Source organism: Pedobacter sp. AC379 (assembly GCF_979258145.1).
Genome location: NZ_OZ409839.1, coordinates 4,094,493 through 4,152,163, shown reverse-complemented (window position 1 = coordinate 4,152,163; position 57,671 = coordinate 4,094,493). Strand labels below are relative to the sequence as shown.

General features: G+C 36.7%; 57 protein-coding genes and 1 pseudogene (2 of these 58 cut by a window edge). 30 read left to right on the top strand and 28 right to left on the bottom strand.

The features are described 5' to 3' along the window. On the top strand, positions 1 to 670 hold the 3' end of the coding sequence (locus ACZZZW_RS18135; RefSeq protein WP_463495503.1) for a beta-L-arabinofuranosidase domain-containing protein. Its footprint begins 1,844 nt before the window's first position; 670 of the gene's 2,514 nt are visible here — the last part of the coding sequence; the start codon falls outside the window, past its left edge; its stop codon occupies positions 668 to 670. Positions 671 to 743: 73 nt separating this feature from the next. Further along, positions 744 to 1,607 carry an OmpA family protein gene (locus tag ACZZZW_RS18130; RefSeq protein WP_055905436.1) on the top strand — a complete coding sequence of 288 codons (864 nt, stop codon included), beginning with the start codon at positions 744 to 746 and terminating at the stop codon, positions 1,605 to 1,607. A 509-nt stretch (positions 1,608 to 2,116) separates the two neighbouring features. Here the strand turns inward: ACZZZW_RS18130 and ACZZZW_RS18125 are convergent. Next, entirely contained in the window at positions 2,117 to 2,755 is a 639-nt protein-coding gene (locus tag ACZZZW_RS18125; RefSeq protein WP_463495500.1) for a YciE/YciF ferroxidase family protein, read from the bottom strand. A 142-nt stretch (positions 2,756 to 2,897) separates the two neighbouring features. Further along, entirely contained in the window at positions 2,898 to 3,098 is a 201-nt protein-coding gene (locus ACZZZW_RS18120; protein ID WP_055905433.1) for a DUF3606 domain-containing protein, read from the bottom strand. A 369-nt stretch (positions 3,099 to 3,467) separates the two neighbouring features. Here ACZZZW_RS18120 and ACZZZW_RS18115 point away from each other — a divergent pair, with 369 nt between their 5' ends. Then, entirely contained in the window at positions 3,468 to 3,689 is a 222-nt protein-coding gene (locus ACZZZW_RS18115; protein ID WP_463495498.1) for a cold shock domain-containing protein, read from the top strand. On the opposite strand, the gene ACZZZW_RS18110 is transcribed toward ACZZZW_RS18115, so the two are convergent. After that, positions 3,673 to 5,538 (bottom strand): PAS domain-containing sensor histidine kinase, encoded by a 1,866-nt coding sequence (locus ACZZZW_RS18110; RefSeq protein ID WP_463495495.1) that lies wholly within the window; start codon positions 5,536 to 5,538, stop codon positions 3,673 to 3,675. The genes ACZZZW_RS18115 and ACZZZW_RS18110 overlap by 17 nt on opposite strands. Before the next feature lie 262 nt (positions 5,539 to 5,800). Between ACZZZW_RS18110 and ACZZZW_RS18105 the strand changes: the two genes are divergently transcribed. The 3 genes from ACZZZW_RS18105 (at position 5,801) to mtaB (ending at position 8,938) form a co-directional block, all read left to right on the top strand. Then, a complete protein-coding gene (locus tag ACZZZW_RS18105; protein ID WP_055905424.1) occupies positions 5,801 to 6,448 on the top strand; it encodes a Crp/Fnr family transcriptional regulator in 648 nt (215 codons plus the stop codon). 431 nt (positions 6,449 to 6,879) lie between these two features. Beyond that, on the top strand, positions 6,880 to 7,449 hold the full coding sequence (locus tag ACZZZW_RS18100; RefSeq protein WP_463497776.1) for a UbiX family flavin prenyltransferase: 570 nt from the start codon (positions 6,880 to 6,882) through the stop codon (positions 7,447 to 7,449). 166 nt (positions 7,450 to 7,615) lie between these two features. Then, on the top strand, positions 7,616 to 8,938 hold the full coding sequence (mtaB, locus tag ACZZZW_RS18095; RefSeq protein WP_463495492.1) for a tRNA (N(6)-L-threonylcarbamoyladenosine(37)-C(2))-methylthiotransferase MtaB: 1,323 nt from the start codon (positions 7,616 to 7,618) through the stop codon (positions 8,936 to 8,938). Positions 8,939 to 9,077: 139 nt separating this feature from the next. Here mtaB and ACZZZW_RS18090 read toward each other — a convergent pair whose 3' ends face one another. Next, positions 9,078 to 9,680: a GIN domain-containing protein gene (locus ACZZZW_RS18090; protein WP_055905416.1), complete on the bottom strand. Its 603-nt coding sequence runs from the start codon at positions 9,678 to 9,680 to the stop codon at positions 9,078 to 9,080. Positions 9,681 to 9,949: 269 nt separating this feature from the next. Between ACZZZW_RS18090 and ACZZZW_RS18085 the strand changes: the two genes are divergently transcribed. After that, complete coding sequence (locus ACZZZW_RS18085; RefSeq protein WP_055905413.1) at positions 9,950 to 10,306, top strand: response regulator; 357 nt, start codon at positions 9,950 to 9,952, stop codon at positions 10,304 to 10,306. A 134-nt stretch (positions 10,307 to 10,440) separates the two neighbouring features. Here ACZZZW_RS18085 and ACZZZW_RS18080 read toward each other — a convergent pair whose 3' ends face one another. Together ACZZZW_RS18080 and ACZZZW_RS18075 are read right to left on the bottom strand one after the other, a co-directional pair. Further along, complete coding sequence (locus ACZZZW_RS18080; protein WP_463495489.1) at positions 10,441 to 11,745, bottom strand: ABC1 kinase family protein; 1,305 nt, start codon at positions 11,743 to 11,745, stop codon at positions 10,441 to 10,443. Positions 11,746 to 11,752: 7 nt separating this feature from the next. Continuing rightward, on the bottom strand, positions 11,753 to 12,406 hold the full coding sequence (locus ACZZZW_RS18075) for a TetR/AcrR family transcriptional regulator (RefSeq protein ID WP_055905407.1): 654 nt from the start codon (positions 12,404 to 12,406) through the stop codon (positions 11,753 to 11,755). Positions 12,407 to 12,630: 224 nt separating this feature from the next. On the opposite strand from ACZZZW_RS18075, the gene ACZZZW_RS18070 reads away from it, so the two are divergent. The 5 genes from ACZZZW_RS18070 to ACZZZW_RS18050 all read left to right on the top strand — a co-directional run bounded on the left by ACZZZW_RS18070 (position 12,631) and on the right by ACZZZW_RS18050 (position 18,843). Next, positions 12,631 to 13,485: an HD domain-containing protein gene (locus tag ACZZZW_RS18070; RefSeq protein WP_463495486.1), complete on the top strand. Its 855-nt coding sequence runs from the start codon at positions 12,631 to 12,633 to the stop codon at positions 13,483 to 13,485. Between the two features lie 199 nt (positions 13,486 to 13,684). After that, the gene (locus ACZZZW_RS18065) at positions 13,685 to 13,825 is read left to right on the top strand and encodes a Sec-independent protein translocase subunit TatA/TatB (protein ID WP_029280163.1); all 141 of its coding nucleotides are present in this window, start codon (positions 13,685 to 13,687) and stop codon (positions 13,823 to 13,825) included. Positions 13,826 to 13,882: 57 nt separating this feature from the next. Further along, the gene (locus ACZZZW_RS18060; RefSeq protein WP_463495484.1) at positions 13,883 to 14,095 is read left to right on the top strand and encodes a hypothetical protein; all 213 of its coding nucleotides are present in this window, start codon (positions 13,883 to 13,885) and stop codon (positions 14,093 to 14,095) included. A gap of 237 nt (positions 14,096 to 14,332) precedes the next feature. Then, positions 14,333 to 17,830: a PKD domain-containing protein gene (locus tag ACZZZW_RS18055; RefSeq protein WP_463495482.1), complete on the top strand. Its 3,498-nt coding sequence runs from the start codon at positions 14,333 to 14,335 to the stop codon at positions 17,828 to 17,830. A 2-nt stretch (positions 17,831 to 17,832) separates the two neighbouring features. Continuing rightward, a complete protein-coding gene (locus ACZZZW_RS18050) occupies positions 17,833 to 18,843 on the top strand; it encodes a PorP/SprF family type IX secretion system membrane protein (protein ID WP_463495480.1) in 1,011 nt (336 codons plus the stop codon). A gap of 1,642 nt (positions 18,844 to 20,485) precedes the next feature. On the opposite strand, the gene ACZZZW_RS18045 is transcribed toward ACZZZW_RS18050, so the two are convergent. Continuing rightward, entirely contained in the window at positions 20,486 to 20,725 is a 240-nt protein-coding gene (locus ACZZZW_RS18045; RefSeq protein WP_463495478.1) for a hypothetical protein, read from the bottom strand. A gap of 62 nt (positions 20,726 to 20,787) precedes the next feature. On the opposite strand from ACZZZW_RS18045, the gene ACZZZW_RS18040 reads away from it, so the two are divergent. Continuing rightward, positions 20,788 to 21,432, top strand: coding sequence for a DUF5666 domain-containing protein (locus tag ACZZZW_RS18040; RefSeq protein WP_463495477.1), 645 nt, complete (start codon positions 20,788 to 20,790; stop codon positions 21,430 to 21,432). Positions 21,433 to 21,489: 57 nt separating this feature from the next. Here ACZZZW_RS18040 and rpoN read toward each other — a convergent pair. Then, a pseudogene (gene rpoN / locus ACZZZW_RS18035) lies at positions 21,490 to 22,961 on the bottom strand (RNA polymerase factor sigma-54). Positions 22,962 to 23,128: 167 nt separating this feature from the next. Here rpoN and mscL point away from each other — a divergent pair. Further along, on the top strand, positions 23,129 to 23,542 hold the full coding sequence (gene mscL, locus ACZZZW_RS18030) for a large conductance mechanosensitive channel protein MscL (protein WP_463495475.1): 414 nt from the start codon (positions 23,129 to 23,131) through the stop codon (positions 23,540 to 23,542). 79 nt (positions 23,543 to 23,621) lie between these two features. On the opposite strand, the gene ACZZZW_RS18025 is transcribed toward mscL, so the two are convergent. Continuing rightward, a complete protein-coding gene (locus ACZZZW_RS18025; protein WP_463495473.1) occupies positions 23,622 to 24,473 on the bottom strand; it encodes a ChaN family lipoprotein in 852 nt (283 codons plus the stop codon). Positions 24,474 to 24,625: 152 nt separating this feature from the next. Between ACZZZW_RS18025 and ACZZZW_RS18020 the strand changes: the two genes are divergently transcribed. The 7 genes from ACZZZW_RS18020 (at position 24,626) to yidD (ending at position 28,746) form a co-directional block, all read left to right on the top strand. Continuing rightward, the gene (locus ACZZZW_RS18020) at positions 24,626 to 25,390 is read left to right on the top strand and encodes a LiaF transmembrane domain-containing protein (RefSeq protein ID WP_463495471.1); all 765 of its coding nucleotides are present in this window, start codon (positions 24,626 to 24,628) and stop codon (positions 25,388 to 25,390) included. A gap of 21 nt (positions 25,391 to 25,411) precedes the next feature. Then, positions 25,412 to 25,759 carry a DUF4288 domain-containing protein gene (locus tag ACZZZW_RS18015; RefSeq protein WP_463495469.1) on the top strand — a complete coding sequence of 116 codons (348 nt, stop codon included), beginning with the start codon at positions 25,412 to 25,414 and terminating at the stop codon, positions 25,757 to 25,759. Then, the gene (locus ACZZZW_RS18010; RefSeq protein ID WP_235526012.1) at positions 25,749 to 26,810 is read left to right on the top strand and encodes a sensor histidine kinase; all 1,062 of its coding nucleotides are present in this window, start codon (positions 25,749 to 25,751) and stop codon (positions 26,808 to 26,810) included. The genes ACZZZW_RS18015 and ACZZZW_RS18010 overlap by 11 nt, the downstream gene beginning before the upstream one ends. Further along, entirely contained in the window at positions 26,788 to 27,522 is a 735-nt protein-coding gene (locus ACZZZW_RS18005) for a LytR/AlgR family response regulator transcription factor (RefSeq protein ID WP_463495467.1), read from the top strand. The genes ACZZZW_RS18010 and ACZZZW_RS18005 overlap by 23 nt, the downstream gene beginning before the upstream one ends. 385 nt (positions 27,523 to 27,907) lie before the next feature. Beyond that, positions 27,908 to 28,066: a 50S ribosomal protein L34 gene (gene rpmH / locus ACZZZW_RS18000; protein WP_010601723.1), complete on the top strand. Its 159-nt coding sequence runs from the start codon at positions 27,908 to 27,910 to the stop codon at positions 28,064 to 28,066. Positions 28,067 to 28,133: 67 nt separating this feature from the next. Continuing rightward, the gene (locus tag ACZZZW_RS17995; protein WP_463495465.1) at positions 28,134 to 28,532 is read left to right on the top strand and encodes a ribonuclease P protein component; all 399 of its coding nucleotides are present in this window, start codon (positions 28,134 to 28,136) and stop codon (positions 28,530 to 28,532) included. Further along, positions 28,516 to 28,746: a membrane protein insertion efficiency factor YidD gene (gene yidD / locus ACZZZW_RS17990; RefSeq protein ID WP_055905362.1), complete on the top strand. Its 231-nt coding sequence runs from the start codon at positions 28,516 to 28,518 to the stop codon at positions 28,744 to 28,746. Before ACZZZW_RS17995 ends, yidD begins: the two co-directional genes overlap by 17 nt. A 53-nt stretch (positions 28,747 to 28,799) precedes the next feature. Here the strand turns inward: yidD and ACZZZW_RS17985 are convergent, their stop codons facing one another. After that, entirely contained in the window at positions 28,800 to 28,964 is a 165-nt protein-coding gene (locus ACZZZW_RS17985; RefSeq protein ID WP_463495462.1) for a hypothetical protein, read from the bottom strand. Between the two features lie 126 nt (positions 28,965 to 29,090). On the opposite strand from ACZZZW_RS17985, the gene tsaB reads away from it, so the two are divergent. Next, the gene (gene tsaB / locus ACZZZW_RS17980) at positions 29,091 to 29,786 is read left to right on the top strand and encodes a tRNA (adenosine(37)-N6)-threonylcarbamoyltransferase complex dimerization subunit type 1 TsaB (RefSeq protein ID WP_463495460.1); all 696 of its coding nucleotides are present in this window, start codon (positions 29,091 to 29,093) and stop codon (positions 29,784 to 29,786) included. A gap of 6 nt (positions 29,787 to 29,792) precedes the next feature. Here the strand turns inward: tsaB and ACZZZW_RS17975 are convergent, their stop codons facing one another. Then, the gene (locus ACZZZW_RS17975; RefSeq protein WP_463495458.1) at positions 29,793 to 31,199 is read right to left on the bottom strand and encodes a DUF5723 family protein; all 1,407 of its coding nucleotides are present in this window, start codon (positions 31,197 to 31,199) and stop codon (positions 29,793 to 29,795) included. A 28-nt stretch (positions 31,200 to 31,227) separates the two neighbouring features. After that, positions 31,228 to 32,796, bottom strand: a complete 1,569-nt coding sequence (locus tag ACZZZW_RS17970; RefSeq protein WP_463495456.1) for a hypothetical protein — start codon at positions 32,794 to 32,796, stop codon at positions 31,228 to 31,230. An 89-nt stretch (positions 32,797 to 32,885) separates the two neighbouring features. Here ACZZZW_RS17970 and ACZZZW_RS17965 point away from each other — a divergent pair, with 89 nt between their 5' ends. The 3 genes from ACZZZW_RS17965 to ACZZZW_RS17955 all read left to right on the top strand — a co-directional run bounded on the left by ACZZZW_RS17965 (position 32,886) and on the right by ACZZZW_RS17955 (position 36,615). Further along, positions 32,886 to 33,272: a DUF423 domain-containing protein gene (locus tag ACZZZW_RS17965; RefSeq protein ID WP_406826244.1), complete on the top strand. Its 387-nt coding sequence runs from the start codon at positions 32,886 to 32,888 to the stop codon at positions 33,270 to 33,272. A gap of 24 nt (positions 33,273 to 33,296) precedes the next feature. Beyond that, a complete protein-coding gene (gene priA / locus ACZZZW_RS17960) occupies positions 33,297 to 35,750 on the top strand; it encodes a replication restart helicase PriA (RefSeq protein ID WP_463495453.1) in 2,454 nt (817 codons plus the stop codon). Positions 35,751 to 35,958: 208 nt separating this feature from the next. Continuing rightward, entirely contained in the window at positions 35,959 to 36,615 is a 657-nt protein-coding gene (locus ACZZZW_RS17955; RefSeq protein ID WP_055906551.1) for a protein-L-isoaspartate(D-aspartate) O-methyltransferase, read from the top strand. Between the two features lie 75 nt (positions 36,616 to 36,690). On the opposite strand, the gene smpB is transcribed toward ACZZZW_RS17955, so the two are convergent. Continuing rightward, a complete protein-coding gene (gene smpB, locus ACZZZW_RS17950; RefSeq protein ID WP_055905348.1) occupies positions 36,691 to 37,140 on the bottom strand; it encodes an SsrA-binding protein in 450 nt (149 codons plus the stop codon). Positions 37,141 to 37,720: 580 nt separating this feature from the next. On the opposite strand from smpB, the gene ACZZZW_RS17945 reads away from it, so the two are divergent. Next, entirely contained in the window at positions 37,721 to 38,200 is a 480-nt protein-coding gene (locus ACZZZW_RS17945) for a TlpA family protein disulfide reductase (protein ID WP_463495450.1), read from the top strand. Positions 38,201 to 38,465: 265 nt separating this feature from the next. Here the strand turns inward: ACZZZW_RS17945 and ACZZZW_RS17940 are convergent, their stop codons facing one another. Both ACZZZW_RS17940 and ACZZZW_RS17935 read right to left on the bottom strand, forming a co-directional pair. Beyond that, positions 38,466 to 40,331 (bottom strand): Nramp family divalent metal transporter, encoded by a 1,866-nt coding sequence (locus ACZZZW_RS17940; protein ID WP_463495448.1) that lies wholly within the window; start codon positions 40,329 to 40,331, stop codon positions 38,466 to 38,468. Further along, on the bottom strand, positions 40,318 to 40,980 hold the full coding sequence (locus ACZZZW_RS17935; protein ID WP_463495446.1) for a metal-dependent transcriptional regulator: 663 nt from the start codon (positions 40,978 to 40,980) through the stop codon (positions 40,318 to 40,320). Before ACZZZW_RS17935 ends, ACZZZW_RS17940 begins: the two co-directional genes overlap by 14 nt. Before the next feature lie 127 nt (positions 40,981 to 41,107). On the opposite strand from ACZZZW_RS17935, the gene ACZZZW_RS17930 reads away from it, so the two are divergent. Next, positions 41,108 to 41,578 carry an Lrp/AsnC family transcriptional regulator gene (locus ACZZZW_RS17930; RefSeq protein WP_025142637.1) on the top strand — a complete coding sequence of 157 codons (471 nt, stop codon included), beginning with the start codon at positions 41,108 to 41,110 and terminating at the stop codon, positions 41,576 to 41,578. 1,287 nt (positions 41,579 to 42,865) lie between these two features. Here the strand turns inward: ACZZZW_RS17930 and ung are convergent. After that, complete coding sequence (ung, locus tag ACZZZW_RS17925; protein ID WP_463495443.1) at positions 42,866 to 43,546, bottom strand: uracil-DNA glycosylase; 681 nt, start codon at positions 43,544 to 43,546, stop codon at positions 42,866 to 42,868. A gap of 258 nt (positions 43,547 to 43,804) precedes the next feature. Beyond that, complete coding sequence (locus ACZZZW_RS17920; RefSeq protein ID WP_463495441.1) at positions 43,805 to 44,323, bottom strand: thioredoxin family protein; 519 nt, start codon at positions 44,321 to 44,323, stop codon at positions 43,805 to 43,807. 116 nt (positions 44,324 to 44,439) lie between these two features. On the opposite strand from ACZZZW_RS17920, the gene ACZZZW_RS17915 reads away from it, so the two are divergent. Beyond that, positions 44,440 to 44,979 (top strand): DUF2892 domain-containing protein, encoded by a 540-nt coding sequence (locus tag ACZZZW_RS17915; RefSeq protein WP_463495439.1) that lies wholly within the window; start codon positions 44,440 to 44,442, stop codon positions 44,977 to 44,979. 83 nt (positions 44,980 to 45,062) lie between these two features. Here the strand turns inward: ACZZZW_RS17915 and ACZZZW_RS17910 are convergent, their stop codons facing one another. Beyond that, the gene (locus tag ACZZZW_RS17910) at positions 45,063 to 45,560 is read right to left on the bottom strand and encodes a YdeI/OmpD-associated family protein (protein ID WP_463495437.1); all 498 of its coding nucleotides are present in this window, start codon (positions 45,558 to 45,560) and stop codon (positions 45,063 to 45,065) included. 175 nt (positions 45,561 to 45,735) lie between these two features. Here ACZZZW_RS17910 and ACZZZW_RS17905 point away from each other — a divergent pair, with 175 nt between their 5' ends. Next, positions 45,736 to 46,290 carry a pyridoxamine 5'-phosphate oxidase family protein gene (locus tag ACZZZW_RS17905; RefSeq protein ID WP_463495435.1) on the top strand — a complete coding sequence of 185 codons (555 nt, stop codon included), beginning with the start codon at positions 45,736 to 45,738 and terminating at the stop codon, positions 46,288 to 46,290. A 71-nt stretch (positions 46,291 to 46,361) separates the two neighbouring features. Here the strand turns inward: ACZZZW_RS17905 and ACZZZW_RS17900 are convergent, their stop codons facing one another. The 4 genes from ACZZZW_RS17900 to ACZZZW_RS17885 all read right to left on the bottom strand — a co-directional run bounded on the left by ACZZZW_RS17900 (position 46,362) and on the right by ACZZZW_RS17885 (position 51,646). Beyond that, positions 46,362 to 46,574, bottom strand: coding sequence for a hypothetical protein (locus ACZZZW_RS17900; protein ID WP_029275714.1), 213 nt, complete (start codon positions 46,572 to 46,574; stop codon positions 46,362 to 46,364). Positions 46,575 to 46,707: 133 nt separating this feature from the next. Then, entirely contained in the window at positions 46,708 to 48,417 is a 1,710-nt protein-coding gene (gene lysS / locus ACZZZW_RS17895; protein WP_463495433.1) for a lysine--tRNA ligase, read from the bottom strand. A gap of 185 nt (positions 48,418 to 48,602) precedes the next feature. Further along, positions 48,603 to 48,926: an MGMT family protein gene (locus ACZZZW_RS17890; RefSeq protein ID WP_463495430.1), complete on the bottom strand. Its 324-nt coding sequence runs from the start codon at positions 48,924 to 48,926 to the stop codon at positions 48,603 to 48,605. An 80-nt stretch (positions 48,927 to 49,006) separates the two neighbouring features. Beyond that, the gene (locus tag ACZZZW_RS17885; RefSeq protein WP_463495428.1) at positions 49,007 to 51,646 is read right to left on the bottom strand and encodes an outer membrane beta-barrel protein; all 2,640 of its coding nucleotides are present in this window, start codon (positions 51,644 to 51,646) and stop codon (positions 49,007 to 49,009) included. Between the two features lie 295 nt (positions 51,647 to 51,941). Here ACZZZW_RS17885 and ACZZZW_RS17880 point away from each other — a divergent pair, with 295 nt between their 5' ends. Next, positions 51,942 to 52,436, top strand: a complete 495-nt coding sequence (locus ACZZZW_RS17880) for a hypothetical protein (RefSeq protein WP_463495426.1) — start codon at positions 51,942 to 51,944, stop codon at positions 52,434 to 52,436. Positions 52,437 to 52,635: 199 nt separating this feature from the next. On the opposite strand, the gene ACZZZW_RS17875 is transcribed toward ACZZZW_RS17880, so the two are convergent. From ACZZZW_RS17875 to ACZZZW_RS17850, 6 genes are all read right to left on the bottom strand, one after another. Then, positions 52,636 to 53,028: a VOC family protein gene (locus ACZZZW_RS17875; RefSeq protein ID WP_463495424.1), complete on the bottom strand. Its 393-nt coding sequence runs from the start codon at positions 53,026 to 53,028 to the stop codon at positions 52,636 to 52,638. Positions 53,029 to 53,092: 64 nt separating this feature from the next. Further along, on the bottom strand, positions 53,093 to 53,827 hold the full coding sequence (locus ACZZZW_RS17870; protein WP_463495422.1) for a DUF6597 domain-containing transcriptional factor: 735 nt from the start codon (positions 53,825 to 53,827) through the stop codon (positions 53,093 to 53,095). An 84-nt stretch (positions 53,828 to 53,911) separates the two neighbouring features. Further along, positions 53,912 to 55,825 (bottom strand): AMP-dependent synthetase/ligase, encoded by a 1,914-nt coding sequence (locus tag ACZZZW_RS17865; protein ID WP_463495420.1) that lies wholly within the window; start codon positions 55,823 to 55,825, stop codon positions 53,912 to 53,914. A 326-nt stretch (positions 55,826 to 56,151) separates the two neighbouring features. Then, the gene (locus tag ACZZZW_RS17860; protein WP_463495418.1) at positions 56,152 to 56,478 is read right to left on the bottom strand and encodes a HesB/IscA family protein; all 327 of its coding nucleotides are present in this window, start codon (positions 56,476 to 56,478) and stop codon (positions 56,152 to 56,154) included. Positions 56,479 to 56,578: 100 nt separating this feature from the next. Continuing rightward, the gene (gene iscU / locus ACZZZW_RS17855) at positions 56,579 to 56,992 is read right to left on the bottom strand and encodes a Fe-S cluster assembly scaffold IscU (protein ID WP_025142622.1); all 414 of its coding nucleotides are present in this window, start codon (positions 56,990 to 56,992) and stop codon (positions 56,579 to 56,581) included. Between the two features lie 106 nt (positions 56,993 to 57,098). Beyond that, positions 57,099 to 57,671, bottom strand: the final stretch of a protein-coding gene (locus ACZZZW_RS17850; RefSeq protein ID WP_463495416.1) for an IscS subfamily cysteine desulfurase. It continues 639 nt past the right edge of the window; 573 of the gene's 1,212 nt are visible here — the last part of the coding sequence; its start codon lies beyond the right edge, outside the window; the stop codon is at positions 57,099 to 57,101.

Sequence of the window (57,671 nt, the reverse complement as noted above, 5' to 3'; positions counted from 1 at the left end):
TGATGTGCCTTACAGCCCCGTTATATCAAATGAAAAGGATGAAGAAATTACCTTGGTACCCTATGGATCTGAAAATATACGGTTAAGCTGTTTTCCGGTAATTGGTCAGCCTAAAAAAGTGAATAAGAATTTAACAGAAAATTTTGAAAATGGAATGGCTTCTGATTGGGTTTTTTATGGTGGCGGTTGGTTCTGGAAAGATGGTCAGGTAAATTCAGCTTCAAATGCAAGTTCAGGCGGTTATGGCATAAACGGTGCTAAATATGTGGCCAATGGAACAGATTTTAAAGACTTTATCTATCAGGCCGATGTTAAAATTAATACTGCTGGCGATGCAGGCCTGATGTTCAGGGTTTCTAATCCGGCAATTGGTGCTGATGCCTATGAAGGTTATTATGTTGGTTTGAATCAACTTAATGGAACCGTACAAATAGGAAAGGCGAGCGATCAAAAATGGATTGTTCTGAACTCGGGAAAATACCCGGTTGAGATGAACAAAATGTATACATTAAAGATAGTGGCCAAAGGGGATAAATTTGACGTTTTTATTAACGGATCAGCGAAACCAATACTATCTGCAACAGATGCCCAATACAAATCTGGCAGCATCGGTTTAAGAACTTACAAAGCTTTGGCCAGCTTTGATTCTGTTAAGATTAACGCTTTTTAACTCCAATAAACACGATAAAAAACATTGCGGCAAGGAATTTGTTAACGTATTATCAATAACTAAAAATAAAATTATGAAATTATACAAATCAATACCCCTAATGCTCTTTGGAATTGCACTTGCAGCAGGTTGCGTAAGCAATAAAAAATATGCCGAGCTCCAGGATACTTATTCAAAACTGAGAGAAAGAAATCAGGAACTAAGCAATAAATATCAGGATAGCCAACGCGAATTAAGTGGCACGACCAGCAGAGTTAAAAGTTTAGAAGAGCAGATTGCTTCAGAAAAAGCCAATGTTACCGCTCTACAGGATGCGCTTAACAAATGTTTAAATTCGAGTAGCCAGGGGAATGTAAACATTTCTAAACTGGTTGATGAGATAAACAGTTCGAACAAGTACATTAAACAATTGGTAAATGCTAAAAATAAAAGCGACTCACTTAATATGGTGTTAACCAATAACTTAACCCGTTCATTAAGTCGTGAAGAACTTGGAGATGTTGATGTGCAGGTACTTAAAGGTGTAGTTTACATTTCTTTGGCTGATAACATGCTATACAAATCTGGTAGCTATGAAGTATCTGATAAAGCAGGAGAAACCTTAAGTAAAATAGCCAAAATCATTAAAGATTACGATACATATGATGTTTTAATCGAAGGTAATACTGATAATGTGCCGATTACCCAAACCAATATCCGCAACAACTGGGATTTAAGTGCTTTACGTGCTTCATCAGTTGTACAGGTATTACAAACAAAATATGCGGTTGATCCTAAGCGTTTAACAGCTGGCGGACGTGGAGAATTTAATCCAATTGCCGATAATGCAACAGCAGGAGGTAAGGCCAAAAACAGACGTACCCAAATTATTATTACGCCTAAGTTAGATCAGTTTATGGATCTGATTGGTAAAGCGCCTGAGCAATCTCAAAAATAAATTTTAGATAAAAAACAAAAAAGGGTTGAAATTAATTTTTCAACCCTTTTTTGTTTATATAATATGTTGATTGATTTTTTTTTAAGTTATAATGGAACGTTGGTCGAAAGCAATTTTATAGCATTTTGTATTCCATACTTCTTTAAAACTTTAGGTGAAATTCAGTAGCTTAATTTGTTCTTTACTATAGCTTTTTTAATCGTTTATACCTTTAAATTGACGACTTTATTATGTAAAACAAATAAATATTAAAGAAAATCGATATTTAGCCTAAAACATAGAAAGATACGTATACCAGATATTGTTCTTCTTTCGTAATTATAATCATTTCTCGAAAAAGAATAAACTTGGTTATGTATTCTGAAGAAGACCTCGGAACACAAAAAAAAGCAATCTGAAAACGATCGCTATTAGCGTTATCTTCAAATTGCTTTCGGTATTGCAACAGCGAAAATTAGAATCTTTACTGTTATTCAATACAAATTATTGAAATGAGAAATAACAGTGTGTTATTCTGCAGCTGCTTCTTGATTGATGAAGCTTTCAGCAATTTCTGTTAAAGTTACATCTGTAGCTTTTTCATTCTCTAAAGTTTGCGCCAATAAATCAGCCACTTCTGTATGGCCCATATTTTCAGCAAAAACTTTTAAGGTACCGTAAGTAGCAATTTCATAATGCTCTACTTTTTGCGCTGCTAAAATTAATCCAGCATCGCGAATCATTGTACCTTTTTCTGTTTCTTCAATAATTCCATTGGCCTCTTCCAATAATCCAGCCATGGCTTCGCATTTTTTCGCACTGGCTTTCTCATCTAAAAGAGAGAATATCTGTACCAATGTTTCAATGTGGGTTTCAGTTTCTGCAGTATGCTTATCAAATGCAGCAGCCAATTCGCTACTGGTTGCAGCTTTTTTCATTTTAGGCAATGCTTTAGCCAAATGTTGTTCTGCCCAATAAATATCTTTTAATTCATCTACAAAAAACTTGTGGAATTCAGAATCTTCCATTTTACCAGTTTTATTCTGAGGTTTTGTCGAAGATTTTAAATTCGCTGATGATGATTTTGTAGCAGCGCCTGCTGTTTTGCTTGCTGGTGTCTTTGCTTTTGTAGCGGTAGACTTTGTGCTTGTTTTTGTTGTGGTTGCCATAATTCTATTTTTTATAGGTATTTGTATAAAGAACCATGGCTTTTGATAAAAGGTTTAAACAATCTCATATAATAAAAAAAGCATCAACCAATGGCCAATGCTTCTGCGCAAATAAATATTTTATAATGTAGTTTACAAAGAATTATGAAATACTGATGGTTTGCTTTTGCTGATTTAAATAAGCAGTTACCTGGTTTAAAGTAATGCATCTTGTTGCCCTTACTGCAGATTTAAGTGCTTCTGATGTTACTCCTAAACGGTCTGCCCAATAATTTCGGTCTGTTTCTTCAGATAATAAGATGATTTCTTCTTTAATGCTTGATGTTTGGTTGAGATTTTTCATAATTGGGATGATTAATTCGGTAAATAACAATACAAGCTCGTTTTTGTTTTATAAAAATAACTTTTTTTATTTAAAATAACAACATGTTAATCAGTTAGTTGCGTAATTCTTTGTTTTATACGCTTTCTGCGAATTATTTTATCCTTTAGTAATTATAAATCACCAAGGGTTTCATATTTAATCACTTAATACAAACAATTTGCTGATCGGGAGTGTAAAGCATTAGAACAATAATTTTATACTTCATAATGGTTGAATGGAATTCTCGTAAAACGATTTAATAGTACTAAAAGTTGTGCTTATTTTTATGCTGATGTATTTTTAATTCTACGAATTTTTAGTATAATTGTCCACTTTTTATAAAACCTTATGAATGATAGAAGAAACGGAAACGTTACACTAATCGATAATGAACGTGGCTATGGAGTTATTATTGATACAAATGGCCAGGATATTCAGTTTCTATTAGCCGAAACCTTAGTTAACATCACTGTAAATTCGAAGGTTACTTTTGAAATTGTACTTACAAGAAACGGATTAATGGCTGCAAACGTAATACTTGATCAGGAATTGGTTAACCTTCGTTCGTAAGCACTTCTTCTACAGGCAAACTAAAGAAGAATGTAGAGCCTTGTCCAAATTTACTTTCCACCCATATTTTGCCTTTATGTCTTTCCATTACCTCGGCACAAATATATAAACCTACCCCAAAGCCCGCTATGGTTTGCGTACTTATGCTTTCTACGCGGTAAAAACGATCAAAAAGCTTAGGGATATCGCTTTCTTTAATTCCAATACCTTCATCTTCCACACTAATAATTGCTTCGCCTTTTTGTTTTTCGCACTTTATGGCAATTAACGATTCTTTTTTGGAGTATTTGGCAGCATTACTGATCAGGTTGTTAATCACATTGCCAATTTTTTCACGATCTGCGTTTACAATAATCTCTTCCAAACCAACAACCTGTATAAAATGACTTAGTAAAATCACCCTGTTTTCTTCAGCTATAGTTTTGATAAGTTCTACCAGATCAAAATCCGTTTTATGCAGTAAAATTTTGACAGATTCTAGCAGTGATACATTTAAAAAACCATCTATCATCAGCGACATTCTTTTTAACTGCACATTTATTTTATCGAGCGTTTCAATGGTAAAAGAATTGTCGGTATCTTTTAATTTAAATTGTAAAAGCTGTACATATGCACTTAAGGCTGTTAAAGGTGTTTTCAATTCATGACTTACCATGCCAATGAAGTCGTTTTTTCTAATTTCATCCTGTTTATGCTCAGTAATATCCAGCACAGCCCCGGCAATGTAAATGGCTTTGCCATCTTCATTATAATATGCTTTACCTGCGGTTCTTAGCCATTTGGTTTTGGTATTGATACCATTTATATTAATCCGGTATTCTATATTAAAAGCTTTCCGATGATGCAATGCATATCGGATTCCTCCGGTAAGTGCAGAAAAATCATCAGCGCTGATTAAAGCTTTAGCTTCTTCAATGCCTAAATTATTGCTTTCCAGCTCATAAATTTGTTGTGCCCTATCGGATAACAGCACTTTTCGGCTTTCAATATCAATATTCCAGGAGCCCATTTCTGATGCATCCATGGCTATTTTGAGGATATCTTTCGCCTTAAGCAACTCTTTTTTAAAATTTACCTGTTCTGTAATGTCCTTAATAATGACTAAAATCCTGGTTACTTCATTTTTGTCGTTTTTTAAAGGTTGGTACATGGCAATAAAAAAGCCATCAGTAAGTGCCGTTGCAATCTTCAATTCATTTAATACCAGGGGTTCACCAGTTTTAAAAATGCCTTTAACACGGTTCAATAGCGATTTTTGTAAACCTAATTCAGGCCTGGCTTCAACTTGGGGTATACCGATGATTTCTTTTCTTGTTTTTCCCCAAAGTTTTAAAATATTATCATTCGCATATTCAGTTACAAGCTCTTTACCTCGCAACACACACATGCCTAAAGGTGCCTGCTCAAAAAAACCTCTAAACCTGGCTTCACTTTCTGATAGCTCCAGTAAAATCTGTTCAATGCCGTTTTCATTCGTTGGTATTTCTTTTAATGAGCAGATGATGTATTCAATAGGCTGGTTGCTTTGTAAAACGGGGGAGAATGCCAGTTCCCAATTTACATTCGGCGAATTGGAATAAATGGGATGGATAATCAGGTTTGCCTCTTCCTTTCGTTCGCTAACCTGATTCACAGTTTCAATCAACAACTCTTTTTCCTGATCGGATATGAGGTTGGGAATAATATTGATATCATAAAAAGCTAAATCCACTCCAATCCGCGCTATTAAATTCCGGTAGGCATCATTATGCTCAACAACTACAAGAATTGGTTTTATCTTAAATATAATGATCGGCGATTTAGAATGCTTTAATAGTGCTTTTAAAAAAGAGGAAGTTAAATCGATCATAAATTTAAGTGGCGCTTACCCAAATATACTTCTTAAGACTTTAATTGCCAACCCGTTTGCTGTAATTGTATAACATTTATACTACAAAAACGTCTAACACATGCTATAGAGGCGTGTTTTGCTACAAATTGCACGCTACTTCAACTAAGAAAAGGGTTTTCACAAAACATTTTCGTTTATTTTACTGTTCAAAAATAGGGTAGATAATATTTTCGTTTGCCACCAAATGGTGGCTGTTTGCAGTTACATTTTAGATAAGCTTATGAGTCCCGAAAACATTTATACAGAAGATAAATGGTTGCCATTTAATGGATACTCCCCATTAATCAGGGTTTATAGATCATTTCATGATTTAACGCCAGAGATAGAGTTCATCATCAACAACCATACTTTTCCTGTAAGTTTTAAAAAGAATAAATTTATTTCATCTCCGCTACACCGCGATAAATACACCTACCTGTTGTTAAATGGTGTTGCCAGGGGTTATATGAAAGATGATGACAAAGAAATTACGACGTGGATTGCCAAGGAAAATGAATTTGTAGGCAACATCAGCAATTTTTGGGATGAAGCTTTGCCCAGCGAAGAATATGTGCAGGCCATTGAAGATGTGGTTGCAATTGCGGTGCCTTACAGCATGTCGAAGCAGCTATACCTCAATCACCATATTGCCAATTATGTGAGCCGGAAAATGACACAACTCCATTATCTGCAAGCCTGTGAGCGGGCATTAATTTCGCGGTTGCAATCAGCCGAAAAACGATACCTACGTTTTGTGAAATCTTACCCTGATCTGATCAATAGAGTGCCATTAAAATACATTGCTTCCTTTTTATGCATGAGGTTAGAAACGTTGAGCCGAATCAGATCTAAACTGGCTTCCGGTACGAGTGCTTTATCTCCGTCTTAACAGATATTCAATGAATTTCAACATCGATAATTTTTAATTTACTGTTATTTTAATAACAAATAATTGTAAAGGCAATTGCTCAAATTACAGGACAAATCATTAGGTGTATTGCCTTATTGAGTAAAAGTGACTGATTTGTAAGACATATTTTTTAATAATGTTGTATAAAATCAAGCTTTTTTTACACAAAAATCAGTTTTTTGACATTTTTTGTGAAAATTATTTACCTGTATTTCAGTGTGTTATATTTAGTATTTGATTTATGTCCGTCATTTACACGATTTAACACTTCTCCCTTATATTTTTTTAAAAATTTATATATATTTGTTCTTACCCTTTCGAGGGTATGTTTTTCATAGGTAGATGTAGGGTCAGAACAATGTTCTGGCCCTTTTTTATTTAGTATCTTTCAGAAAACCTATTTTTGTATGATGATAAAAAAGAAAGTGATTGTTGCGGTTACCGGGGCTAGCGGTTCGATATATGCAAAGGTGTTATTTGGACAGTTATTGAAACTTAAAGACCAGATTGAAGCAGTAGGGATAGTGATGAGCGACAATGCTAAAGAAGTATGGAAATTTGAGCTTGGAAACCAGGATTATGACCAATTCAGTGATTTTACTTTCTACAATAAAAATGACTTTAATGCCCCTTTCGCATCAGGATCTGCAAAATATGATACAATGATTATCGTGCCGTGCTCTATGGGTACGCTAGGGCGTATTGCACACGGTATTTCCAACGATTTGATCTCCAGGGCTGCTGATGTAATATTAAAAGAACGTAGAAAGTTAATTGCTGTGGTTAGAGATACACCTTTTAGTTTAATCCATATCAATAATATGAAAACTATTACCGAGGCAGGCGGAATAATATGTCCTGCAAATCCTTCTTTTTACAGTTTACCCAAAAGCATTGAAGATGTTGCCGGAACAGTTGTGAGCAGGGTATTGGATTTAGCCGGCTTTGACCAGGAAAGTTACCGCTGGCAGGAAAATTAGCTGGGCGTATTGAGTTGTATCTCAGCTGTAAGTTAATCCATTTAGGAAGTTTTTAAGCTCTAAACGCTCAAATCTAAACCTATCTTTTGTTAATTCACTGTAATATGTGCGGTATAACTGCCGCAAACTCCCAACTCCAAACAAATTTCTTATCTTTGCAACCTCAATGAAAAAGGTCGCATTTTATACATTAGGTTGTAAACTCAATTTCTCAGAAACTTCAACCATTGGTAGGTTATTTACTGATGCAGGATATGCTGTAGTAGAGTTTCAGGATCAGGCTGATGTTTATGTGATCAATACTTGCTCGGTAACCGAACACGCCGATAAAAAATGCCGTAAAGTTGTTAAAGAAGCATTAAAATATTCTCCTAATGCTTTTGTAACCATAGTAGGATGCTACGCACAGTTAAAACCACAGGAAATTGCCGAAATAGAAGGCGTTGATATGGTTTTAGGTGCTGCAGAAAAATTCAGGATTGTTGAGTACATTACGGATTTAACAAAACAACCTAAAGCTGTTGTTCATCAGCAAAATATAGAAAAAGTAAACCACAATTTTATTGCTTCTTATTCTATCGGCGATAGAACCCGTACTTTTTTGAAAGTACAGGATGGTTGCGATTATCCATGTACCTATTGTACCATTCCGTTGGCCCGTGGCGCAAGCCGTAGCGATACCATCGAAAATGTGGTGAACCGGGCAAAAATGATTGCCGAAAGCGGTGTAAAGGAAATTGTGTTAACAGGGGTAAACCTGGGAGATTTCGGGATTCGTAATGGCCAGCGGGAAGATAAATTTTTCGACCTTGTTAAAGCTTTGGATGAGGTTGAAGGAATTGAAAGAATCCGTATTTCATCAATTGAGCCTAATCTCTTAAGTAATGAAATCATTCAATTTGTGGCTACATCAAAAAGATTCGTGCCACATTTTCATATTCCTTTACAGTCAGGTTCTGATAAAATTTTAGGTTTAATGCGCCGTCGGTACCGTACCGATTTATATGTAGAGCGTGTTGCTAAAATTAAAGAGGTAATGCCACACTGCTGTATTGGTGTAGATGTTATCGTTGGATTTCCTGGCGAAACCAAAGAAGATTTCCTGGATACTTACCAGTTTTTAAACCAACTTGATATTTCTTATTTGCATGTATTTACCTATTCAGAACGTGAACTTACCGCTGCTGCCGAAATGAAAGGTGTTGTTGCCGGTAGCGTACGCAATGAACGGAGTAAAATGCTCCATATCTTATCAGATAAAAAACGCAGGGCTTTCTACCAATCGCAAATTGGTACTGAAGGTGAAGTGCTTTTCGAAGCTGATCAAAAATCAGGTTACATGCATGGATTTACAAAAAACTATGTAAAAGTTCGTGCTAAATACGATCCGGTGATGGTAAATGAATTAAAAGCAGTAAAGCTTTTGGAAATTACTGCCGATGGCGAAGTAGAAGTTGCCGAATTGGAAACCGCTTACGCACATCACTAGCCTTATTTTGCTTCAATAATTTTTTTAATTGTAGGCCATCTTTCGTTTTGTGAATATTACTTCAAAATCATTATTGGTGAAAAAATAAAAGGCTTTCTGATCAGATCAGAAAGCCTTATTTCATTTGTGTGTTTTAATGTTATTTAATTGAGGCAATCTCTTTTTCTACCGCAACAGTTTCTATCGAACTGATGTTGGTTTTTAAAGCTGCAAACCTATCTATAGTTAATTTTTGCGAGTTACCCATTACCAAGGAATGGTTATCGGTAGAGCCGCTTAATTTTAAATCTGCATTTTCTGCAATTACAGTATATAAACCTTCAGTGCTGGTATTGATTTCTGCATGGGCATTTCCTTTTAAAAAGATTTGAAGATATTTTGTAGTTAATTTTCCTTCAGTTTTAACAACGGCATTTTCTGATGCTTCAATTCTGTAGAAGTCGTTTACATAAATAGTTAGTTTTACTTTTTCAATGCTGGTTGAAGTAATTTTTAAATTGTCTCCATCTTGCATCACTTTAGCGGTTCCGGTATTGTCATCATTATAAGCAACACCGATAGCATTTCTCTGTATAATGGTTAGCTCGATATTTCCTTTTACAGAAACTCTTTTAAAAGCGGCAATTTTGATAATGTTTTCAGGATCTTTTTCTCTTGCTGATACACTTGTGGTAAATGCAGCTGAAGTAAGAACGATTGCTGTTAATGAAGTTGCGATTAGGGTTTTGAATGAGGTTTTCATAATATCTTTATTTAAAAATTAAATGTTAATTAATTGTTATTTAAATGTTTAAGTGTTTTTGTTTAAGTTTTGTAGATAAGACGCCATGAAATGAAAAACGTTGCAGCCCATATTGCATTATTATACAACCGATAACTAATAGTCGACGAACTGGCATTAATTCAAGACGAAAACTTGAAATTTTCTTTTCCAATTGTAAAATATTTTAAGAAGCATTCCAGGATTCTAGTTTTTCTTTATCTTTAACAAGATTTTAGTCTGTTTTATTTATGAAGAAAAAGGTTGTACTTGTTCAGGATAATAAAGATATCCTTGATATAATGGACCAGGTATTGGAAGAAGAAGGTTTTGATGTTACAGCATCACTTACCACTGAACCGATAGACAATATAGATAGAATAGATCCAGATCTGGTTATTGTAGATGACCACATCAAAGGAAGGAAAAAAGGTTCGGAAGTAATTAAAGCATTAAAATCTGATCCCGATACTGAAGATGTATCTGCCGTATTAACCTCTACATCCAACAATCTCCCACAGCAGGCCGAAGATTGCAAAGCTGATGATTATATCGAAAAACCATTTGATATCGACCATATGGTAGAAGTTGTAAAGAAAAACGCTTAACAAAACAAAATCATTTCTTATACCAGATAGTGAGGTGCTGATAGTAACATTGCGGGGCCGCTTAAAAAAGATTTTTCTCAATAATACATTTTCGTCATTTCCAATTTTTTGGAAATGACGATTAATATTTCTTTTTAAAGATTAACATGTGGTTTAAAAGTATCTGTTTTAACAGTTGCTTTTAACTCGTGTAATATGGTATATAAACCAAAGTTGGTGCGGTTTACATAAATGAAGTGTTTTACGCCACGGGCCTGCTTAAACTCAGGCATTTTGGAAATCTTTTCACCATAAATATACAGTTGCTCGAAGAAATCAGGTTTGCTAAAATCAAAAGATTCACTGATATATGGTTTTGCAAACAGGCTGATCATTTCCTTGTATGATTTGTGGTAAAATTCTACTTGTTCCGGAGTATCATCTGTATGAATCATATCCAGTTTTCTAAAGGCATCAACCGTTTTGTTTTTATCATTAATCACATCAGTAGAAATTAATGCGAAAAAAGGATAGTAAAAATCATCAGGTAGCTCTTTAATACATCCAAAATCGATTACGCCAAGGTTTTCATCAGGGGTAATCATAAAATTTCCCGGATGTGGATCGGCATGTACTGCCCTGAGTTCGTGTTGTTGGAAATTATAAAAATCCCAAAGGGCCTGGCCAATTTTGTTCCTCAATTCCTGCGAAGGATTTGTTTGTAAAAATTCTTTTAAGTGCAGCCCTTCAATCCAATCCATGGTAATAATCCGCTTTCCTGATAGCTCTGGATAATATTTTGGAAATACAACGTGATTGAGGTTTTTGCAGGCTTCAGAAAATTCAATGGAGCGTTTAACTTCCAGTTCATAATCTGTTTCTTCCAATAAACGTTCTTCAACTTCTTTAATGTAAACATTTAATTCCCGTTCAGACATGCCGAGTAAACGGAATGCGAAAGGTTTTACCAGCTTCAAATCAGAAGAAATACTGTCGCCAACCCCTGGATATTGAATTTTTATTGCAAGTTTTTTACCATTGAGCATGGCTTGATGAACCTGGCCAATTGAGGCGGCATTGCTCGAAATAAGGTTAAAACTATCGTAAATATCTTCAGGTGTTTTGCCGAAATTTTTGGTAAATGTGCGTACAATTAAAGGACCAGAAAGGGGTGGGGCATTATACTGCGATTGTGTAAATTTATCAACGTAAGATTTTGGCAGGATATTTTTATCCATGCTCAGCATCTGTGCAATTTTTAAAGCACTTCCTTTGAGTTCGCTTAGCGATTTATAAATATCGGTTGCATTATCCTCATTCAACTGATCGCGATCCATATCCGGATTGAACAGTTTTTTTGAATAATGTTTTATGTAATTGCCCCCGATTTGGATTCCTGTTTTAACAAATTTTGCAGAGCGTTCTACTTTCGTGGTAGGAATACTTTTTTGTGTCTTCATTTATCGTTTAAAACCTCATCTTATCTGCAAACTTTCCATTTCTAGATAAAAACTTGCCGTATTCTAGTAAATTGTCAATTGGCGAATGCTGAAAAAGATCAAAGGTAACGTTAATGCCTTTTTCTATTGCTTCATCACTTTTTTCAAAACCTTCACTGTCATCGTTAATCCAGAAATTAACAATAAAAGCAAATTGGATCCATAAGGCATCTTTATACCTTTTGCTTAAAAAACGGCGTTCGGCAAGTTCTCCGCTATCTAAACCTTCTTCAATAATTTCCTGTGCAAAGTTTTCAAAAATGGGTTTTACACCAGCTAAAACATCAGGGGTAGCAAACTTACCGCGGTGATTTTTTAAACTGTAAATAATAAAACTGCGTTGATTTTTAAGGTTTTCCAGGTAACTGTAAAAGAAAGAAAGCATTTTTTCTCTTGCTGTATACTGGAGCCAAACTTCCTGTTCTTTTATTTTGCTGATGGTTTCAAACGTAAGCTCAAACCAAATGGTTTTTTCTATGCTTTCAAAAGAAGAGAAGAATTGATAAAAATCCGCTTCGGTAATTTTAATTTTCTTTGCGAAAACATAAACCGATTTTGGTTTTTCATTGTTGCTTAATACATAATCTAAATATGCATTTCTTATTTGTTGAGCGGTTGCCATAGCTGTTTTTTTACAAGTATAACGTTTAATTTACTGGCTTGTTTTTTCGCCATATGCTTTGTTAATCATTAAATTGTAATAATAGCTTTCAAAATATTTGAAAGTTGGTTTTTAGGCTAACTATTTTAGTTTTAGTAATTTTTAATGTGGATAAATTTAAATAATAAAACTAAATTATTTAGTATTTTTGAACCTGATTAATCCCTAAATTTAAATTTGAAAATATGATTCAGCTTAATGATTTTTTATACGGCAAAATGGAATTACCTGAAGTATTTTCAGATCTTTTAGAAACAGCTATTTTAAAAAGATTGGCGGGGGTACATCAAAGTGGTGCCATATTTTTGGTTAATCCTGATATCTGCCATTCGCGTTTAGAACATGCCATCGGGGTAACCATGTTGATTAGAATGCTTGGTGGTTCTGAACTTGAGCAAATTGCGGGTTTGCTACATGATATTTCGCATACCGCTTTTTCTCATGTTGGCGATTATGTTTTTGATAATACAGATGAAGATTACCATGAAAAAGTTTTTGCAGCGGTTTTGTGCAAATCAGAAGTACCTGATGTATTGTTAAAATATGGATATGATGTTAACCAGATTTTATACGGCACATTTGATATTTTAGAACAGCCTTTGCCAGCGCTTTGTGCAGATCGGTTGGATTATACTTTACGGGATGGAGTGCATGGAGGGATAATTTCGCGCCAGCGCGCACGCGAATTTTTAACCGCTATTGTTTTAAAAAATGGGAAAATTGCTGTAAATACAGAAACTGAAGCAAACTGGATTAATGAGGTTTTTGAAAAACTAAACAATGAGGTGTTTAAACTCCCGCTGCACCTTTATGCCAATGGGAAGATGGCCGAATTGATTAAAAATTTTTTAAGTAAAGGGATTTTAGTGGAAAACGATATGTTTAAAACAGATACCATGTTGCTGAATAAAATCAGAACATCATATGAAGGATATGAGGCCATTAAATCCATTAAACAATTAAAAGGTTACGCTGAATTTTTAAGACATGGTGCAGTACCAAAAATTAAAAAAAGAACTTTAAATGCTATTTCTGTTTAGGGTTTAAAGTAGAATATACTATTATCGGATTGCTCATTGAAGTGCTGAGATAAATTGTAATTGTGTGTGGGTATTTTATGTTTTCAGGATCTTTCTTGCTGATGGTATAGCATCTTTTTGTTCAGGTAGGATCTCATTACAAAAATCTAATTAAACCAATTCAGGAGAATTAACGTATATTGTTCAAAATATAAAGGATATGTCGGCAATAGAAATTATTTTAATAGGAGTGGTGATTTTGCTCATTTTCGGGGGTAAAAAGTTACCAGAGTTAATGCGTGGGATAGGGAAGAGTGTTAAAGAATTTAAAGATGCTAAAGATGAACCTCCGGTTAAATAATTGCGGTGAATAAAACTTTCTACTTAAGGTGATGTTTTAAATGAAATAAACCTCAAAATGGATAATCAAAAACAAAACCAGGCCAAATCTAAATCCGATTTTACTGAAGAAAATAAACAACATCCTGATCAGGGATTGAATGATTGGAATGATCGATTAGATGAAAATTTAGAACCGGAAGATCATAACAACGTTAATGCGGATGTGCAAGCAAAAGATTTCTCTGCAAAATATGGGAGCGGAGATCAATCCGATCAAAATAACAACTGAATATTTATATTATAGCCAATTTTAATAAGATTGGCTTTTTTGTTTTCTGTTCTATCCGATTTCAAAGGATTTTTTCTGCAAAATTATTCCCTAAACTGCTAATTGAATACTCCTCAGGTGCTATTTGCTTCAAATTTGTTAAATTGCAGTAATTGTTTTTCTTGTGTGCTGATTTGTAGTATATTGCCTACTATATCAAACAAAAATGTATAACGTTTTCAACTAAACTGATAGGTAATGAAAAGGCATTGGTTATTGGTTTTATTGGTGTCTTTGTTTTTTCTGAAAGCATCCGGACAAAATATTTCTAATGAAGGAACTGATTTTTGGACGGTTTTTCCAACCCATGTACCCTCAAGAGCTGTTAATGGTGTAGTTCCATATGGAAATATAGCGGTTTTTGTAACTTCAAGATCCACTTCAGAGGTAACTGTTACCTGCGGAAACGCTGCCCCGGTTACTAAAGTTATCCCTGCCAATACAGCTGTTAGGTTTGATGTACCAAGAGCCAATGCCTATATTGATGGACAAACAGAGGCAAACCAGGTTTTAACAAATAAGGGGATACACGTTAAGGTTACAGATGGCAAACCAAAGGTTTCTGTTTACACGCATATTTATGGTGCAGCAAGGTCTGCAGCTTCTTTAATTTTGCCTTTCGAAACTTTAGGGCAAACATATTACTCCATGAACTTTACCCAAAGCAGCGGTGGAAATAATTTTTTAACCTTAGTGGCGGTAGAAGATGAAACAAATATTATTTTACATGAAAGTAATGGCACTACAATTCCTATAACCTTACGTAAGGCTGGCGACGTTTATGAATATCTGGCTTCGGGAACACAGGATTTGACTGGGGTTTTTGTAGAAACTGATCCTGCAACATCATCCTGCAAACGTTTTGCGGCATTTTCTGGAACTTCGGTAATAGGTATTGTGTGTAATACTTCTCAGGATCCATTGTTCCAGCAGCTTTATGCTACAAACAGTTGGGGGAAAAATTATGGTGTTGTACCTTTTATCAACAGGAAATACATCGTCAGGATTCTTGCTCAGGAAGACAATACCAGTGTTACTTATAATGGCAATACCTACACCGTTAATAAAGGCAGATTTATAGAAAGCGATCAGTTAACAGCCTCCACTTTTATCACTGCTGATAAGTTAATCAGTGTAGCGCAGTACTCCTTATCGCAAGATTGTTCTGCAGCCAGCGGAGGTGGGATAATCGGCGATCCTGAAATGGTAATCTTAAACCCGATAGAATTTAACATTAAAAGTGTTACCGTTTTTTCATCTGGTTTACAGAATATTAGCAACAAATATGTAAACGTATTAATTAAGACTGACAAGATAGCGGGCTTTAGGTATAATGGGATAGCCCCTGGTACCAACTGGACGGTATTGGATGGTAATCCTACTTATTCTTACACACAAATACCTGTTAATGCGGAGAGTATAACGCTTACCGCTGATGATGGTTTTAATGCGATTGCTTATGGCTTTGGCGATCATGAATCTTATGCTTATTCTGCGGGTACAAATTTATCGTCGAACAACTACCTCACAGTTTTTAATACTGCTAAAAATGAAGAGGGACAAAACGGATGCGTTGGGGAAACGTACAATATTAAGCTTTCGCTTCCATATAAGCCTGATTACATCAATTGGTCGCTGGATAATGAAACTGTTATTAATCAAAATCCACCCGTGCTTATCGAAACTAAAACTTTGCCTGATGGATCGAACATCTTTACTTTTGAATCGCCTTATACCAAAACCTATGCTGAAAAAGGTAAGCACAGTTTAGAAATTGTTGCCCATGTGCCCAATACATCATCATGCGTATCGGGTGATTTAACAACCAATTATACGTTTAATATTTACGATCTTCCGACTGCAAAGTTTGATCCTGTTGTTGGTTGTTCAAATGCTGCTGTGAAATTTACAGATGCGAGCATACCTAATAATGCCGATTTTGCTGTAACCAAGTGGTTATGGGATTTTGGTGATGGAAGTACGCCTGCTACCGAACAAAATCCGGAGCATATTTATACCAAAGCTGGTAAATATATAGTAAGGTTAACTGTTACCACGGGTTCGAATTGTTCGGACACTTCGGATCCTGTCGAAATTTTAATAAATCCTTCGCCATTGGCCAATTTTGATGTGAACGGATTGTGCACCAATACGCCAACTGTTTTAACAGATCAATCAAGCATCGAGGCCACCGGAACCATTGTAAAGTGGACCTGGAATTTTGGTGATGGAACTACTCCTGCAATAACTGATAATCATGTAGCCCCTGTGCATCAATATGCTGCTCCGGGTGCTTATACCATTACTTTAACTGTTGAAAGTGATCTTGGGTGCTCAAATGTTAAGCGCGTTAATATAAATGTGTATGATCCTCCGAAGGATTTGAATTTTACGCTTCCTGATTTCTGTTTGGCTGATGGGGTAGCCAGGTTTAAAAATACTTCAAAAAATACCGATGTTAGCACAACAGGTTTAACTGCAAAATGGACTTATGCCTTTAATGGCAATACAGTTGCTACATCTACCGGTTATGATGGAGCTTTTACGCCAACAAGTTTAGGAGTTTACACGGTTACATTAAATCTTAAAAATGCTGAAGGCTGCGAAACATCTTTCGCACAAACCTTTAATGTTAATGGTGATGTAAAAGCTGCTGATTTTGAAATTATAAATAATAATAGCTGCGCAACCGAAGATATTTTGATTAAGAATACTGCTTCAGTATTTACCGGTCGCATTACGAAGATTGAAATTTACAGAGATTATGGCAGGGAATCTTCCATTTATAAAACAATCAGTTATCCGGATGATAACGAAATTTTTGTTCTTAAATATGATAACTTTGGTGGTGCTGCTGACCAAACTTTTACCATCAGGCTTGTAGCTTATTCAGGAGAAAACTGTTCTAAATTTTCAGATCAAACACTTACTTTAAAACCAGTTCCTCAATTGGTATTTGATGATATTCCTCCTGTTTGTGAGGCCGATGGTACGGTTTTAATTACGCAGGGCAAACAGAAAACCGGATTAGAACTGAATGGGCCTCCCGGCGTATACAGTGGTGATGGTATGCGTGCAAATGGCACTTTTAACCCAAAAATAGCCGGAGTTGGGCCACACACCATTACTTTTACCTTTACCGGAGATAATGGCTGTTCCACTTCTATCTCAAATACCATTACAGTATACAAATCGCCAGTGGCTAATGCTGGTACGCTGATTTATCTTTTGGCTGGCGGACAGGTTGAAATTCCGGCAAGTGCTGAAGGAAATAATTTAAAATACGAATGGGCTCCGGCAAAGGGGCTGAATAGAACCGATGTCTTAAATCCGGTTGCCTCGCCGGATGAGGATACTGAATATACTTTAACGGCCACTACGCAGCCCGAAGGTTGTGTTACCACTTCAAAAGTATTGGTTAAGGTACTACAGGTTTTAACGCCTCCGAATTCTTTTACGCCAAATGGGGATAATGTAAACGATACCTGGATTATTAAGTATTTAGAATCTTATCCAAATGCAACTGTAGAAGTTTTTAACAGAAACGGAAATAAGGTGTTTTTTAGTAGTGGGTATAAAATTCCATTCGATGGTACCTACCAGAACGAACCATTACCTGTAGGGGTTTACTACTTTATTATCAATCCGCGTAATGGCAGGAAAACTATAACCGGACCGCTTACTATAATCAGATAAAATTGAAAAGAATCATCTTCATATTTGCACTTTTAGTGTCGGTTAAAGCTTTTGCGCAACAAAAACCACAATATACCCAGTACATTTTTAATCAATATTTATTAAATCCGGCACTTTCGGGTATCGAAAATTACCTTGATTTTAAAGCAGGTTACCGCAAGCAGTGGTCGGGTATTACCGATGCGCCGCAAACATCTTTTGTTTCTGCACATTGGGCTTTGGGAGATAAGCAATTATGGAGTAATGCGTTAACTTCTTTCCCGGAGCAAACCGGAAATCCGATGGATCGGAATTACATGCAAAACTATATGTCGTCGCCTTCACATCATGGGATGGGGGTTACAGCTGTACTGGATAAAACCGGGCCGATAAAAAGGTTGGATGCAAATGTTACCTATGCTTATCATTTGCAGTTAAGCAATAACTTTAATTTATCGGCTGGTATTGCCGCTGGGATTTCGAGTATATCATTGGATGTTAATGCGCTTACTTTTGATATGCCGATTGATCCGGTATTAAACAGAGCCTTGGTTAACCAGATTAAGCCTGATTTAAGTATTGGTTTATGGTTATACGGCGCAAGGTTATTTGCAGGTTTATCTGTTCAGCAGATTTTGCCACAGAAACTAAGTTTTTCAGGTGATAATAATTATAATTTAGGAAAGGAAGTGCCGCATTACTTTGCCACAGCGGGATATAAATTTTTTGTTGATGATGAAATTGCAGCTATCCCGTCGGTGATGTTTAAATACGTTTCTCCAGCACCGGTATCTGTCGATTTAAACCTGAAACTGGCTTTTAAAGATAAAATATGGTTGGGTGCGAGCTACCGTAAAGATGATTCTTTTGCCGCAATGGCAGGTTTTAATATTGGTAAAATGGTTAACTTAACCTACTCTTACGATTTTACTACTTCGGAACTGAACCAGGTAAGTAGTGGGAGTCATGAAATTGTTTTAGGGCTGTTGCTGAATAATATTTATAAAGTACCGTCTTATATTAAAATGTGGTGATGAGGGGGAGCGGTTTGTAGTTTTTTAGCGTTGAAGGGATGTATAGTGTCGTCATCTCGACCGTAGCGGAGAGATCTTTGGACCTGCTAGCACCATAAATCCGTCATTCTCGCGCATGCGGGAATCGTGATGCTTTCGCTCCGCTCGGGCTTGCCTCTGTTCACCGCCACCGAGGGGGCTCTTACCTTTTTCTTGATAAAAAGGTAACCAAAAATCAAGGCTTGGAACTGATGTCGGATAAATTCGTTAAAGCTTTTTGGTCGTCAGCACAAGTTCCGCCGAAGGGGCGGAAAGTGTGTGCTGCCTCAATTCAGTAATGAAAGAAAAAGGTAACGATAAAGCTTTAACGTTTTATCCTTCCATCATTTCCTATGCCGGAAAGCAGGGAGGAAATAGCATAATTCAAATAGCATGATGCAGGGGATGCGTTAAATTCGTCATTGCGAAGCTGGGAGAGAGCGAGCTGAAGCAATCTTTCTAGTAATGCTTCTAACACGGTCGTCATTCTCGCGCATGCGGGAATCTTAATGTTTTCGCTCCGCTCGGGCTTGCCTCGGTTACCGATATGAAATCGGTACAGGTCGGCCACCGAAGGGCTTTTACTTTTGGCTTGGCCCAAAAGTAACAAAAACCCAAGGCTTGGAACTGATGTCGGATAAATTCGTTAAAGCTTTTTGGTCGTCAGCACAAGTTCCGCCGAAGGGGCGGAAAGTGTGTGCTGCCTGGATGCAACGATGGAAGGAAAGGTAACGATAAAGCTTTAACGTTTTCTCCTTCCATCATTTCCTATGCCGGAAAGCAGGGAGGAGATAGCATAATTCAAATAGCATGATGCAGGAAATGCGTTAAATTCGTCATTGCGAAGCTGGGGGAGAGCGAGCTGAAGCAATCTTTTCAGTAATGTTTCTAAACGGCCGTCATTCTCGCGCATGAGGGAATCGTAATGCGGTTGCTGTTTTTCGCTCCGCTCGGGCTTGCCTCGGCTCACCGCCGCCGAGGGGGCTCTTACCTTTTTCTTGATAAAAAGGTAACCAAAAATCAAGGCTTGGAACTGATGTCGGATAAATTCGTTAAAGCTTTTTGGTCGTCAGCACAAGTTCCGCCGAAGGGGGCGGAAAGTGTGTGCTGCCTCAATGCAACGATGGAAGGAAAGGTATCGAGAAAGCTTTAACGTTTTATCCTTCCATCATTTCCTATGCCGGAAAGCAGGGAGCAGATAGCATAATTCAAATAGCATGATGCAGGAAATGCGTTAAATCCGTCATTGCGAAGCTGTGGGAGAGCGAGCTGAAGCAATCTTTTCAGTAATGTTTCTAAACGGTCGTCATTCTCGCGCATGCGGGAATCTTAATGCGATCGCTATGTATTACATACATTTTTGCCTCTACACCTAAAACGATCGTCATGCTGATCCGATAGCTATCGGATTTATTTCAGCACCTTTCCTGGTGTTCAAAACGTTGAGGGGGCGCGTAAATTCGTCATTGCGAGGCTGGGAAAGAGCGAGCCGAAGCAATCTTTCTAATAAGTTTTTAACACCCTCGTCATTCTCGCGCATGCGGGAATCTTAATGCTTTCGCTTCTCTCGGGTTTGCCTCGGTTACCGATATAAAATCGGTACAGGTCGGCCACCGAAGGGCTTTTACTTTTGGCTTGGCCCAAAAGTAACAAACCTGAGCGCAGCGAAAGCATGACTACTTATAAAAACAACAAACAATAAGGCATAACTGAAAGGCTTGGAACTGATGTCGGATAAATTCGTTAAAGCTTTTTGGTCGTCAGCACAAGTTCCGCCGAAGGGGGCGGAAAGTGTGTGCTGCCTCAATGCAACGATGAAAGAAAAAGGTAACGATAAAGCTTTAACGTTTTCTCCTTCCATCATTTCTTATGCTGGCGCAAAATACCACTGTAATTAAAGCACCATAGCCAACAATAGCAGATAAGTTGCTTTTAGGTAGCGAGTCGGAGCTTTTAGGTAGCGAGTCGGAGCTTTTAGGTCAAACGATTAGGGTCAGAGGTCAAACGATTGAGGTCAAAGGGCAAACGATTGAGGTCAAAGGGCAAACGATTGGGGTCAGAGGTCAAACGATTGAGGTCAAAGGGCAAACGATTGAGGTCAAAGGGCAAACGATTGGGGTCAGAGGGCAAACGATTGGGGTCATAGGGCAAACGATTGGGGTCAGAGGTCAAACGATTGGGGTCAGAGGGCAAACGATTGGGGTCAAAGGTCAAACGATTAGGGTCAGAGGTCAAACGATTGAGGTCAAAGGGCAAACGATTGGGGTCAGAGGTCAAACGATTAGGGTCAGAGGTCAAACGATTGAAGTCAAAGGGCAAACGATTGGGGTCAGAGGTCAAACGATTGGGGTCAGAGGTCAAACGATTGGGGTCAGAGGTCAAACGATTGGGGTCAAAGGGCAAACGATTAGGGTCAGAGGGCAAACGATTGGGGCCAGAGGTCAAACGATTGGGGCCAGAGGTCAAACGATTGGGGCCAGAGGTCAAACGATTGAGGTCAAAGGGCAAACGATTAGGGTCAGAGGTCAAACGATTAGGGTCAGAGGGCAAACGATTGGGGGGCTGTTCTGATAGTTTTAGAAAATTTGTAGTAAACTGAAAACCAAAAATCAAAAACTACAAACTGACCTATAGTTCTTTTCTTAACCTTGCAACTGGAATATTCATCTGCTCACGGTATTTAGCAACCGTTCTCCGAGCAATATTGTAACCTCTTTCTTTTAAAATTTCGGTTAGCTTTTCATCTGCCAAAGGTTTACGTTTGTCTTCGTTACCGATACAATCTTCCAATATTTTTTTAACTTCTTTATTCGAAACTTCTTCGCCATTTTCGGTTTGAATGGCTTCTGAGAAAAATGATTTTAACAAAAACGTACCGAATTCTGTTTGTACATATTTAGAGTTGGCCACCCTTGATACGGTTGAGATATCCATATCAATCTTATCAGCAATATCTTTTAAAATCATCGGGCGCATTTTACGCTCATCAGCTGTTAAAAAGTACTCATATTGATAATGCATAATGGCATTCATCGTTTTTAACAAAGTTTGTTGTCTTTGTTTAATGGCATCTATAAACCACCTGGCCGAGTCTAATTTTTGTTTAACAAACTGAACGGCTTCTTTTAGTTTTTTATCTTTTGATGAAGCTTTATCGTAATGCTCAAACATTTCCTGGTACGAACGGCTTACTTTTAATTCAGGAGCATTTTTTGAGTTTAAAGTAAGAATTAATACACCATCATTATTGCTGATGTGAAAATCAGGAATAATCTGCATTTGTTTGGTGGTTACCTGGTTGGCATCACCCGGTTTAGGGTTTAAACGCAAAATTTCGTTTACAACCTCTTTTAGTTCTTCGCTATCTAAACCTAAACTTTTTTCTAATTTATCGTAATGCTTACGCGTAAATTCATCCAGGTAGTTTTCTACCACATTCATTGCTTTGATAATTATGGGGTTGCCCGGATCTTTTCTCTTTAACTGAATCAATAAACACTCTTTCAGATCTCTCGCACCAATACCCGGAGGATCAAAACTTTGAATCAGTTTTAACATTTCCAGTACGTCTTCTTCCTCAACCATCACATTTTGCGAAAAAGCAAGGTCATCAATCATCGAACCTAGCGGGCGGCGTAAATAACCATCATCGTCTAAACTTCCTATTATTTGCTTTCCAATGATAAAATCCTGATCGGAAAGGGGAATAAGGTCGAGCTGCTCTTGTAAACTTTCAAAAAAAGTACTTTCAATAGCGATTGGCGTTTCTTTTTCTCCTCGTCATCGTCACCATTGTTATAATTGGTGCTATAATCGTTTGCCGAATCATCCTGTAAATAATCATCTACATTAAATTCGTCCATGCTGGTATCTTCTGATGACTGTTCGTAATCTTCCGGACCGTCGTTTAAGTCGTCATATTCGCTTTTTGGCTCATCCTGGGTCATTAAACTCGGATCTTCAAGTGCCGGATTTTCTTCCAGTTCTTCTTTTACGCGGGTATCTAAAGCAACGGTTGGCACCTGTAACAGCTTGATAAACTGTATTTGTTGAGGTGATAACTTTTGTAATAATTTTTGTTGTAAGTGTTGCTTTAGCATATTAATTATAAAAGAATGGGCCAAAAATAAACAATAGATTTCAGATATTATGCTGATTTGCCTTAAATGCTATCGATATGTTTGGTTTTAAAATTATTTCCTAAACGTTTGTATTGAATTTAATGTTTGCTACTTTAGTAAATATTTAAACTAATACTAAACAAAATATGGGGTTTGTAAAAGAATTTAAAGAGTTTGCCGTAAAAGGTAATGCCTTCGATTTAGCTGTCGGCGTAATTATTGGCGGTGCCTTTGGTAAAATCGTTACCAGTATAATTGAAGATTTGATTATGCCGGTTGTTGCCGCCATGGTTGGTAAGCCAGATTTTAGCAGCATTTATTTTGCTATGGGAAAAGGTGCAGAACTTATCCCGGCAGGAGCCTCACTAGCTGATGCGAAAAAAGCTGCCCCCGATGCTGCAATTTTTGCCTATGGCAATTTTATTACGGTTGCCATCAATTTTCTGCTGCTGGCACTTATTGTTTTTATTATGGTTAAAGCCATAAACAGAATGAAGAAGAAGAAGAAGCGGTGGCCGTTACTGCACCTGTTGTACCAACAAAAGAAGAAGTGCTTTTAGCAGAAATCAGAGATTTGCTAAAAGCTAAAGCCTAATACATAAAAAGCCGTTTCGTTAATACATCGAGACGGCTTTTTTGTTATTGATAACTTCTTTTTACGGCTGGATTGGTTATAATAATGTAATCGCCAAGATTTTTAAATTTTTCCCAATCAGGATTGGAAAAGCTTTCATCAGAAAAAGACGAAATGTTCAGGATTTTTAATTTGGGGTTGGCTTTTGCCAGTTTTGCTAAGGTGCCCAATTTTTCATCACTATGAAAACGCCCGTTAAGCTGTAATACTTTTGTTCCTTTATTAGCTTTAATAAATTTGTTTATAGCCCAGGCCATTGTTGCATCCCATAAATTTTGAGTCTGGTAAATTTTCATCGTCCCCATGTTATGGCCGCCCAGGGTTTCGTTAAACTTTTCATAATATCTGCCTTGTGCGGTATCGATAGGCAATGCTGGCAAAAAATTAAATGATGTTTTAGGAAATTTTTCCAACGCTTTCAATCCACCCATGGTAACTGCGTTGCTATAGCGCGTGGCTGCATTTGCCGCAATTACCCGGAGTTGGTGCTGTTTGGCATAATCTACCATAGGTTTATAGTCGCTATAGTTTCCCCATGCCCTGGCTTCTTTTATAAAATTCTTTTCAGAAATTACGCCTGCCAAAAATTCATCCATTTCCGGCTGTACATCTGTAGCAAACATTTCTAACGATAATGCTGTTTTTGGGTATTTGGTGTTAAGTTTTTTAAAGAGTTCTGCTTCCAGGTAATGTCCTATAGAATCATTATGGTCTTCGCCATAAAATAAAACATCAGTTGTGTTCATATCATTAACAATTTCATCTATCGAAATCGTTTTCTGCTTTTTTACATCGTAAATCTTATACTGCTTATTAATTTCCTGCGCACATAAGCCGGTAGAAATTGTAAACATCATTATAAACAGGGAAATTTTCATATCTCAAAATAACAAAAATATTTTCACCGATAAAATAAGGTTACTTACCGCCATTTATGCGCTTGTTGCATGGATCATCTATTTGGTTCGGGAGCTTATCGATACTTTTGGATTATTAAATATGAACACACATGGAAAATATTAATCATAACGATAACAACCAGCTTAAAAATTCGGGAAGGGTTTGGAGCGGTTTCCTCATCGTAATTATAGGATTTGCATTTTTATTAAACAATATGGGGCTAAATATTCCAAGATGGATTTTTAGTTGGTCTAATTTTTTAATCGTTTTAGGTGTATTTATCGGCGTTCGTCGTAACTTTAAAGGAATAGGCTGGCTGGTTTTAATTTTGGTTGGTGCTTATAATACTTTAACCAATATACCCGGTTTAAATTTTGATCTTTCTAAATATGCCTTGGGTATGGGTATGGTAATAGTAGGCGGTTTCTTAATCTTCAGACCAAAGGATAATGCTTTTTTAAAGAAAAAACGTAAAGACAAGAATAGACCTGAATTTGATTTTGGCACTGCCACCGATGACAAAACAGCAAATAATAACGATGTTATTGATGTAATGGCGGTATTTGGGGGCAGTAATCAAACGGTTTATTCTAAAAACTTTCAGGGGGGTGATATTACGGCTGTATTTGGAGGGGCGGATATTGTAATGACGCAGGCTGATTTCCCCGAAACGGTATCGCTTGATGTTACTGCTGTTTTTGGAGGCGTAAAATTAATTGTGCCGCAAAATTGGGCTATAAAATCGAACGTTACTGCATTGTTCGGTAGCGTGGAAGATAAAAGATCGCATTTGATGCCGGTAGCTGAAATGACAAAAACATTAATTTTAGATGGGACAGCTTTGTTTGGGGGGATTGAGATAAAAAGTTTCTAAACATTTAATAAAACATCGCCTATGAAATGGTTTGCAGTAAATTGTATCTATCAGGTAATTTGTGGTGAGGGGAAACATAGTCCCCAGTTTAATGAGCAAACGCGTTTAATCCTAGCAGAAAGTATAACGCAGGCCTTAGATAAATCCAAATTAAATGCCGTTCATTTTAATCCCTCTTTTAACAATTGCCAGGGAGAAAAAGTAGTATGGAAGTTTATCGGTGTAGGTGGAATATCGGAAGTGGCAGAACTTACCGATGGTGTGGAAATCAGTTCGAAAATTGTTGAGCCGAAATCAGTAGACCATTATCTGGAAAAGCTGAAACACCGCAATAAATCATTAACTAATCAAAACCATTTTGACAACTAGACCTTTATCCGTTCCGCAAATACAAAAAACATCCCTTTCCATTGCAATAGTATGGACTGTACTGTGTGGTGTTGGATTGCATTATGTAGTAAATTTTTCGTGGTGGATTTCGGTAACGGATAGCCTGATCAATAATTTTTTACTGGCCCTGGCCTGTATTGGTATCAGCAATATGCTGGGTTACTATCAACCTAAAAATGAACGGATATTGTATGTGCTCATTATTACGCTTGCACTTACCTTTGTAATTATTTTTGCTGCTAAATATGCAGTGCTTTATATTTTTGCCGATTATAAAGAATACAAAGATTTTTACAATTTCTCTTTTGCTTTTAGGGGATTGATTTCTTTTATGTGTTTGGCCTGGTGTGCTTTGGCCAATATTCTATGGTACAGACTGGAAGAACAATCAGAAACGCACGAAAGGCTTTCTGCGGTCAAAAGTTTGGCTAAAGAGGCCGAACTGAATAAATTAAGGCACCAATTACAACCACACTTCCTTTTTAACAGCTTAAACTCGGTATTTGCCTTAACCATGGTAAACCCGAAAGAGGCAGGGGTAATGATTACCAAACTGGCTTCTTTTCTTCGTGGAACTTTAAAACGTGATGATGAATTGTGGGTTTCGGTAGAAGAAGAAATGGAGTATATTCAATTGTACCTGGATATTGAGAAGGTAAGGTTTAGCCATAGGTTAAATATCGAAGTAAATGTAGCCGAAGATACCTTAAACCTTTGTTTGCCCGGTACATTGTTGCAGCCTATTGTAGAAAATGCCATAAAATTCGGACTTTACAATACTTCTGCCGGCATTACGATTAAAGTAGATGTTACGGTTGAACACAACATTTTGCAGTTGCGTGTACAAAATCCTTTTGATCCGGAAATGAAAGCAGCGGGAGGGACAGGATTTGGTTTAACTGCCATAAAACGAAGGTTATATCTGTTATTTGCGAATACTCATCTGTTGCAAACCGATATTGAGGCAAATAATTTATATATTACAACCCTAAAAATTCCACAAAAAAATGATCAGAACAATACTAATTGACGATGAGCCTTTAGCAAGAGATATTGTAAAATATTACCTTTCAGATCATGCAGAAATAGAAATTGTAGCCGAATGTGGTGATGGGTTTGAAGGCTTAAAAGCGATTACCTTGCATAAGCCTGATTTAATTTTTCTGGATATCCAGATGCCCAAAATCAGTGGTTTCGAAATGCTCGAACTGGTTGAAGATAAACCTGCGGTGATTTTTACCACTGCTTTCGATGAATTTGCCATTAAAGCTTTTGAAGTTAATGCAGTAGATTATCTGCTGAAACCTATTGATAAATCGCGTTTTGATGCCGCGATTAAAAAAATACCCAACAAATTAAACCAAACCGCAAATACCGAGGCTGTTTTGGATGCAGCAGCTTTAAGTCCGGCGCAAAACAATAGGGTAGTGGTGAAGAAAGATGGCGTAATAAAGATTATTCCTGTCGCTGATATCAACTACCTCGAAGCAGATGATGATTATGTGAAATTGAGTACGGTAGATGGTGCTTTTTACAAAAATAAAACCATGGCTTATTTTGAGCAAACGCTTGATGTGAGCCAGTTTATCCGCATACATCGATCTTACATCATTAACCTTGCACAGGTAACCAAAATAGAGCTCAAAGAGAAAGATAGTTACGTAGTGTTGTTAAAATCAGATATCTGGTTGCCGGTAAGTAAAACAGGTTATGTAAAGCTAAAGGCCGCGCTAGGTTTGTAATTAACCCTTCCATTCCATCAATCGGTTGGTGTTTTACAGAACAAATATATTTTTGAAAGCAATTGAGTGCTAAAATTATTATTAGTTCTGCTTTTCATTATATTTAATTAAGGTTCCTTATGAGTAAACGCTTTAAGGTAGCTTAAAAGATGCTGAAATAAATCCGATAGCTATCGGATCAGCATGACGATTGCCCTAAGGAATGTTTAATGAAGAGCAACAAATAACGCAAACAATCAATTATAAACAGATCATTAGTCGCGTTTTTCGAAAGATTTTATAAATTTGCATCAAATAGAAAAAATAATAATTAATCACTCTTGCATTTGTAGAGAAATCGCTTTATATTTGCACCTCTTAATTTTACAATAGATAATATACAGTCATGAAAAGAACATACCAACCTTCGCAAAGAAAGAGAAGAAACAAACACGGCTTCCGCGAAAGAATGGCAACAGCTAACGGCAGACGAGTATTAGCATCACGTCGTGCTAAAGGAAGAAAAAGATTAACAGTTTCTGACGAACGCAAGCATAAAGCATAATTTTTGATTGCTTTTCCGTTAATTCGGAATTGGCAGATCAAAATCTGCAATTATCAATCAAAAATATATGTACACATTCAGAAAAGAAGAACGGTTATGCAGCAGGAAACATTTAGACCTGTTGTTTAAAAACGGTTCTTCTTTTTTATTATACCCATTTCGGGTTTCCTATCTTTTTATAGATCATCCGGCTGATGTACAGGCGCAGGTGGTGATCAATGTTCCTAAAAAAAGATATAAACGGGCAGTAGATCGTAATCTGCTTAAACGCCGTATCCGCGAAGCTTATCGCTTAAACAAACAAGATAAATTGTATCTGCCATTGCCTACAGATAAGGGCTTGCTTTTATTTTCTATTCAGTTTGTGGGAAAAGATAAATATGAATTTGCTTTTATCGAGAAAAAATTGATTGCAACCCTTAAACGCTTTCAAAATTTAATCCAACCCAATGAAATTCATCAATAAAATTTTCGGGTGGTTTTTTTTAGGACTGATTAAAGTGTATCAATACGCTATTTCGCCAATGTTAGGGGCAAACTGCCGGTTTACACCTACCTGCTCGCAATATGGAATTGAAGCCATTAAAAAGCACGGACCATTTAAAGGTGGCTGGCTTGCCTTAAAACGTATTGGCCGCTGTCATCCCTGGGGTGCACACGGTCACGATCCTGTTCCTTAGTAGGTTTATTCATTCCGTTATTCATTAGTCATTTGTTTTATCTTTCGACTACGCTACCATTCACAGGTATCAGTAAAGCGGTCGACATTGCTGGTGCGAAGCAATGCTAAAGCACATACTAGTAGCGATTGTTGTAAGATTGCTTTGTCAGCTGAAAAAGCTTTCTCAGCAATGACGCCCCTCAGCATAAATTTATTTACCTGAAATTCTTCTGTCACTTATACTTGTTTAATAAATTACCCCTCAGGATGATATGCCACAAGGCATAGTTTTTCAACCGAGGTGCTTAAATAGGTTATCTACTCCAAACTTATCTTTGTTCCATTTTTACTTATCTTTGGGCAATGGCTAATATACTTCAAATAGAAACGGCTACTGCTATCTGTTCTGTGGCGTTATCTGTAAACGGCGAAACAATTTCTTTAAAAGAAGAGCAGGGGCAAAACCTGCATGCGGCTAACCTCACTTTATTTATAGATGAAGTAATTAAAGCTGCTGGATTGAATTATCAGGAATTAGATGCCATTGCCGTAAGTAAGGGGCCAGGATCGTATACCGGTCTTCGTATTGGAGTTTCTACGGCTAAAGGACTTTGTTATGCTTTGGATAAGCCTTTAATTGCAATTGAAACTTTAGCCATGATGGCTGCAGGCTTTCTTGCTAAAAATCCTCATTATACCGGTTTAATCTGCCCGATGATTGATGCCCGCAGAATGGAAGTTTATACCTCTATTTTTGAACCTTCTTTAAATGTAATTACGCCAACTGAAGCTAAAATTATTGATGAAACAAGTTTTGGCGATTTTCTTTTACAACAACCTATAACCTTTTTAGGCGATGGTGCTGCAAAATGTGCAGCAGTATTAACGCATGTAAATGCAGCGTTTGATGCAGCAAATTACAATTCGGCAACTTACATGTCGCGTTTGGCAACCGAAGCTTTTAATAAAGGCAATTTTGAAGATGTAGCTTATTTTGAGCCTTTTTATTTAAAAGATTTTGTGGTTACGCAATCTAAAAAGCAGCAGGCGCAAAGTTAGTTTGGGTTATTTCCGCTTAAAAACAGAAAATAGATTTTTAAAGAAACTTCCTTCTTCCTTATCATTAATGCCTGGTATTACATCTGCAAACTGTGGATGGTTAACCACATTGCCGAATTTTATGCCAACACCCATATAAAAAGAAGCCCCGTTTGGACCACTGCCTATAGTTGCATCTTTTTTAAGGAGGCCATAAGTTTGAAAACTGGTTGCAACTAAATTATCGGTACCCATAAAGATTTCGAAATTAGGAGTTTGGTATTTTCCTTGCAGTCCGACCATAAAAACGTCGTTAAAATTATATAAAGGAGTAATACTTCCCGAAAAGTTGTTGGCAATAAAAGTATTTACAAGGGCTATATCTCCACCTTTGTAAAACAAACTTTTAGAAACCGCTAAACCAGGTTTATAAAAACCATAGCGTTTAGATAGATAGATATCTAATTTTGCATTAGTTGGTGTTAAAAATTTTTTGCTTTGTTCTGAAAGGAGAAAAATATCTTTTATTTCCTGGTTGGTATTGTTTCGATCTTCTAAATCCTCGATTATTTTAGATTGGTTAACCGTAGTTCTTTGGGTATTGCTTCTCCACCAGATAAAGCCTAAATCTTTAATATTAGCCATTAAAAACAGCCCTTTTTTTGTGGTGTAATTTGTTCCAAAGCTTAGTGATAAACCTGGGTTTTTAAAATTTGGGAAGAAATTTTTCTTATCTACTTCATTAAAATCGGAGAAATTACTCGAATATGTGCCATTTAATCCAATCAATAATGCCGAAGCGGTAGGATCTATATATAGGTATGAATTGGAAATATCGAGTTTGTTGTAAAGTATTCCGCTCAATACACTGGCTTTAAGCCCAAAAGCCAGCCTTTTGTTCCAGTTTTCACGGTAAGTAAAGCTAAATTGATGGTAACTTTGTTCGTATCCTTTGGTATCGAATAGGCCATAGTATTGCTGGCCTTTATTAAACCGTTCAAAGGAATCGAAAATTGCAAGAGTTTCATTCGTATAATCAATATTTGCATCAGACCTGATCTGCCAGGAAAATCCCATTTCTTTTTGGTATTTATAGGATTTAAAGAGACGGAAGGTAGCCAGATAAATGTTACTGTTCTGGAAGAAATGATTAATCTCTCCTGTTCCTATCGGTATCCCTGTGGTATTATATTCACCTTCCTGCGTCAGTCTGCGGATAATAAATTTAGAACCTCCCTTGTTAATCGCATTTACGCCAAAATAGGGCAGTAGAAAATTTGAAGAAAATTTCCGGGATGAATCAAGGGTGAATGATTTTTGGGAAGGGTTTTCGAAAGCATCAAACATTGTTTTCGTTCCGAAAAGTGCATACTGTTGAGCATTTGCAACCCCGAAGCTGGCCAAAGCCAGTAACGCAAGTAAAAGTTTCTTCATGTAAAATGGTTTTCTGGCTTGTTTCTAATTAACGGTTACTTAACGAATCTGGTATTTCCGGTTTTAAATATTTGTTTAAAAGCAAGTTAGTAATAAACTTGTTCTTGTCTGCACTCATCTGATAATAAAAAGTATCGAAACTTTTTAAACCACTATCTGCCCTTAAATGTTTGTAAAATGGAAGTTGAATGTTGTTCCTGAAAATTTCTGCCGAGTTTTTAGTGTTAATGTAGTAGCTAACATTAGAGGTTGTCGAAATTTGGTTTACCGCATCCAGGTATTGTGGCGTTTGGGTTAAAAGCCTGTTGTTTTTATAATCATTTAAAAATGACTGCACTGTACTCGCGTTATTGGCCACCACCAAATTATTATCAACAATGGCATAGTAAGGCCTCCCAAATTTTTTAAAAGGCTCGCCAAAATAGCTGTATAAAATGTCTGATGATTTAAACAACTTAATGTCTTCATTGTAATCGGCACTAACATCCAATAGCAGCTGTTTTACTTTTTCTCCGTTCGATAATGCCACAGCGCCCAGTTTTTCGGTAGTACTGAGCTGAAACAGGATAAACTGGTTTTTGGTGTAGGTAGAAAATACGGCGTTTAAATCTATCCGGTAATTATTTTTAACGTTTTCAATAACGCCATTAACTTTGTTTGTTACTTTGGTTTGCTCTTGCCAGGCTTTTAGCTTTTTAAGCCATTGATTATAATCATCGTAAGCATAAAGGGCATAATTTGCTGTATTATCAGGTAAAATATTTTGTATGGATGTGTTTTGGGCAGCGGTATTTTCGAAAAGTTTAAGGTAGTTAAGCTGGTCTTTCAATTCTGTATTTCCACTGAAAAGTACTTTTTCTTTACTGAAATTATAATTGAGTACGGCAAAACTGTTCTGTTGATTAAAAATCGATATTTCGCCGTTCAGGTTACCTGCTACAATGCTTTTCAGCAATAATGGAGCTTGATTGAAGTTGATATACACATGGGCCAATACATTTTTAATCTGCCTGTTGTTCTCTTTAATGTAATCAGTAAATGGATTTTCAGTTAAACGCACATTGGCATCATTAATCAGTTTTAAAGAGGTAGAAGCAGTGAGTACCTGGTTGTTGATGCCCAAATAAATAGATAAACTATCATTCACTTTAACGGTATAGCGGTTTTTCGACTGTTCGGAAATTGCTTTTTTAAGTTTCAATTGCTCGTACAATTTTTTTAAGTCCTTTTCTTCCTGGAGTTGTAGCGTAATCAGAAAATTTAGTGTTTTGTTCGAATCCGGAAGTACACTGATGTAAATCTGTTGATCTTTAAGGTACCGGTTAAGCTGATTATCGTTAATGATAGCTGTTTTAAGTTGTTTTAAGAGGTTTGTTTTGTCTTTACCTAAAACCTGCTGAATCAGTTGTTGGCCTTCCATAATGTCGTAAAAACCCTTGTCGTTCTGGAAAGAAAATACCAGTGCCGCATTGTTCGTGGCAGATTGCAAGGCAAGATCTTTTGCATCATTATCTGTTCCCAATTTAGAAAAATAGATGTAGGCCATAAAGGCTACACCCAAAAATAATGCACTTGTTAGAATTACGATTTTTTTCATCTGCTATGCAACAAATTTAATTTATTACATTGATTAGTGAGAAGTTCTTTCTCAATTTATTAATTTAGCGATTGCTATTGGCAATAATTATGAATAAACGAATAATCCTTACTGCTTCTTTTTTTGGTGCTGTTGCTGTTTTACTGGGTGCATTTGGTGCCCATGGCCTTAAGGCCTTAATTGATGGTCCGTCATTAGAAATCTGGCAAAAAGGTGTTGATTATCAGTTCTATCATACGTTTGCTTTGTTATACCTTTCTACCTTTGCACGTTACCGGAACAAGCTGATTAATATTGCCTATTTCTGCTTTACATTTGGTATTATTCTTTTCTCGGGCTCATTGTATTTATTGGCCACCAGAAGCATATCCCATTTAGGATTTACTGAATTTATTGGCCCGGTAACGCCAATTGGCGGTTTGTTATTTGTATTGGGATGGATAATGCTCTTTTTTGCAGCATTTAAAGATAAATAATGAATATTTACGAAAACGATATTTTTGCAGAAAGAAACACTTTTTGTAGAAGTTATTTTGCCGTTATCTTTGGCAAAAAACTATACTTATCGTGTGCCTTTTGATCTCAATAACCAGATTGCGGTTGGGAAACGTGTTGTAGTGCAATTTGGTAAACATAAAATTTATACCGCACTTATCAGCGGGATTTCTACAGTACCACCTACCGTTTACGAGGCAAAATATATTATTGATGTAGTAGATCACGAACCGGTAATTACGCCAACGCAGCTTAAATTCTGGTCGTGGATGACGAATTACTACATGTGCAACGAAGGCGATGTAATGGCAGCTGCCTTACCGGCAAGTTTAAAACTGGCGAGCGAAACCATACTGATGTTGCGCGAGGAGTACAATGAGGATACTGAACTTACTGATAAGGAAGAAATTATTATTAATGCCTTAAAGCAACAGCAAAAACTAACAGTTAATGATGTTTCTAAACTCTTGGGGCAAAAAACAGTTTATCCGATTATCAATCACCTATTGGATAAAGAGCTGGTTTTAGTTGCTGAAGAAGTGGTTCAGAAATATAAACCTTTACTAAAATCATTTATCCTTTTAAACGATTTTTACAGCGAAGAGGAGCACCTGAAAGAACTTTTTAACGTTTTGGAAAGAGCACCTAAGCAGCTTGATGCGCTGTTGGCCTATCTGAAATTACAAAAATCCAATCTTCCCATTTCTAAAGAACAGCTTTTAGAAGAGAGTAATTGCGGCCCTGCGGCATTAAAAGCATTAACCGACAAAGATATTTTTGTAGTGATGAAAAGGCCTGTTAGTCGTTTGGCTGCTCATGATGAAGAATTTAGTGTAAATTTTGAGCTAAATGAAGGTCAGCAGAAAGCTTTAAATCAGATTAACCAACATTTTGAAGAAAAAGAGGTGGTTTTATTACATGGCGTTACGGCATCAGGAAAAACGCAGGTATATATTAAACTGATCGAAAAGATTATCCAAAATACAGATGGCCAGGTGTTGTTCCTGCTGCCCGAAATTGCTTTAACCACGCAGATTGTAGAGCGGATTAAACGTTATTTTGGCAACTCAATCGGGGTATACCACTCCAAATTTAACAACAGTGAGCGTGTAGAAATCTGGAATAAAGTACGTACAGGTGCTTATAAAGTAATTTTGGGTGCACGTTCGGCTGTTTTTCTTCCTTTTGAACATTTAAAACTTATCGTGGTTGATGAGGAGCATGAGCCTTCTTATAAACAGTATGATCCGGCACCACGTTACCAGGCCCGTGATGCTGCTATTTACCTGGGTTATCTCCATCAGGCTAAAGTTGTATTAGGATCGGCCACACCTTCATTAGAAAGCTACTATAATGCCTTGCAAGGTAAATATGGCCTTGTAGAAATGAAAGAACGTTTCGGTGGGGTTCAGCTTCCGAACCAGCAGGTGGTGAGTATCTCCGAAGAAACAAAGAAAAAGACAATGAGCTCGTACTTTTCGAGCGTGTTGATTAAAGATATAGATCTGGCGCTAGCTAAAAAAGAACAAATCGTTCTGTTTCAGAACAGGAGGGGTTATGCAACCATCTTGATTTGCGCTACCTGTGGCTATACCCCTAAATGTGTAAACTGCGATGTAAGTTTAACCTACCATAAAAGCAGTGGTAAATTACATTGTCATTATTGTGGTTATCAGCAAAGTAGTGTTAACATTTGTCCGGCTTGCGGCTCAGTGCATGTAGAACAAAAAGGATTTGGTACAGAGCGTATTGAAGAAGAACTTAGGTTGCTTTATCCTGAGGTAACAATTGCCAGACTGGATATGGACAGCACCCGCACAAAAAACGGCCTGCAACAGATTTTAAACGACTTTCAGGAGAAGAAAACGGATATTCTGATCGGTACACAGATGGTGGCAAAAGGATTGGATTTTGATAACCTGAACCTTATTGGGGTAATCAATGCGGATACGCTTTTGGGTTACCCTGATTTCCGTGCTTACGAACGCAGCTTTCAATTATTGGCCCAGGTTGCGGGTAGGGCAGGGCGAAGGGCCGACCAAGGGAATGTGTGCATCCAAACGTACGATGCCGAAAACCGCATCATCAAACAGGTTTTAAATAACGATTATGAAGGGATGTATAACGATGAAATTGTAGAAAGGGAGAAATTCCTGTATCCACCATTTTCACGGATGATATTTCTTTATGTAAAACACAAGGATTCGCATGTTTTGGATCACGCTGCATTTACGCTTGCCAATATCTTAAAAGCAAAGTTTGGCAAAAGGGTTTTAGGGCCCGAACAACCTTTGGTTAGCCGTGTGCGCAATCTTTATATTAAACAGATCATTATAAAAGCCGATAAGCATACTGCCATTCAGAAAGTTAAAGATGCCTTAAGAGAAACCCTTACGCAATTTAACGCGACTAAAGAGTTTAAGGGCGTTTTTACACAAATCGATGTAGATCCGTATTAAACTGAGTGAATAATTGAGGGATGGAATGACTGATTGATTCAAAGAAAACCAATTATTTAAAACTCACTCATTCAAAATTCATTCATTCCATAATATTCCCAATGTGGAAAATGTATCAATCTCTAATTCAGGTAATCCATTTATTAATTTAATCATTCTCACATTTTGCCATTGTATCACCATTTAAAAAAAGCTAATTTTGATGCTCATGGCGTATAAATTTGTTGATAATTACCGGGAACGTGGAGCGAGAAAAAAACTTGTAGAGTTGTTGAGATCTCGAGGGATTGAAGATGAAAATGTATTAAAGGCTATTGGTAAAGTTCCCAGGCATTTCTTTTTTGACGAAACTTTCTGGAACCAATCTTACAAGGATATAGCTTTTCCGATAGGTGATGGGCAAACCATATCACAACCTTATACCGTTGCCTATCAAAGCGAACTTTTACACATTAAAAAAGGAGATAAAGTACTCGAAATCGGAACCGGTTCTGGCTACCAAACTTGTATTTTAATGGAACTGGGCGCAAATGTTTTTACGATTGAAAGACAAGAAAATATTTACAACAGAACCGTTCAGGTTTTGCCTGGCATGGGTTACCGGCCAACCTTTTATTGCGGTGATGGCTCAAAAGGTATCGCAGCTCATGCGCCATACGATAAAATAATTGTAACTGCCGGAGCTCCTTTGGTTCCTGAAATTTTATTAAAGCAATTAAGGATAGGTGGCATTCTTGTAATTCCGGTTGGCGACGAGAAAACACAGAAAATGGTAACTGTTATCCGCGTAAGTGAAACCGATTACGAGAAAATTGTACTGGATACTTTCAGGTTTGTACCTTTAGTAGGCGACCAAGCGTGGTGATTGAGTTGGGAGTTTGGAGATCGGAATTTTGAGTTAATTTAACTCCCAGCTCCAAAACCTCAACTCCAAACTAATTTACCTCTTCATCGCTCTATCCAACTCCCGTTTTGTATCCCGATCTTTAATGCTATCGCGTTTGTCGAATTCTTTTTTACCCTGAGCAAGTGCAATTTCCATTTTAGCAAAGCCTCTTTCGTTAATAAAAATACGCAGGGGTACTATGGTATAGCCCTTTTCTTCTCCCTTTAGCTTTAATTTTCTAATTTCTTTTTTCTGTAACAATAGGGCACGGTCGCGCTTAATATCGTGGTGGTAAAAAGAACTGTGAGAATATTCAGAAACATGAAGATTGCGCACGTAGAGGTTACCTCCTATAAACATGCAAAATGCATCCGTCATGTTGGCCTTCCCCTGTCTTATTGCTTTTATTTCAGTTCCTAAAAGGGCAATTCCTGCTACGTATTTATCTAAAAGATTGTAGTCGAAATAAGCTCTTTTATTTTTTATGTTGATATCGTTTTTCAAAATTTAATAAAGTATGTGATGTTGTAATGCCCAACAAGTATGTGAAATATAAATGTTGGGTTGCAAATATCCTAAAAATTGGCGTGATAATTTTTTTTAATTTTTTATAGCAGCGATTAAATATGTGAAATTTGAATGGCCATCGCTAAGAAACATGAATCCTCCATATGTTGATATCATTTGAAAATGTGCGGTGAGTGCTATTGGCAACTTCAGTCCCGCTTTTTGCTGCAACAAAAGCAGAAAAAGCTTTTGGTTTCTGCGTCAATCGGGTTTATTTAACACAGGCCTCTGCATTGTACTTACACCTTTCATCTGCCTACCAAACCCTTGTTCCTAAACCCGACAGGAGCGAACATTCCGATCCCTCATCGGAATAAAGTGTATGGCGGGGCTGCAATTGCTATGGAATGCCGGCAATCATTTCCAAAATATTACAACGCCACTAAAGCTTTAAAATACATTATATTGTGCATGTAAGCTTACTTGGCTATTAAAATTTTTCATCTGTTTGTAAAAGCTAAGGATATATTATTATGTTCGTATTTATTCGTTTAAGTTTGAAGTTTAAATATCCAAAATGAAATTCAGAAACCTACTTTTAATCTTATTATTCGCCATCACTTTCCAGGTAAAGGCACAGCAGCCCACCTTATTGCCCCAATTTACCTTTTACCGTTTAGATGGAAAGGCATTTTCCAATACTGATATTAAACAAGGAAAGAAAAACCTTTTTATTCTGTTTGATTGTACCTGCGAACATTGCCAGAGAGAGAGTAAAGTTTTAAATGCCAATTATGCAAAGTTTAAGGATGTAAATATTTACATGATTACGATGGATGAGGGCTATATTATTCCGCAATTTTTCAATTCCTACGCTAAAGGTTTAAATGCGAAACCCAATGTATTGGTGTTGCAGGATAAAAAACGCATGTTTATTCCAACTTTCTTACCTAAACAATACCCGGCAATGTATTTATATTCTCAGGCAGGTAAACTGTTAATGTACGAATCTGGCGATGGTGGCTTTAAAAAATTAATGACAGTGGTAAACAAATAATGCCCATTGCTTTAGTGCTGTTTAATCAATTTGGTTGTGTTCAATTTTAGCGAACAATCATAATTTTAGCCCTGCGTTAGGTAAAACAAGTTGTTTATAATTTTTCCAAGCAGCAGGTGGCAGAAAGGTATCATGACCCTCATGATTGTTCGCTGCCCATGGCAGGAAGGTTTCATGACCCTCATGATTGGTCGCTGCTCATGGCAGGAAGGTTTCATGACCCTCATAATTACTCGCTGCCCAACGCAGCGAGGTTTCATTAAAATTACCTTATAATGAGTACCGGGATGTTAACCTTATGCCTAACAGAATCAACAGTGGTACCAAAAACAAGGTCTTTTAAACCCTTGTGGCCATGTGCACCCATTACCAGTAATTCCATTTCATTCCTGTTGCTGATCTCGGCAATGGCTTTTCCTGTATTTCCGAAACCAATAAACGGTGTGGAGTCGTAGCCGAGATCTTCAAGATTGGTTCTGTATTTTTCAAGGTTAGCTGCGTCACTTTGAGTTTCATGGTCCATAACGTTATTGCCATGGTATCTTGCAGCAGCCGTTTCTACCACGTGGATCAGGAAGTAATGTGCTTCTTTTCCGCCCTGAATTAACGCATGACGAATGGTATTCCGGTCATTTTTAGAAAAATCTACTGCGATACCGATTCTTTTATAATTTATCTTATCTATTTTACCAATATCCAATGCATTTCCATGTGGCACCATCTGCCGTGCATCATTTTTCTTCTTTTCTAAAAGAGGATGAAGAAATACATAAAGAAGTAATAAAACGATCAGGATTAATGCTGGCAATACGATTACGTAAATCCACCAGTTGTTGCCGCCTTTTGCCCATCCGCTTATTTCTTCTATAACCAGTTTTACATTAAGGGCAATAATAACAAGCGCGCTTGCCCAGGCCAATACCTTAATCCAGGGTTTAATTGCAAAATCTTTCATCAGTTTCCTGTCTGATGTGAAATGTATAAGCGGAATAATTGCAAAGCCCAACTGTAAACTTAAAACCACCTGACTGAGCACTAATAAACCGCCCAGGGCATCATCGCCATAATGTAAAATGGTGAAAAAGGCTGGTATTATGGCCAATAAACGGGTAATCAAACGCCTAAGCCATGGTTGGATCCTTAAGTTAATGTGGCCTTCCATAATAATTTGTCCGGCTAAAGTACCCGTAACCGTAGAGCTTTGTCCGGCGGCAATTAATGCGATTGCGAATAGGGTTGGGGCTATATTGCCAAAAATATTCGACAATAATTTATGTGCATCCTGTATTTCGGCAACTTCATGTAAGCCATTTTTGTAAAAGGCAGCAGCCGCAAGTATTAAAATAGCAGCGTTAACAAAAAAGGCAAGGTTAAGGGCTACAGTGGTATCAATCAGGTTAAATTTTAAAGCCTCTTTAATTCCTTTATTGCTCCGCTCAATTTTTCTGGTTTGCACCAGTGATGAATGCAGGTACAGGTTATGTGGCATTACGGTGGCACCAATAATCCCGATGGCGATATAAAGAGCATCTCCATTTAATATAGAAGGTTCGAAGCCTCTTGCAACTTCTTTTAGAGAGGGTTCTACAATAAACATTTCTACTAAAAACGAAATACCCACAATAAAAACCATCGATACGATAAAGCCCTCCATGGCACGCATGCCTTTGTTAAGTAAAAAGAGCAGTAAAATGGTATCAAATATGGTGATAGAAATTCCCCAGATTAGTGGCAAACCAAACAGGAGTTGTAAACCAATGGCCATACCGATAATTTCGGCTAAATCGCAGGCTATAATTGCCGTTTGCGCCAGAGCGAATAGTGGAATGTTTGCCCAGCGTGGATAGGCTTGTTTAGATGCCTGTGCAAGATCTAGCCCCCTAACAATACCCAAACGGGCACTTAACGATTGGAGGAGCAGCGCAATGAGGTTCGACATCAGTAAAACCCAGATCAGTTGATAACCGAATTTGCTACCCCCGGCAAGGTCTGTAGCCCAGTTGCCAGGGTCCATATAACCAACGCTAATTAAATAAGCGGGACCAATAAAAGCCAAAATCCGCTTCCAGCCCTTTCTTTTATCTGTATTTACGCTTTGATGTACTTCACTTAAGGATTCAGTTTTTGCCATTACTGCTGATTAAAATGTGTTTTGCAACTTCTCTACTAATATTAACTTGTTTATCGGATAACAGGATTTCTACCGAACCATCAAAATCGGTAACATCATTGATCTGGATTTGTTTGCCCAGAGTGAGCCCTAATTTTTCTAAGTGTTTTAAAAATGCTGAGCTATGCTGACTAACGCCTGTAATGGTACCAGCATCTCCAACTTTTAACTCAATAAGTTTTATAAACTGGGTTTTAGCAAACCTACCGTTTTTATCAGGTATGGGATCTCCATGCGGATCTGCCTTAGGGAAGCCCAAAAATTCATCTAATCTTTCAATCAGTTCGATAGATTTGATATGTTCGAGTTCTTCGGCCACATCATGCACCTCATCCCATTTAAAATTTAATTTATCAACCAAAAAAACTTCCCATAAACGGTGTTTGCGTACAATATCAATCGCAGTATTTCTTCCGGTTTCAGTTAAGGTAACGCCCTGATATTTGATGTAATCTATTAAACCTTTATCGGCCAATTTTTTAATCATATCGGTAACAGATGCAGGTTTGGTTTGCATTTGTTCTGCAATTGCATTGGTTTGAACGTTAGTAGTTTTCTCTGCTAAATGATAAATAGTTTTTAGATAGTTCTCTTCGGTATAACTTTGCATTTATATTTATCTAATTTTATTTTTAGGTAAATCTAAAAATAATTATTTAAAATATATATGATAAATTATGTTAAAATTTAGAATATAATTTGGTTATGTTTGTATTCTCAAATACCTTTAACACCATATGGCATCTGAATTAGATAAAATTGACTTCAAAATTTTAAGAATTCTTCAAGAAAACGGAAGAATTACCAACTTACTTTTATCCCAGGAAATTGGTTTATCACCTGCACCAACTTTAGAGCGTGTACGCAAGCTCGAAATGGCAGGCTATATTAAAAGTTATCATGCACTGGTAGATGAAGAAAAGCTGGGTTTAGGGATTAAAACCTTTATTCAGATTCAGCTGGATTTTCATAAGAACAACACTATACAAATCTTTTTAGATGAAGTAAACCAGATTAAAGAAATTACGGAATGCCATCATGTTACTGGGCAGGCCGATTTTTTATTGAAAGTTTACGTAAAAGATATTAAAGCATACGAACGTTTAATTATGGATAAAATCAGTAAGATATCTGTGGTTAAAACCTTTCAAACGATGATGATCATGTCGACCACGAAAAAGGAACCGATTGTGCCATTGGAGTATTAAATCTATAAACGGCTTATTAGTCCCTGAAATAACTTTATGCTAACGTGTATTTCGTCTTGCCGAATTTATTTCAGCATCTATCTATTTGTTAAGTCCCTGAAATAAATTCAGGGTGACGTGTGGGGTAAATGCGTCTTGCTAAGTATTACGTCTTGCTAAGAATTACGTCTTGCTGAATTTATTTCAGCATCTATCTATCTGTTAAGTCCATGAAATAAATTCATGGTGATGTGTGGGGTAAATGCGTCTTGCAATTTCGTCTTGCTGAATTTATTTCAGCATCTATCTATTTGTTAAGTCCCTGAAATAAATTCAAGGTGACGTGTGTGGGTTATTTCGTCTTGCTGAATTTATTTCAGCATCTTTCTAACTATTAAGTCCCTGAAATAAATTCAGGGTGTCGTGTGGGGGTAATGCGTCTTATGAGTTTTGCGTATTACTAAGAATTACGTCTTGCTGAATTTATTTCAGCATCTATCTATTTGTTAAGTCCCTGAAATAAATTCAGGGTGACATGTGAGGTAAATGCGTCTTGTGAGTTTTACGTGTTGCTAAGAATTTCGTCTTGCTGAATTTATTTCAGCATCTATCTATCTGTTAAGTCCATGAAATAAATTCATGGTGATGTGTGGGGTAAATGCGTCTTGCAATTTCGTCTTGCTGAATTTATTTCAGCATCTATCTATTTGTTAAGTCCCTGAAATAAATTCAAGGTGACGTGTGTGGGTTATTTCGTCTTGCTGAATTTATTTCAGCATCTATCTAACTGTTAAGTGCCTGAAATAAATTCAGGGTGACGTGTGGGGGGTATTGCGTCTTGATGAGTTTTACGTCTTGCTAAGAATTTCGTCTTGCTGAATTTATTTCAGCATCTATCTATTAAGTCCCTGAAATAAACTAAGGGTAATGTGTGGGGTAAATGCGTCTTGTGAGTTATGCGTCTTGCTAAGAATTTCGTCTTGCTGAATTTATTTCAGCATCTATCTATCTGTTAAGTCACTGAAATAAATTCAGGGTGACGTGTGGGGGGGTATTGCGTCTTGCTGAGTTTTACGCCTTGCTAAGTGTTACGTCTTGCTGAATTTATTTCAGCATCTATCTATTTGTTAAGTCCCTGAAATAAATTCAGGGCGACGTGTGGGGGTAAATGAGTATTGTGAGTTTTACGTCTTGCTAGGTACTGCGTCTTGCTGAATTTATTTCAGCATCTATCTAACTGTTAAGTCCCTGAAATAAATTCAGTGTGACGTGTGGGGTGATATTGTATGCTTATAAAATAAACATTCATTAGGCTGGCAGGTTCCAGTCAATCGGTTTAATGTTATTTTGTACCAGAAGTTGATTTGCTTTAGAGAAATGCTTCGAGCCGAAAAAACCATTATACGCCGAAAACGGTGAAGGGTGCGCTGCGGTTAATACATAATGTTTCTTTTGGTCAATTAAAGCTGCTTTTTGTTGTGCATATTTTCCCCATAATAAGAAAACAATGTGTTCGCGTTTTTGAGATAGCGCTTTAATAATTTCGTCTGTAAAAATTTCCCAGCCTCGGTTTTGATGCGAGCCAGCTTCAGATGCCCGAACCGTTAATGTTGCATTTAAGAGCAATACGCCTTGTTCTGCCCAATGCGTTAAATGCCCATGATTTGGTGTTTTAAAACCTTCAATATCTGTTTCTAATTCTTTGTAAATATTTTTTAATGAGGGCGGAACGGTAACACCACGCTGAACAGAAAAAGATAAACCATGGGCCTGCCCAACACCATGGTAAGGATCCTGACCTAAAATAACCACCTTAACCTGATCAAAAGGAGTAGTATTTAAAGCATTAAAAATATCTGCTCCTTTCGGGTAAACCGTTACCCCATTATTTTTTTCTTCCTGTAAAAAAGACTTCAGGTTTTTCATGTAGTCTTTTTCAAATTCTTCTTCTAAAACGGCTAACCAACCTGGTTCTAATGCTGCAGACATGTTTTTTAATGTAAAATGTATAAATGTAATATGCAATTGGTTAATAGTATAATAGTTGATAGTCAATGGTAAGGTGTTGAGCAGAAGCCGATGGAGTGACTAACAACCATTGATTATAGGACTATAAGGCTATGAACCATGATCCATCAGGCTATCAACCATGGACTATCAGACTATGAACAATGAACCATCAGGCTATCAACCATTGACCAAAAGACTATGAGCCATCAATCTATCAACCATAATTCTTCACAAATTTTAAGATTTCTTCTTATAAATTGCTAACAAATCTCCTTCAAGGGTTGTTTTCGGGCCTTCAATAATTCTACCCAGCTCTTTACCCTTTTTATCCAAAACAATAAATGTGGGAACTCTTAAAATATCCAAGCCGTCTAAAATGCCATTTTCGGCTTTTTTATTACCGTCAACAGCAATAATTTCTACGTTTTTTTCTTTGAAATGAAGGGCATCCAATATTTTGAAGAAATTAGGGACATTCACTTTACTATCTCCGCACCAGGTACCAAAAACGATTTTAATTTTTTCATTTTTAATCAGTTTTTTAAGTTCGATCATTGTTGCTGCATCTGGTATGTAAGCTGCATAAAGTGGATCGTACATTTCTTTAAATTCTGGGAAAGTGCTTATACCTTCGCGGGTGCAGGCGTTAATCAGAATATCTTTATTGTGAACTTGATCGTGGATTTTTTTATTCAATTCCTGTGCAGAAACGTTCATTGCAAGTACGATTAGGGTTATAGATAAGAGGATTTTCATATTTGTGAGATGCTTTATTGTTGCTTTGAAATTTTTAATGAAATTATTGTTTTAAAATCTAAATTCTGCCATTTAAACACGATATTTGCAAAAAAAAAATAATTAGAATAAAATTTATGCCAAATATTATCAGATTAATTGCGGGGTTTGCTTTACTGGGTGGCGCAGTAGCTTTATTTATTTTCGGCTTTTGGCCTTGGGGCATTGTTGCCATCTTATTGGGAATAATTGTGCTAGTAACTTACTTCTTTAACGAAAACATGCTTTTAGCACAATGGTTTCTTAGGAAAGACAACATGCCTAAAGCTAAAATGTTTTTAGATCGGATTACCAATTACGAAAGTCAGTTGATAAAGGTTCAACATGGTTATTATAATTTGTTAATTGGTTTAATTGAAAGCAGAACTGCTCCAATGCAAAGTGAAAAATATTTTAAAAAATCGCTTGCTTTAGGTATGCAGATGGATCATAATATTGCTTTAGCAAAATTAAGTTTAGCGGGTATTGCAATGGCGAAACGCAACAAACGTGAAGCAACCATGTATCTGGCCGAAGCAAAAAAAGCAGATAAAAATAAATTATTGGCTGATCAGATTAAACAAATGAAAGATCAGATGGGCATGATGGATAAACAACAGCAAGTTCGTTACCGATAGACTTGAATAATACTTAGAGAAGCCATTTCATCATTTGAAGTGGCTTTTTTTTGAAAATATAATCGCAAGATGTCTATTTCTGATTAAGGTTTATCCCTCCCGATAAATCTTTCTTTACCCAAAAGAAAACGAATGGCCCGTTTAACATTTTGATTTACAGCTTCATCTGTTTTGAGATTGGCGATATAACGGATAATCTCTTTTTGCAAATAAGGAGGAAGGTTCTCGAATATTTCTTTTGCTTGTTTATTTTTTGCCAAAGCATTGGTCAATTTTGGATGCACGGCTATTAACCTTTCTTTAGTATCAAATTCTATTTCAAAATCTGCAGTGTCCCCCACAACCTTACCAGCAGCTTTACGCATGGGCATATTCAGGTACAAGCGCCAATCGCCAGCATACTTAATGAGGGTTTGCTTAAACTCAAAGCCATCAATTTTCATTATGACCGGCAGTTTACCTTTGCTTTTTCCGGCCTTATTAAAAATATAATTTAATGTTTCTTCTGGTACAAATACATAAGGATTGATGCCTATAATTTGAATCTGAGCGTTAAATGGTTTTGGTTTTTTTACTTCCATCAACTAAAGTTATTCTGTTTCATTAAATGTTCTATAATTTTATTCAACAAAATATGGATTGGTTTCACTCCGAATGCTTTTGCCATGCACTTATTGCTTTTCCTGCTGTGCACAACACAAAATCTCAAAACTAAACTCTATCTTCCATTGTAGTTTATATAAAAATATATTAACTATGGCAACATCACAAGAAGGGAGTACTAACAATACTCAGGAAGAAAATAATATTAAAGATTTAGGTGGCAAAGCGGCTATCGAGAAGTTAAGAGAATTGGCAGACAAAGCCGAAAGCTGTTTTTTTTGTACCAATATTAAAACTGGTATACCTTTATCTGTTAGGCCTATGGCCATCCAACAAATTGATGATGAAGGGAACATCTGGTTTATGAGTATGAAAGACAGTCATAAAAATGAAGAGATTTCAACCGATCCTTTTACGCATTTGCTGTTTCAGGCCGGCGCGCATTCGGGTTTTGTAAATATTTACGGAATCTCTGAAATTAGCAGGGATCAGGCGAAAATAGATGAACTTTGGAGTCCATTTATTAAAACCTGGTTTCAAGGCGGAAAAGACGATCCAAATATTACATTGATCAAAGTTATCCCTTCAGAAGGATATTATTGGGATACCAAACACGGCACTGCCGTAGCATTTTTGAAAATGGCAGCATCTGTTATTACCGGAAAAACTATGGATGATTCGGTAGAGGGAACTTTGGAGGTAGATTAAATTTTTCGTCATGCTGAATTTATTTCAGCATCTTATAGACCCTGAAATAAAGTCAGGGTGACGGTCGTATTTTATTTATCTCCTAAATAATCAAATCCCTCAAATTCTTCTCTTTGGGCTCTTTTGCTTAGGATATCTTCTTCTTCGGCTTGAACTCTTGAGAAAAATAAGGCTTCGGCCTGGATTCTTTTTATTAATTGGCGTACCAGGGTTAAGTCAAAAGCATCTTTACTTAATTTGATGCAGTACTCTCTTTCGTTGATTTCTAAACTTGACGTATTCATAGGGCAATGATTTATTTATCGATTGCTGTAAATATAGAAAAGGCTTGCTAAACAATTGTTAGCAAGCCTTTTAAGTTTATGTTATGTTTTTGTTAAAATCAAATCCACTATTCCCGTAGGAACATCAATTTGATTACTTATGTGATAAGAATAAACCTTCGTCGGTTTTATTTACTTTTAAGATATTTTTACCGGTTAGGGCCTTCAATGTAGTATCCCACTTCTTATTGCTCCAATCTGCCAGTTTTGCCTTTACCTCAGTTAATAAATATTGCTCACCTTCAGCAATTAATGAATACAATTCAGTCTCTTCTGGTGTCATTTCTATTTTCTTTTTCTCCGGGCGCATCTGCGGGAAGAATAAAACTTCCTGAATGGTGCTTTGGTTGGTCATTAACATCACAATACGATCGATACCGAAACCTAAACCCGATGTAGGCGGCATACCGTACTCTAAAGCACGAACAAAATCATCATCCATGGCCATTGCTTCTGCATCGCCACGATCGGCAAGTTTCAGCTGATCTTCGAAACGCTCTTTTTGATCAATCGGATCGTTAAGTTCTGAATAAGCATTTCCAATTTCTTTACCATTTACAAATATTTCGAAACGCTCAACTAATCCGGCAGCAGTACGGTGCTTTTTAGCAAGCGGAGTCATCTCAATTGGATAATCGGTAATAAATGTAGGCTGTATTAAATTGGCCTCTACTTTTGCACTAAAAATTTCATCTACCAATTTACCTCGACCCATTGTAGAATCGGTTTCAATGTTTAACGATGCACAAGTTTGTAAAAGTTCATCTTCGGTCATTGCAGATACATCAATCCCAGTATATTTCTGGATTGATTCGTACATCGTTAATTTTTCGTATGGTCCTTCGAAATTGATGTTGTTTTCGCCAACTTTAACTACTGCCGAGCCATTTGTAGCGATGGCTACTTTTTCTAAACATTCTTCTACCATAGCCATCATCCAGATATAATCTTTATAGGCTACATATATCTCCATCGAGGTATATTCTGGATTATGCGTACGGTCCATCCCTTCATTACGGAACATTTTACCGAATTCATATACGCCATCAAAACCGGCAACGATTAATCTTTTAAGATAAAGCTCATTAGCAATACGCAAATAAAGCGGCATATCCAATGTATTGTGGTGTGTAGCAAAAGGACGCGCAGCAGCACCACCGTGGATAGGTTGAAGGATAGGGGTTTCTACTTCCATCCAGCCTTGCTCATCAAAGTAATTGCGCATGCTGTTAATTACCTTGCTTCGTTTGATGAAAATTTGTTTGTAATCAGGATTTACCGTTAAATCTACATAACGCATGCGGTAACGCAATTCAGGATTGGTAAAACCATCGTATACGTTTCCTTCATCATCACGTTTTACAATCGGTAGCGGACGTAAAGATTTTGAAAGTACTTTAAATTCGGTTACATGTACAGAAATTTCTCCTGTTTGTGTGGTAAATACATAACCTTTCACACCAATGAAATCGCCGATATCCAAAAGCTTTTTAAATACGGTATTGTATAGGGTTTTATCATCGCCAGGGCAAAGCTCATCACGCTTTAGGTAAATCTGAATTCTACCGGTAGAATCCTGCAGCTCAGTAAAAGAAGCAGCACCCATAATGTTGCGGCTCATAATTCTACCCGCCAAAATTACTGTCTTATATGCCGTCTTATCTGCTTCATAATTGGCTAATATATCTGCGGCATATGCATTAACTTCAAAAGCTTCTGCCGGATAAGGCTCAATGCCCAATGCGCGTAATTGTTTTAGCGACTCACGTCGTAATATTTCCTGTTCTGATAATCCTATACTCATTTTGGGTATTTTTTGCAAAAGTAATGATTTGCAATTTGTTTAAAATTTGTAATTGCAATCTAGTTATTAAAAGAATAATTAATTGTTACCAATAAAAATTATCTTTTAAAAATAGATTTTGGCAAAGATAAGAAAGGTATTGTAATTAATAAATGCTTTATTGGAGATTACAGCGCATTTAATCACTAGAGATCATTTAATGGATCCCAAAATATCTTTTTAAGGTTTTGAACTTTAAGGTTCCTGACCTCAACACCTTCATGCTCCAAAAATTGTTGTCTTTTTTGAGTAGAAGATGGATCTCCACTGAGTGCACCATTGCTACTGATTACGCGATGATAGGGTACAGGCGGCCTGGCGTTACCACATGCACCTATGGCACGGGCAACCATTCTTGATAGGTTTGGTGCACCAATGGCTTTGGCAATTGCACCGTAAGATGTTACCCTGCCTTTAGGGATTTCGCGGGTTAAATCCCAAACCTGTTCAAAAAATAAATCCTGTTTCATGTGGTGCAAGTAAAATATAAAGCTATTTATTTTATTAAATATTTTTATAACACTTACCCTTATAATGTATCGGGGTATTATCAGCCGAATTTGCGCACCCTGTATATTAATGACAGCATAAAGTATCTGCCCAGGCGATTTACCTGCCTATCTACAATCACATTATCGAAAACATCTCTTGATATACCCGAATTCTGATCGAAAAGGTCAAATCCTTCTACCCGGAGTGCAGCCATATCGTTTTTCATAAATTTATATTCCATTGATAAGCGTAATAATGTAGGGTTTCGCACTGCACCATTATCAAAACCAGAATTGATTTGTTTGCTAAAATCATAACCGAGTGTTAAGTTCTTAAAAAAATAATTCCGGCCTTCAATACCGTATTCAAAGCGGTTCGATTGGCGATCGGCAAAGGTATCGCTACTGTAATTGGTTAGGTTTTGCGAATAAGAAGTTTCGATCTCAAAATTTGTAATGTCTTTTAAATCAACCCTGAATTCAAGTTCCTGTCGCCATGCAATATTCCTAGCTTCAATTTTACTATTGTCTGTAAATGTGATGTTATTGTTTACCTGGCCGGAACCAGAATAACCAATGGTAAATTTACGTTCAGCAGAAAGTGGTTTGCTAATGTTGTAGTCGCCTTGCAGGGTGTAATAACCATTTGCATTGATATAACTCGTGCGCTGGTTCACGGTATTGGGTACACGCTCCTTAGTGGTTACAATCCTGTCGTTTGTCTGTTCGAATTTTAAATTGGCCTGAATCACTTTTCCCGCATTCCAATCTGCTTGTTTGTAATGTGCGTTAATGCTGTGGATAAATTCAGGTTTCAAATTCGGGTTTCCTGTAATGGTATTCTGAAGGTTAGAATTGTCGGTTATAGGTTGCAGTTGGAGAAAGCCAGGCTGATTGTTTCTGCCCCAGTAATTAATATCAAATGATTCCTGGTTGGAAAATTTATAAGAAAAACGCCCGGAGGGTATGAGGTTAAAAGTACGGTTAACTGTTTGAATATCATTGTTTAAATTCTGTCCGCGCAGCAATGCAGGCTGTGCATTTAAACCGAGGGTATAATTTAGCTTTTCGCCTATGTAACGATAATTTAATCCAACTTTATTGGTAATAAACTGATAATCGTAAATGTTGCTTAAGTTTTGGTTAAAAACCTGTTTGCCATCAACAACATCATAGGTATCTTTAGCATTATTGGTTGCCGATCGGTTCCAATTGTAATTCACTTCGAAAAAAGTTTTTTTCCAAAGTGGTTCCATATACGATGCACCGGCGTTTAGTCCGAAGTTTCTGTTATCCTGGTTGTTCAGCTGATTTTGGATTACAGAATCGGCAACATTGCTATGCGTATTGATGTAGCTGTTGTACGAATCGCGGTAATTTTCGCCATTAGTATAATTAATACTGCTCCAAACTGTTAGGTTGCGTCCTTTTTTTGCAAACTTATGGTTAAAAAATAAGTTCGTTCTTGCATTTACATTGTTTGAATTACTAAATCCTGAACTTTCTTTGCGCGTAGACAGTGTATCCTCTGTAATTATAGAACCTCCTGTATTATTTCCATTATTGATGCTATAAGAAAAGTTTGGTGAGATTTTGAGGTAATTCATCGTATCGATTTTATACTCCAGATTACCGCCAAACCAGTGATTGCGATTGTTGTTTATACTGTTGTTATTTGCATTTTCCAGTCGGCTGATTGGATTTTGAGCAGCATCCTGTAAAAAATTTTGTGTGTACGTGTTGCTGATGGTGTTATTTTTATCATTGTTGAAATTATAAGCAGCATCTGCAGATAATTTAGTGCCGAACTCATTTTTGTAGTTTAATCCGATTGCATTCCTGGTGGTAACCCCATCGCCTCCGCCTCCGCGCATATTGGCATTGGCAGATGTTCCGTCAAAAGAGATTTGCTGTTCGCCTTTCATGCTATTGCCTCTGATGTTGGTATTGTAACGGTCTGAATTGCCTACACCGGCAGATGCCCTGGCAAAATAGCCTTTCTTTTTATCTTCCTGGATGGTAAGGTTCAGTATCTTTTCCGGCTCGCCAGTTTTAATTCCAGTGAGTTTTGCCTGATCACCATAATCATCTATAAATTGAAGGTTCTTTATAATATCGGCAGGAAGGTTTTTAATGGCCGTAGCTACATCTGTTCCAAAAAAATCTTTCCCATTCACCCGTATTTTGGTAACAGGGGCTCCCTGACTGGTTACATTACCATCTTTATCTACTTTTATACCCGGGAGCCTTTTCAGTACCTCATCAACAGCATCCCCATCCCTTACAGGAAAAGCTTTTGCATTAAAACTTACCGTATCTTCTGTAACTTTAACAGGCGGTACGCCCGAAATCACTACAGCATCTAATGTGTTCGATGATGGTTTCAGTTTGATATCGGTTAAATTTATACTGTTGCCTTTTTCAATGAGATACTTTTTGATAAAAGTATCATAACCAATAAATGCAGCCGATAGGGTAAATTGCTTGGATTTAATTTTTCCAATTGTGAATGTGCCATCTGGGTTGGCAGAAGTACCTATGCTATCTGTAATTGATTTTATCCTAACCACAGCACCAGGAAGCGGCAGGCCTGCAGTATCCAGCACCGTGCCTTTTACAGTGAAGCTTTGCGCATTACTGCTTTTGTAAAGTCCTGCCAGGAGCAGGAATAAGAAAATCGATTTAGTAAAAACCCTCATTAATTTATTTGTGTGTGGTATAAAAATACAGACAGGATTTCTAAACCCATTGTGCGTAATCAACATGTTACTGATGTTAACAACTGTAAATGTGCAACTTGTAGGGTAAATATGCCATTGCAGATGGTATAAAGTACGGGTTAGCCCTTCATTAAAATTTCTGTTACTTTCTAATAGTAAGATGTGATTGATATTTTTTTACTAAAAATATTAGTAATATTGTGGTTTAAAATGCATATTTGTAATATTAGAATGCGTTCTATTTAAGGCCGCAGATGTGCCATGTTTATAATCAATGATTGAATTAAATTACTTTTTTGAAACACCGGATGGGGATAAATTTACCTACCAGTTAATCCAGTTTACTAACGGCGGTTCTTGGTCTATTTTAGATGGAGATGAGTTTTTAGGCAGCATAGAAAAAAGAGCAGGGAAGTGGGAAGCAGTTTTAGGTGAATGCCTTCCTCCTGAAATGATTAAAGGAGCTGGGAAATTGATCGACCGGCAAAACTATCATATTTTATCAGTAGAAATTTGTAACCGATGGCCCAAGTTAATTGTGGAGGTTATTGCCAAATCAGATTGCGAATTTATGCTTATCTGTAAGCCAACAGTAAATTTTGAAGCTTTTGAGCGCATTTTTAGCAAATATGTATCAGGTATGATTAGAGATGAATGGCCGATTGATTTCCACGTCTACAATCATGATTTTAGTGAGGATTTTATATTAAAATCTGTAAGTAGGGTAGAAGAGTTGCCGAATGAACCAATGATTCGGTGGAAGTGTTAATGTACAAAACTTTCTAATTACCTATTTAAGTAGGTTTTATATTAACGAATTATTAAAAGCAATTTTGTTGCATTTACTTGGAATTACCAATAATGATCTTTACTTTTGGTTTAAGTTATTAGGTTAATAAGTTGATGATTTGGAGGGGTAGTGGTTCACCCCTCCTTAATTTAACCTTAAAGATGATTTCTTTTATCAATTACCCCATAGGAGAGCAGATTTCTATTAAAAAGCCATTGATATCCTGTACATAGGCAACTGCTTGTCCCCAGGGTTTTATTTTAATTTCTTCAAGAGGAGTAGCACCCATTTCAACTGCCTGGTTAAAAATAAGTTCAACATTTTCAGTTGTAAATCCCAACTCAATTCCAAAAGGTTTTTCGCCTTTTAAACTTTCTTTAAAACCGTTTGATAGATTTGAATTGGCAAGGTGAATATCGGCAAATGATAGGGTAGTGTCACCACTTAATAATTCTCCATAATTATTTTCGGGAGTAATAAACTTTCTTTTGAAACCGAATGCTTTCTCATAAAATTCTATCGATTCAAGTACGTCTTTAACGTAGAGTATTGTGTAGCCAAATTTTTCCATGATGTTATTTTTTATCAAATATAAGGCTAGAAATAACCCTGTTTTTGGAAAAATGCGACAAAATTTATAAAAGTTTAGGAACTGATCCGGTAAATTTTTTGATCTCATTGGTGAGATGAGCCTGGTCATAGTAACCTGATTCGAAAGCTATTTCGCCCAAACATTTATTCTGATTATGTTTCTTAATTTGGCGATGCGCAAACTGATAACGCACAAGATTAATAAATTCTTTTGGACTAACGCCCATTGAATTTTTAAAAGAGCGTTCAAGTTGCCTTGTTGTGGTGTAATGTTTCTTAGCGAGTTCAACTACTCTTAATTTGCCATGCTGAGCCCGGATATCCTCAACAATAGTAAGGATAGAATACTTTGGTAAAGATAATTTATTGAGAAAAAAGCGATCGAGTTTTGCAAAAGTGTACTCATCTATATAACGTATTACAGGGAGCAGCATGTCTTTTAACTCAATACTTTCATCGGTAAGTTCATGTAATGATGGAAATTTGAAGAAATGGGTGAATGCGGCAGGTTTAAACCGAACGCCCAAAATTTTTACTTTACCAATTGTATTATATTCTTTGAAACGCATCATTGTACCAACAAGATAAATGGCTTCACTTTTCATTAACACAAATCCATCATCAGTACGGTAATCATCTTCAATATTAAAAATGATGTCTATACATCCATCTGGTAAAATCTTGTTCTTGTTAAGCGTATATTCAGAAACTGCAGCTATCCAATAGGCATCAATATAAAGTTTTAAGACCAAATGAGGCTGTATTTCTGAATAGGCCATTATTTAGAATATGTAAATCAATACAATATGTGGTCTTTTATTTTAATATTCTTTATATACTACAGATTACCTTTTAAAGGCATTCTATTCGGCCTCAATACCTTCCTCATACATTTCATCAATCGCCTCAGCATATTTTTTTTCTACAATACGGCGTTTCACTTTCATTGTTGGCGTAATTTCACCTTCATCTATGTTGAAAGGATTACGTTTGATCTTAAAATTTTTGATACGCTCAAATTTGGCAAGTTCACTTGATATTTTTTTGATATCCAGTTCCATCCAATCCAAAATTTCCTGTTCACGGATAAAAGGGTCTGACTCATCGAAAAATGATGGCTTAAGCTTAAATGTTTCTTCTAAAGTTTCTCTGTTCGGAATAATAATAGCAGTAATAAATTCGCGTTTATCTCCAATTAAAAACAGCTGATCAATCTTCGGGCTTTTTAAATAAATGTTTTCAACCGGGGTAGGATAAACATTTTTACCATAAGCATTTACGATCATATTTTTCAACCGGTCTGTAATCTGTAAATTACCCTTGTAAAAACGGCCAATATCCCCAGTATGGAACCACATGTCTTTATCAATCGCCTCTGCAGTTTCAGCAGGTTTATTAAAATAGCCTTTCATTACACAATGGCCGCGAACAATTACTTCGCCTTCGGCACATTCAAATTCTTCATTAAAAGTATTATGAGTTTGAATGCTCAACATTTCTTTGCTTTCTACATCCTGAATACCCACTTCGATGCCAGGAATAACACGACCTACAGTACCATAAACCTGTCTGTGGTATTCAGTTACCGACATTACAGGTGATGTTTCTGTTAAGCCAAAACCCTCCAATATTTTAATACCCAGATCGCCAAAAAACTCACCTACATTTTTAGGAAGGGCAGCGCCTCCAGAAATCATAAATTTCAGCCGACCGCCTGTTTTCTCTTTAATTTTACTGAAAACCAGTTTCTCTGCTATTCCTTTTTTAACGGATAACAGCAACCCTGGATTTTTACCTGCTTCTTTTGCTACGCGAAATTTATTGCCGGTTTCTAAAGCCCAGGTAAATATTTTTGCTTTTGTACCTCCGCCAGCGGTTCCACCTTTAATCGCTTTATCATGTATCCGCTCTAACAAACGCGGTACACAGCTCATTACCGTTGGTTTAACTTCGCCCATGTTTTTTGCCAACAACTCTAAACTTTGCGCAAAGGCAATTTTGCAGCCTTGGGCACAACAAACATGATAGGTTGCAGTCCGTTCGAATACGTGAGAGAGTGGTAAAAATGATAAAAAGGTTTCAGTTTGATCGATTACGGGTATTTGCTGTAAACAAACTTCAACATTTTTTACAAAATTATAATGGGTAAGCATTACGCCTTTTGGTGTTCCTGTGGTTCCTGAGGTATAAATTAATGAAGAAACATCATCAGGTAAAACCAGGCTTCTACATTGGTCGATTTCTGCTTTTTCTGCCGCAGTTACCTGATGTTTCAGCGCAAGAATTTCGGAAAATGCAATTACTTCTACATTTACTTCCGAAGGAATAACAACTTTTTCAAAATCCTTAAAAGCAGGAATGATGTATTTTAATGCTTTACAATTGGCTGCAACTTTGAGTACTTTACGATAAAGAAAATTATTCCCAACAAGAATGGCTTTTATGCCAGAATCATTAATGATGTAAGCCACTTCCTGCTCAGAAAGGGTTGGGTAAATCGATACGTTAATTACACCGATCTGTTGTATGCCCTGATCATAATAAACATATTCCGGCGAATTTTCAATCATCAAACCTAAGCGGTCTCCTTTTTTTATTCCTTTTTCTAAAAAGAAAGCAGAAACCGCATCAGCCCTTTTTAAGGTATCTTCATAAGAAATTTCAGTCCATTCTGCACCTTGTTTGTGAATCAAAAAAGTTTCTTGTGGCTTATGAATGTTTTTTACAACATTTCTCAATAAGGTAGGAACAGTTGAAAATTCGTTTATTAATGGCATGCTCGTAATTTGGTTCGCTAATATAATTGACAATTATAAGGCTTTTTGGTTTAAAAATACAAATTGGGGCTAGTGTTTCGTTGGTCAGGTAGCTTTAAGATTGCTTTGGTTGTTGATTTTTTCGGTAGATTAGAAAGAAAATAGGTGCAGATTAAACTGATTTTTATTAAGGTGCTGAATGTTTCTTTCACCTATTAACCAAAATTATGGAACAGGTTCAAGATCTGTGTAAATCTTATAGAAAAAAATGAAAGGATAATGAAATCTCTTAAAACGCAAAAAAGGTTCCATAAAATGAAACCTTCTTATATAATTTATTGATTAGATTAAACTGAAAAACTTTCGCCACAGCCACAGCTACGACTGGCATTTGGATTTATAAAGTTAAAACCTTTTCCATTTAAACCATCAGTGAAATCTAATTCAGTACCGGCCAAATAAAGGAATGATTTCATATCCAAAGCAATTTTAATTCCTCTGTCTTCAAAAAACTGATCGCCATTTTGTTCTTCGTTATCAAAATCTAAATTATATGATAAACCCGAGCAACCACCACCTTTTACCGAAACACGCAAAAAGTAATCAGAACCCATTTCTGAATCCTGCATTAAGTGTGTAATTTTATCTTTTGCTTTATCTGTTATTGTAATCATTGTGATCGAGATTTGTGATTTGAGAGATTAGATTTGAGAAATATTTGAGCGCCATAAGTTAGGTGCTCTCACATCTCAAATCTATTGTCTCATATCTATTCTAATGGTGCGATTTTTCCAATACAATTGCTTCTAAGCCATTTTTAACGCGGTAATCGTTAATAGCCGATTTAATTGCATCTTCTGCTAAAACTGAGCAGTGAATTTTTACTGGAGGTAAAGCCAATTCTTCAACAATATCCATGTTATCGATAGATAATGCTTCATCAATTGTTTTTCCTTTTAACCATTCTGTAGCCAATGAAGAGGAAGCAATAGCCGAACCACAACCAAATGTTTTAAATTTGGCATCTGTGATTACGTTATCTTCTCCAACTTCAATTTGTAAGCGCATTACGTCGCCACACTCAGGTGCGCCAACTAATCCTGTTCCTACAAATTTGCTGTCTTTATTTAATGTACCTACGTTACGTGGGTTATTGTAATGGTCAATTACTTTTTCTGAATATGCCATGTTTTCTATTTCTTAAAACTCCTTTCGGAGATAGTTTTATTTATTAATTATCAGTTTTCAATTATCTTTAGCAACTCAATACTGCGAACTGCCAATTCAAACTGTCCTAGTGTTCTGCCCACTCAATTTTACTCAAGTCAATTCCTTCTTTAAACATTTCCCAAAGTGGAGAAAGTTCTCTTAAGTGGTTAACTGCTTTTTGGGTAACTTCAATAGCCTGGTCAATTTCTTCTTCTGTAGTAAATCTTCCTAAACCGTAACGGATAGAAGAGTGCGCTAAATCATCAGATAAACCCAAGCTTTTTAATACATATGATGGTTCTAATGAAGCTGAAGTACAAGCCGATCCAGAAGATACTGCTAAATCACTCATGGCCATCATTAAACCTTCACCCTCAACATATTTGAAAGAAATATTGGCTACATGTGGTAAACGGTGTTGTGTATTACCATTAACATAACTTTCTTCCATTTGGTTTAGCGTGCTTTCCAATTTATCACGTAGTGCAGATAAACGGATTGATTCACTTTCCATTTCTAAACGGCAAAGTTCGCAGGCTTTTCCTAAACCAACAATACCAGGAACATTTAACGTACCAGAACGCATTCCACGCTCGTGGCCCCCGCCGTCCATTTGTGCAGTTACTTTAACCCTTGGGTTTTTACGACGAACGTAAAG

Coding starts and splice junctions, on each gene's coding strand:
- ACZZZW_RS18130 (WP_055905436.1), top strand. CDS start 744: ATGAAATTATACAAATCAATACCCCTAATGCTCTTTGGAATTGCACTT.
- ACZZZW_RS18125 (WP_463495500.1), bottom strand. CDS start 2,755: ATGGCAACCACAACAAAAACAAGCACAAAGTCTACCGCTACAAAAGCA.
- ACZZZW_RS18120 (WP_055905433.1), bottom strand. CDS start 3,098: ATGAAAAATCTCAACCAAACATCAAGCATTAAAGAAGAAATCATCTTA.
- ACZZZW_RS18115 (WP_463495498.1), top strand. CDS start 3,468: ATGAATGATAGAAGAAACGGAAACGTTACACTAATCGATAATGAACGT.
- ACZZZW_RS18110 (WP_463495495.1), bottom strand. CDS start 5,538: ATGATCGATTTAACTTCCTCTTTTTTAAAAGCACTATTAAAGCATTCT.
- ACZZZW_RS18105 (WP_055905424.1), top strand. CDS start 5,801: ATGAGTCCCGAAAACATTTATACAGAAGATAAATGGTTGCCATTTAAT.
- ACZZZW_RS18100 (WP_463497776.1), top strand. CDS start 6,880: ATGATAAAAAAGAAAGTGATTGTTGCGGTTACCGGGGCTAGCGGTTCG.
- mtaB (WP_463495492.1), top strand. CDS start 7,616: ATGAAAAAGGTCGCATTTTATACATTAGGTTGTAAACTCAATTTCTCA.
- ACZZZW_RS18090 (WP_055905416.1), bottom strand. CDS start 9,680: ATGAAAACCTCATTCAAAACCCTAATCGCAACTTCATTAACAGCAATC.
- ACZZZW_RS18085 (WP_055905413.1), top strand. CDS start 9,950: ATGAAGAAAAAGGTTGTACTTGTTCAGGATAATAAAGATATCCTTGAT.
- ACZZZW_RS18080 (WP_463495489.1), bottom strand. CDS start 11,745: ATGAAGACACAAAAAAGTATTCCTACCACGAAAGTAGAACGCTCTGCA.
- ACZZZW_RS18075 (WP_055905407.1), bottom strand. CDS start 12,406: ATGGCAACCGCTCAACAAATAAGAAATGCATATTTAGATTATGTATTA.
- ACZZZW_RS18070 (WP_463495486.1), top strand. CDS start 12,631: ATGATTCAGCTTAATGATTTTTTATACGGCAAAATGGAATTACCTGAA.
- ACZZZW_RS18065 (WP_029280163.1), top strand. CDS start 13,685: ATGTCGGCAATAGAAATTATTTTAATAGGAGTGGTGATTTTGCTCATT.
- ACZZZW_RS18060 (WP_463495484.1), top strand. CDS start 13,883: ATGGATAATCAAAAACAAAACCAGGCCAAATCTAAATCCGATTTTACT.
- ACZZZW_RS18055 (WP_463495482.1), top strand. CDS start 14,333: ATGAAAAGGCATTGGTTATTGGTTTTATTGGTGTCTTTGTTTTTTCTG.
- ACZZZW_RS18045 (WP_463495478.1), bottom strand. CDS start 20,725: ATGATGGAAGGAGAAAACGTTAAAGCTTTATCGTTACCTTTTTCTTTC.
- mscL (WP_463495475.1), top strand. CDS start 23,129: ATGGGGTTTGTAAAAGAATTTAAAGAGTTTGCCGTAAAAGGTAATGCC.
- ACZZZW_RS18025 (WP_463495473.1), bottom strand. CDS start 24,473: ATGATGTTTACAATTTCTACCGGCTTATGTGCGCAGGAAATTAATAAG.
- ACZZZW_RS18020 (WP_463495471.1), top strand. CDS start 24,626: ATGGAAAATATTAATCATAACGATAACAACCAGCTTAAAAATTCGGGA.
- ACZZZW_RS18015 (WP_463495469.1), top strand. CDS start 25,412: ATGAAATGGTTTGCAGTAAATTGTATCTATCAGGTAATTTGTGGTGAG.
- ACZZZW_RS18005 (WP_463495467.1), top strand. CDS start 26,788: ATGATCAGAACAATACTAATTGACGATGAGCCTTTAGCAAGAGATATT.
- rpmH (WP_010601723.1), top strand. CDS start 27,908: ATGAAAAGAACATACCAACCTTCGCAAAGAAAGAGAAGAAACAAACAC.
- ACZZZW_RS17995 (WP_463495465.1), top strand. CDS start 28,134: ATGTACACATTCAGAAAAGAAGAACGGTTATGCAGCAGGAAACATTTA.
- yidD (WP_055905362.1), top strand. CDS start 28,516: ATGAAATTCATCAATAAAATTTTCGGGTGGTTTTTTTTAGGACTGATT.
- tsaB (WP_463495460.1), top strand. CDS start 29,091: ATGGCTAATATACTTCAAATAGAAACGGCTACTGCTATCTGTTCTGTG.
- ACZZZW_RS17975 (WP_463495458.1), bottom strand. CDS start 31,199: ATGAAGAAACTTTTACTTGCGTTACTGGCTTTGGCCAGCTTCGGGGTT.
- ACZZZW_RS17970 (WP_463495456.1), bottom strand. CDS start 32,796: ATGAAAAAAATCGTAATTCTAACAAGTGCATTATTTTTGGGTGTAGCC.
- ACZZZW_RS17965 (WP_406826244.1), top strand. CDS start 32,886: ATGAATAAACGAATAATCCTTACTGCTTCTTTTTTTGGTGCTGTTGCT.
- ACZZZW_RS17955 (WP_055906551.1), top strand. CDS start 35,959: ATGGCGTATAAATTTGTTGATAATTACCGGGAACGTGGAGCGAGAAAA.
- ACZZZW_RS17945 (WP_463495450.1), top strand. CDS start 37,721: ATGAAATTCAGAAACCTACTTTTAATCTTATTATTCGCCATCACTTTC.
- ACZZZW_RS17940 (WP_463495448.1), bottom strand. CDS start 40,331: ATGGCAAAAACTGAATCCTTAAGTGAAGTACATCAAAGCGTAAATACA.
- ACZZZW_RS17935 (WP_463495446.1), bottom strand. CDS start 40,980: ATGCAAAGTTATACCGAAGAGAACTATCTAAAAACTATTTATCATTTA.
- ACZZZW_RS17930 (WP_025142637.1), top strand. CDS start 41,108: ATGGCATCTGAATTAGATAAAATTGACTTCAAAATTTTAAGAATTCTT.
- ung (WP_463495443.1), bottom strand. CDS start 43,546: ATGTCTGCAGCATTAGAACCAGGTTGGTTAGCCGTTTTAGAAGAAGAA.
- ACZZZW_RS17920 (WP_463495441.1), bottom strand. CDS start 44,323: ATGAAAATCCTCTTATCTATAACCCTAATCGTACTTGCAATGAACGTT.
- ACZZZW_RS17915 (WP_463495439.1), top strand. CDS start 44,440: ATGCCAAATATTATCAGATTAATTGCGGGGTTTGCTTTACTGGGTGGC.
- ACZZZW_RS17910 (WP_463495437.1), bottom strand. CDS start 45,560: ATGGAAGTAAAAAAACCAAAACCATTTAACGCTCAGATTCAAATTATA.
- ACZZZW_RS17905 (WP_463495435.1), top strand. CDS start 45,736: ATGGCAACATCACAAGAAGGGAGTACTAACAATACTCAGGAAGAAAAT.
- ACZZZW_RS17900 (WP_029275714.1), bottom strand. CDS start 46,574: ATGAATACGTCAAGTTTAGAAATCAACGAAAGAGAGTACTGCATCAAA.
- lysS (WP_463495433.1), bottom strand. CDS start 48,417: ATGAGTATAGGATTATCAGAACAGGAAATATTACGACGTGAGTCGCTA.
- ACZZZW_RS17890 (WP_463495430.1), bottom strand. CDS start 48,926: ATGAAACAGGATTTATTTTTTGAACAGGTTTGGGATTTAACCCGCGAA.
- ACZZZW_RS17885 (WP_463495428.1), bottom strand. CDS start 51,646: ATGAGGGTTTTTACTAAATCGATTTTCTTATTCCTGCTCCTGGCAGGA.
- ACZZZW_RS17880 (WP_463495426.1), top strand. CDS start 51,942: ATGATTGAATTAAATTACTTTTTTGAAACACCGGATGGGGATAAATTT.
- ACZZZW_RS17875 (WP_463495424.1), bottom strand. CDS start 53,028: ATGGAAAAATTTGGCTACACAATACTCTACGTTAAAGACGTACTTGAA.
- ACZZZW_RS17870 (WP_463495422.1), bottom strand. CDS start 53,827: ATGGCCTATTCAGAAATACAGCCTCATTTGGTCTTAAAACTTTATATT.
- ACZZZW_RS17865 (WP_463495420.1), bottom strand. CDS start 55,825: ATGCCATTAATAAACGAATTTTCAACTGTTCCTACCTTATTGAGAAAT.
- ACZZZW_RS17860 (WP_463495418.1), bottom strand. CDS start 56,478: ATGATTACAATAACAGATAAAGCAAAAGATAAAATTACACACTTAATG.
- iscU (WP_025142622.1), bottom strand. CDS start 56,992: ATGGCATATTCAGAAAAAGTAATTGACCATTACAATAACCCACGTAAC.